52 protein-coding genes and 2 tRNA genes (1 of these 54 running past the window's edge) are annotated in these 57,671 nt (G+C 60.6%); 20 read left to right on the plus strand and 34 right to left on the minus strand.

Annotation, left to right across the window (positions count from 1 at the left end; translation table 11 throughout):
- Nucleotide 1: 1 nt before the first annotated feature.
- The 5 genes from AC1RME_RS23355 to rluD form a co-directional block, all read right to left on the minus strand.
- Nucleotides 2-78, minus strand: a tRNA-Pro gene (locus AC1RME_RS23355).
- A 9-nt stretch (nt 79-87) separates the two neighbouring features.
- Nucleotides 88-163 (minus strand) — tRNA-Asn (locus AC1RME_RS23360).
- Nucleotides 164-461: 298 nt separating this feature from the next.
- Nucleotides 462-3,026, minus strand: coding sequence for an ATP-dependent chaperone ClpB (clpB, locus tag AC1RME_RS23365; RefSeq protein ID WP_096820882.1), 2,565 nt, complete (start codon nt 3,024-3,026; stop codon nt 462-464).
- A gap of 130 nt (nt 3,027-3,156) precedes the next feature.
- A complete protein-coding gene (gene pgeF / locus AC1RME_RS23370; protein WP_096820881.1) occupies nt 3,157-3,879 on the minus strand; it encodes a peptidoglycan editing factor PgeF in 723 nt (240 codons plus the stop codon).
- Nucleotides 3,876-4,838, minus strand: coding sequence for a 23S rRNA pseudouridine(1911/1915/1917) synthase RluD (rluD, locus tag AC1RME_RS23375; RefSeq protein WP_096820880.1), 963 nt, complete (start codon nt 4,836-4,838; stop codon nt 3,876-3,878). Before rluD ends, pgeF begins: the two co-directional genes overlap by 4 nt.
- A 152-nt stretch (nt 4,839-4,990) precedes the next feature.
- Between rluD and AC1RME_RS23380 the strand changes: the two genes are divergently transcribed.
- The 4 genes from AC1RME_RS23380 (at nt 4,991) to AC1RME_RS23395 (ending at nt 9,289) form a co-directional block, all read left to right on the plus strand.
- Entirely contained in the window at nt 4,991-6,007 is a 1,017-nt protein-coding gene (locus tag AC1RME_RS23380) for an outer membrane protein assembly factor BamD (RefSeq protein ID WP_096820879.1), read from the plus strand.
- Between the two features lie 126 nt (nt 6,008-6,133).
- A complete protein-coding gene (locus tag AC1RME_RS23385; RefSeq protein ID WP_096820878.1) occupies nt 6,134-6,367 on the plus strand; it encodes a PP0621 family protein in 234 nt (77 codons plus the stop codon).
- Complete coding sequence (locus AC1RME_RS23390) at nt 6,357-7,946, plus strand: sensor histidine kinase (RefSeq protein ID WP_493091801.1); 1,590 nt, start codon at nt 6,357-6,359, stop codon at nt 7,944-7,946. The genes AC1RME_RS23385 and AC1RME_RS23390 overlap by 11 nt, the downstream gene beginning before the upstream one ends.
- Nucleotides 7,943-9,289 (plus strand): sigma-54-dependent transcriptional regulator, encoded by a 1,347-nt coding sequence (locus AC1RME_RS23395; RefSeq protein WP_273539497.1) that lies wholly within the window; start codon nt 7,943-7,945, stop codon nt 9,287-9,289. Before AC1RME_RS23390 ends, AC1RME_RS23395 begins: the two co-directional genes overlap by 4 nt.
- A 46-nt stretch (nt 9,290-9,335) precedes the next feature.
- On the opposite strand, the gene thiO is transcribed toward AC1RME_RS23395, so the two are convergent.
- Genes thiO through AC1RME_RS23430 form a run of 7 tightly spaced genes read right to left on the minus strand, consistent with a single transcriptional unit; the run spans nt 9,336 to nt 16,108 of the window.
- The gene (gene thiO / locus AC1RME_RS23400) at nt 9,336-10,436 is read right to left on the minus strand and encodes a glycine oxidase ThiO (RefSeq protein WP_096820875.1); all 1,101 of its coding nucleotides are present in this window, start codon (nt 10,434-10,436) and stop codon (nt 9,336-9,338) included.
- 57 nt (nt 10,437-10,493) lie between these two features.
- Nucleotides 10,494-10,895, minus strand: coding sequence for a type IV pilin protein (locus AC1RME_RS23405; protein ID WP_096820874.1), 402 nt, complete (start codon nt 10,893-10,895; stop codon nt 10,494-10,496).
- A 14-nt stretch (nt 10,896-10,909) separates the two neighbouring features.
- Nucleotides 10,910-14,002 carry a pilus assembly protein gene (locus AC1RME_RS23410; protein ID WP_493091802.1) on the minus strand — a complete coding sequence of 1,031 codons (3,093 nt, stop codon included), beginning with the start codon at nt 14,000-14,002 and terminating at the stop codon, nt 10,910-10,912.
- Entirely contained in the window at nt 13,989-14,468 is a 480-nt protein-coding gene (locus AC1RME_RS23415; protein ID WP_096820872.1) for a pilus assembly PilX family protein, read from the minus strand. Before AC1RME_RS23415 ends, AC1RME_RS23410 begins: the two co-directional genes overlap by 14 nt.
- 10 nt (nt 14,469-14,478) lie before the next feature.
- Complete coding sequence (locus AC1RME_RS23420) at nt 14,479-15,192, minus strand: PilW family protein (protein ID WP_493091804.1); 714 nt, start codon at nt 15,190-15,192, stop codon at nt 14,479-14,481.
- Entirely contained in the window at nt 15,189-15,638 is a 450-nt protein-coding gene (pilV, locus tag AC1RME_RS23425; protein ID WP_493091805.1) for a type IV pilus modification protein PilV, read from the minus strand. Before pilV ends, AC1RME_RS23420 begins: the two co-directional genes overlap by 4 nt.
- Nucleotides 15,635-16,108 (minus strand): GspH/FimT family pseudopilin, encoded by a 474-nt coding sequence (locus AC1RME_RS23430; protein ID WP_096820869.1) that lies wholly within the window; start codon nt 16,106-16,108, stop codon nt 15,635-15,637. Before AC1RME_RS23430 ends, pilV begins: the two co-directional genes overlap by 4 nt.
- A 130-nt stretch (nt 16,109-16,238) precedes the next feature.
- Here AC1RME_RS23430 and AC1RME_RS23435 point away from each other — a divergent pair, with 130 nt between their 5' ends.
- Complete coding sequence (locus tag AC1RME_RS23435; RefSeq protein WP_493091806.1) at nt 16,239-16,793, plus strand: GspH/FimT family pseudopilin; 555 nt, start codon at nt 16,239-16,241, stop codon at nt 16,791-16,793.
- Here AC1RME_RS23435 and ispH read toward each other — a convergent pair.
- The 6 genes from ispH to murJ all read right to left on the minus strand — a co-directional run bounded on the left by ispH (nt 16,765) and on the right by murJ (nt 24,183).
- Nucleotides 16,765-17,709 (minus strand): 4-hydroxy-3-methylbut-2-enyl diphosphate reductase, encoded by a 945-nt coding sequence (ispH, locus tag AC1RME_RS23440; RefSeq protein ID WP_096820867.1) that lies wholly within the window; start codon nt 17,707-17,709, stop codon nt 16,765-16,767. The genes AC1RME_RS23435 and ispH overlap by 29 nt on opposite strands.
- Before the next feature lie 72 nt (nt 17,710-17,781).
- Nucleotides 17,782-18,219 (minus strand): FKBP-type peptidyl-prolyl cis-trans isomerase, encoded by a 438-nt coding sequence (fkpB, locus tag AC1RME_RS23445; RefSeq protein ID WP_173861359.1) that lies wholly within the window; start codon nt 18,217-18,219, stop codon nt 17,782-17,784.
- 7 nt (nt 18,220-18,226) lie between these two features.
- Complete coding sequence (gene lspA, locus AC1RME_RS23450) at nt 18,227-18,739, minus strand: signal peptidase II (RefSeq protein ID WP_493091807.1); 513 nt, start codon at nt 18,737-18,739, stop codon at nt 18,227-18,229.
- Nucleotides 18,732-21,563 carry an isoleucine--tRNA ligase gene (gene ileS / locus AC1RME_RS23455; RefSeq protein ID WP_096820865.1) on the minus strand — a complete coding sequence of 944 codons (2,832 nt, stop codon included), beginning with the start codon at nt 21,561-21,563 and terminating at the stop codon, nt 18,732-18,734. Before ileS ends, lspA begins: the two co-directional genes overlap by 8 nt.
- A gap of 13 nt (nt 21,564-21,576) precedes the next feature.
- Nucleotides 21,577-22,515: a bifunctional riboflavin kinase/FAD synthetase gene (gene ribF, locus AC1RME_RS23460; RefSeq protein ID WP_007959537.1), complete on the minus strand. Its 939-nt coding sequence runs from the start codon at nt 22,513-22,515 to the stop codon at nt 21,577-21,579.
- 129 nt (nt 22,516-22,644) lie between these two features.
- A complete protein-coding gene (murJ, locus tag AC1RME_RS23465; protein ID WP_096820864.1) occupies nt 22,645-24,183 on the minus strand; it encodes a murein biosynthesis integral membrane protein MurJ in 1,539 nt (512 codons plus the stop codon).
- A gap of 388 nt (nt 24,184-24,571) precedes the next feature.
- On the opposite strand from murJ, the gene rpsT reads away from it, so the two are divergent.
- A complete protein-coding gene (rpsT, locus tag AC1RME_RS23470; protein ID WP_003228351.1) occupies nt 24,572-24,844 on the plus strand; it encodes a 30S ribosomal protein S20 in 273 nt (90 codons plus the stop codon).
- A gap of 115 nt (nt 24,845-24,959) precedes the next feature.
- On the opposite strand, the gene AC1RME_RS23475 is transcribed toward rpsT, so the two are convergent.
- From AC1RME_RS23475 to rplU, 5 genes are all read right to left on the minus strand, one after another.
- Nucleotides 24,960-25,424, minus strand: a complete 465-nt coding sequence (locus AC1RME_RS23475; protein WP_102621102.1) for a CreA family protein — start codon at nt 25,422-25,424, stop codon at nt 24,960-24,962.
- A gap of 11 nt (nt 25,425-25,435) precedes the next feature.
- Complete coding sequence (proB, locus tag AC1RME_RS23480) at nt 25,436-26,554, minus strand: glutamate 5-kinase (RefSeq protein ID WP_085689726.1); 1,119 nt, start codon at nt 26,552-26,554, stop codon at nt 25,436-25,438.
- 137 nt (nt 26,555-26,691) lie between these two features.
- Nucleotides 26,692-27,915, minus strand: coding sequence for an Obg family GTPase CgtA (gene cgtA, locus AC1RME_RS23485; RefSeq protein ID WP_096820862.1), 1,224 nt, complete (start codon nt 27,913-27,915; stop codon nt 26,692-26,694).
- A 193-nt stretch (nt 27,916-28,108) separates the two neighbouring features.
- Nucleotides 28,109-28,366 carry a 50S ribosomal protein L27 gene (gene rpmA, locus AC1RME_RS23490; protein ID WP_016773121.1) on the minus strand — a complete coding sequence of 86 codons (258 nt, stop codon included), beginning with the start codon at nt 28,364-28,366 and terminating at the stop codon, nt 28,109-28,111.
- 34 nt (nt 28,367-28,400) lie between these two features.
- Nucleotides 28,401-28,715 carry a 50S ribosomal protein L21 gene (gene rplU, locus AC1RME_RS23495; protein WP_007950961.1) on the minus strand — a complete coding sequence of 105 codons (315 nt, stop codon included), beginning with the start codon at nt 28,713-28,715 and terminating at the stop codon, nt 28,401-28,403.
- 239 nt (nt 28,716-28,954) lie between these two features.
- Between rplU and AC1RME_RS23500 the strand changes: the two genes are divergently transcribed.
- From AC1RME_RS23500 to AC1RME_RS23510, 3 genes are all read left to right on the plus strand, one after another.
- On the plus strand, nt 28,955-29,923 hold the full coding sequence (locus AC1RME_RS23500) for a polyprenyl synthetase family protein (protein ID WP_096820861.1): 969 nt from the start codon (nt 28,955-28,957) through the stop codon (nt 29,921-29,923).
- 125 nt (nt 29,924-30,048) lie between these two features.
- Complete coding sequence (locus AC1RME_RS23505) at nt 30,049-30,390, plus strand: zinc ribbon domain-containing protein YjdM (protein WP_007950963.1); 342 nt, start codon at nt 30,049-30,051, stop codon at nt 30,388-30,390.
- A gap of 207 nt (nt 30,391-30,597) precedes the next feature.
- Nucleotides 30,598-30,855 (plus strand): PA4570 family protein, encoded by a 258-nt coding sequence (locus tag AC1RME_RS23510; RefSeq protein WP_039771721.1) that lies wholly within the window; start codon nt 30,598-30,600, stop codon nt 30,853-30,855.
- A 49-nt stretch (nt 30,856-30,904) separates the two neighbouring features.
- Here the strand turns inward: AC1RME_RS23510 and bamJ are convergent, their stop codons facing one another.
- The 3 genes from bamJ to AC1RME_RS23525 form a co-directional block, all read right to left on the minus strand.
- The gene (bamJ, locus tag AC1RME_RS23515) at nt 30,905-31,522 is read right to left on the minus strand and encodes a BamJ family beta-barrel-assembly machinery protein (RefSeq protein ID WP_096820860.1); all 618 of its coding nucleotides are present in this window, start codon (nt 31,520-31,522) and stop codon (nt 30,905-30,907) included.
- Between the two features lie 126 nt (nt 31,523-31,648).
- The gene (locus AC1RME_RS23520; RefSeq protein WP_096820859.1) at nt 31,649-31,954 is read right to left on the minus strand and encodes a DUF6482 family protein; all 306 of its coding nucleotides are present in this window, start codon (nt 31,952-31,954) and stop codon (nt 31,649-31,651) included.
- A gap of 135 nt (nt 31,955-32,089) precedes the next feature.
- Nucleotides 32,090-32,578 (minus strand): TIGR00645 family protein, encoded by a 489-nt coding sequence (locus AC1RME_RS23525; RefSeq protein WP_096820858.1) that lies wholly within the window; start codon nt 32,576-32,578, stop codon nt 32,090-32,092.
- A gap of 162 nt (nt 32,579-32,740) precedes the next feature.
- Between AC1RME_RS23525 and AC1RME_RS23530 the strand changes: the two genes are divergently transcribed.
- Nucleotides 32,741-34,570, plus strand: a complete 1,830-nt coding sequence (locus AC1RME_RS23530) for a hypothetical protein (RefSeq protein ID WP_493066478.1) — start codon at nt 32,741-32,743, stop codon at nt 34,568-34,570.
- Between the two features lie 10 nt (nt 34,571-34,580).
- Here the strand turns inward: AC1RME_RS23530 and AC1RME_RS23535 are convergent, their stop codons facing one another.
- On the minus strand, nt 34,581-34,910 hold the full coding sequence (locus AC1RME_RS23535) for a PA4575 family protein (RefSeq protein WP_085732860.1): 330 nt from the start codon (nt 34,908-34,910) through the stop codon (nt 34,581-34,583).
- A gap of 243 nt (nt 34,911-35,153) precedes the next feature.
- Entirely contained in the window at nt 35,154-37,592 is a 2,439-nt protein-coding gene (locus AC1RME_RS23540; protein ID WP_096820856.1) for a Lon protease family protein, read from the minus strand.
- Between the two features lie 321 nt (nt 37,593-37,913).
- Here AC1RME_RS23540 and AC1RME_RS23545 point away from each other — a divergent pair, with 321 nt between their 5' ends.
- The 4 genes from AC1RME_RS23545 to AC1RME_RS23560 all read left to right on the plus strand — a co-directional run bounded on the left by AC1RME_RS23545 (nt 37,914) and on the right by AC1RME_RS23560 (nt 41,357).
- Nucleotides 37,914-38,402 (plus strand): DUF3015 domain-containing protein, encoded by a 489-nt coding sequence (locus tag AC1RME_RS23545; protein ID WP_025108775.1) that lies wholly within the window; start codon nt 37,914-37,916, stop codon nt 38,400-38,402.
- A gap of 95 nt (nt 38,403-38,497) precedes the next feature.
- Nucleotides 38,498-40,351 (plus strand): Lnb N-terminal periplasmic domain-containing protein, encoded by a 1,854-nt coding sequence (locus AC1RME_RS23550; protein WP_493091809.1) that lies wholly within the window; start codon nt 38,498-38,500, stop codon nt 40,349-40,351.
- Nucleotides 40,352-40,435: 84 nt separating this feature from the next.
- A complete protein-coding gene (locus AC1RME_RS23555) occupies nt 40,436-40,792 on the plus strand; it encodes a hypothetical protein (protein ID WP_249483751.1) in 357 nt (118 codons plus the stop codon).
- A 70-nt stretch (nt 40,793-40,862) separates the two neighbouring features.
- Nucleotides 40,863-41,357: a GreA/GreB family elongation factor gene (locus tag AC1RME_RS23560; protein ID WP_096820853.1), complete on the plus strand. Its 495-nt coding sequence runs from the start codon at nt 40,863-40,865 to the stop codon at nt 41,355-41,357.
- Here the strand turns inward: AC1RME_RS23560 and gdhA are convergent.
- Together gdhA and ettA are read right to left on the minus strand one after the other, a co-directional pair.
- Entirely contained in the window at nt 41,354-42,691 is a 1,338-nt protein-coding gene (gdhA, locus tag AC1RME_RS23565; protein WP_493091810.1) for an NADP-specific glutamate dehydrogenase, read from the minus strand. The two genes, AC1RME_RS23560 and gdhA, sit on opposite strands and share 4 nt — an antisense overlap.
- A gap of 193 nt (nt 42,692-42,884) precedes the next feature.
- Entirely contained in the window at nt 42,885-44,549 is a 1,665-nt protein-coding gene (ettA, locus tag AC1RME_RS23570; RefSeq protein WP_096820851.1) for an energy-dependent translational throttle protein EttA, read from the minus strand.
- Between the two features lie 286 nt (nt 44,550-44,835).
- Here ettA and AC1RME_RS23575 point away from each other — a divergent pair, with 286 nt between their 5' ends.
- The 5 genes from AC1RME_RS23575 to AC1RME_RS23595 all read left to right on the plus strand — a co-directional run bounded on the left by AC1RME_RS23575 (nt 44,836) and on the right by AC1RME_RS23595 (nt 53,244).
- On the plus strand, nt 44,836-48,684 hold the full coding sequence (locus tag AC1RME_RS23575; RefSeq protein ID WP_102621108.1) for a bifunctional diguanylate cyclase/phosphodiesterase: 3,849 nt from the start codon (nt 44,836-44,838) through the stop codon (nt 48,682-48,684).
- 240 nt (nt 48,685-48,924) lie between these two features.
- A complete protein-coding gene (glyA, locus tag AC1RME_RS23580; protein WP_096820849.1) occupies nt 48,925-50,178 on the plus strand; it encodes a serine hydroxymethyltransferase in 1,254 nt (417 codons plus the stop codon).
- A gap of 278 nt (nt 50,179-50,456) precedes the next feature.
- Nucleotides 50,457-51,770: a C4-dicarboxylate transporter DctA gene (locus AC1RME_RS23585; RefSeq protein ID WP_096820848.1), complete on the plus strand. Its 1,314-nt coding sequence runs from the start codon at nt 50,457-50,459 to the stop codon at nt 51,768-51,770.
- Between the two features lie 49 nt (nt 51,771-51,819).
- Complete coding sequence (locus AC1RME_RS23590) at nt 51,820-52,524, plus strand: FadR/GntR family transcriptional regulator (RefSeq protein ID WP_096820847.1); 705 nt, start codon at nt 51,820-51,822, stop codon at nt 52,522-52,524.
- A 24-nt stretch (nt 52,525-52,548) separates the two neighbouring features.
- A complete protein-coding gene (locus tag AC1RME_RS23595) occupies nt 52,549-53,244 on the plus strand; it encodes a GntR family transcriptional regulator (RefSeq protein WP_493091812.1) in 696 nt (231 codons plus the stop codon).
- Nucleotides 53,245-53,257: 13 nt separating this feature from the next.
- Here the strand turns inward: AC1RME_RS23595 and yjiA are convergent, their stop codons facing one another.
- From yjiA to AC1RME_RS23610, 3 genes are all read right to left on the minus strand, one after another.
- Entirely contained in the window at nt 53,258-54,229 is a 972-nt protein-coding gene (gene yjiA, locus AC1RME_RS23600) for a GTPase (RefSeq protein WP_493073005.1), read from the minus strand.
- An 89-nt stretch (nt 54,230-54,318) separates the two neighbouring features.
- A complete protein-coding gene (locus AC1RME_RS23605) occupies nt 54,319-54,516 on the minus strand; it encodes a YbdD/YjiX family protein (RefSeq protein ID WP_003228401.1) in 198 nt (65 codons plus the stop codon).
- 15 nt (nt 54,517-54,531) lie between these two features.
- Nucleotides 54,532-56,598 (minus strand): carbon starvation CstA family protein, encoded by a 2,067-nt coding sequence (locus AC1RME_RS23610; RefSeq protein WP_096820844.1) that lies wholly within the window; start codon nt 56,596-56,598, stop codon nt 54,532-54,534.
- A gap of 159 nt (nt 56,599-56,757) precedes the next feature.
- On the opposite strand from AC1RME_RS23610, the gene AC1RME_RS23615 reads away from it, so the two are divergent.
- Nucleotides 56,758-57,126 (plus strand): PilZ domain-containing protein, encoded by a 369-nt coding sequence (locus AC1RME_RS23615; protein ID WP_085712214.1) that lies wholly within the window; start codon nt 56,758-56,760, stop codon nt 57,124-57,126.
- Here AC1RME_RS23615 and radA read toward each other — a convergent pair whose 3' ends face one another.
- A protein-coding gene (radA, locus tag AC1RME_RS23620) for a DNA repair protein RadA (protein WP_039771749.1) crosses the window boundary here: on the minus strand, nt 57,127-57,671 show its final stretch. It continues 823 nt past the right edge of the window; only the last 545 of its 1,368 coding nucleotides appear in the window; its start codon lies beyond the right edge, outside the window — the gene reads right to left on this strand; it ends in the stop codon at nt 57,127-57,129.

Raw genomic sequence — 57,671 nt, forward strand, 5'->3', positions numbered from 1 at the left:
ATGGTCGGGGTAAGGGGATTCGAACTCCTGACATCCTGCTCCCAAAGCAGGCGCGCTACCGGACTGCGCTATACCCCGGCTTGAAATTGGCTCCGTGACCAGGACTCGAACCTGGGACCCAATGATTAACAGTCATTTGCTCTACCGACTGAGCTATCACGGAACTACATATTTCAATTTACTACGGTGAAACTTGCAGCTTCTCGACACCGTTTTCGCATCGCTGCGTTCGTGTGTCTGAGGCGCGCTATTCTACAACCTAGAACACCTCTGTCAACCCCCTAAATTGCTTTCAAGTTAATGATTTGCAACTTATTTCAGATTTCTGCCCAGTGAGCTGAAACCGTGTTGGTGACTGACTGCGGGGCGCACTTTACAAGCCTTTTCCTTTGAGTTCAACAGCCTAACGAAAAAAAAGGCCTCGCAGTGCGAGGCCTTCCTTACTTCACCACCTTCAGGTGTCAGTTGAACGTGATCTCGTCGTTCTCCACGACACCGGTCGCGGTCTCGCCCGGCAGGAAGCGTCCCGACAGGATCAACTGCGCCAGCGGGTTCTCGATCCAGCGCTGGATCGCCCGTTTCAGCGGCCGTGCGCCATAGACCGGGTCGTAGCCGACGGCAATCAGCTTGTCCATCGCCTCCGGGCTCAGTTCCAGCTTCAGCTCGCGCTCGGCCAGACGACTGCGCAGACGACCCAGCTGAATCTCGGTAATGCCCGCGATCTGATCCCGTGCCAATGGCTCGAAGATCACCACTTCGTCGACCCGGTTGATGAACTCCGGACGGAAGTGGGTGGAAATCGCATCCATCACCGCTGCACGTTGCGCCTCACGGTCACCGACCAGTTCCTGAATCTGCATCGAACCCAGGTTGGAGGTCATGACAATCACGGTATTGCGGAAATCCACCGTACGGCCGTGGCTGTCGGTCAGACGACCATCCTCCAGCACTTGCAGCAGGATGTTGAACACATCCGGGTGCGCCTTCTCGACTTCATCCAGCAGGATCACCGAGTAAGGCTTGCGCCGTACCGCTTCGGTCAGGTAACCACCCTCTTCATAACCCACGTAGCCTGGTGGCGCACCGATCAGCCGCGCCACGGAATGTTTCTCCATGAACTCGGACATGTCGATCCGCACCATCGCCTCTTCCGTATCAAAGAGGAATTCGGCCAGCGCCTTGCACAGCTCGGTTTTACCGACACCGGTCGGGCCGAGGAACATGAACGAGCCGCTCGGGCGATTCGGGTCGGACAACCCGGCACGGGAACGCCGCACAGCATTGGCCACTGCGACCACTGCTTCGTCCTGGCCGATCACACGCTGGTGCAACAGGCTTTCCATCTTCATCAGCTTGTCGCGCTCGCCTTCGAGCATTTTCGACACGGGGATACCGGTCCACTTCGAGACGACTTCGGCGATTTCCTCTTCGGTCACCTTGCTGCGCAGCAACTGGTTCTCGCTCTTGCCGTGCTGGTCGACCATTTGCAGGCTGCGCTCCAGATCCGGGATCACCCCGTACTGCAATTCGGCCATGCGGTTCAGGTCGCCTTTGCGGCGCGCGGCTTCCAGTTCCTGACGGGACTGTTCGATCTTCTGCTGAATCTGCGCAGAACCCTGCACCTCGGCTTTTTCCGAGTTCCAGATTTCTTCCAGGTCCGAATACTCACGCTCGTGGCGGACGATTTCTTCCTGGAGTTTTTCCAGGCGTTTCATCGCCGCTTCATCGCTTTCTTTCTTCAGCGCCTGGGATTCGACTTTCAGTTGAATCAGGCGACGCTCCAGACGATCCAGCACTTCCGGCTTAGAGTCGATCTCCATACGGATGCGGCTGGCCGCTTCGTCGATCAGGTCGATCGCCTTGTCCGGCAACTGCCGATCCGTGATGTAGCGATGGCTGAGTTTGGCCGCGGCGATGATCGCACCGTCGGTGATCGCGACCTTGTGGTGGACCTCGTAACGCTCCTTGAGGCCACGCAGGATCGCGATGGTGTCTTCTTCACTCGGCTCGTCCACCAGCACTTTCTGGAAGCGCCGCTCGAGGGCTGCGTCCTTCTCTATATATTGGCGGTACTCGTTGAGCGTGGTCGCGCCGACGCAATGCAGCTCGCCACGGGCCAAAGCCGGTTTGAGCATGTTGCCGGCATCCATCGAGCCTTCGCCTTTACCGGCACCGACCATGGTGTGCAGTTCGTCGATGAACAGAATGATCTGCCCTTCCTGCTTCGACAGCTCGTTGAGCAGGGATTTCAGGCGCTCTTCAAACTCACCGCGATACTTGGCACCGGCAATCAGCGCGCCCATATCGAGAGACAGCAGACGCTTGCCCTTGAGGCCATCCGGCACTTCGCCGTTGATGATGCGCTGGGCCAGACCTTCGGCAATCGCGGTTTTACCCACGCCCGGCTCACCGATCAGCACCGGGTTGTTCTTGGTGCGGCGTTGCAGAACCTGAATGGTGCGACGGATTTCGTCGTCACGGCCGATCACCGGATCGAGCTTGCCGTCTTCGGCGCGCTTGGTCAGGTCGACGGTGTACTTATCCAGCGCCTGACGCGACTCTTCGTGGTTGGCGTCGTTGACCGCTTCGCCACCGCGCAGGTTGTTGATTGCGTTTTCCAGCGCCTTTTTGCTCACGCCCTGGCCGAGCAGCAACTTGCCGAGCTTGCTGTTCTCGTCCATCGCGGCGAGCAGCACCAGCTCGCTGGAAATGAACTGGTCACCCTTCTGCTGGGCCAGACGGTCGGCCTGGTTGAGCAGACGCGCCAGATCCTGCGACATGTTCACATCGCCGGTCGGGTTCTGGATTTTCGGTAATTGATCGAGCTCTTTGGTCAGCTCTTTGCGCAGGCTGTTGACGTCGAAGCCCACCTGCATCAACAGGGGTTTGATCGAACCACCCTGCTGCTCAAGCATGGCTTGCATCAAATGCGCCGGCTCGATGGCCGGATGATCGTGGCCGACAGCCAGGGATTGGGCATCGGACAACGCCAACTGTAATTTGCTGGTTAAACGGTCTATACGCATGGGTCACCTTCCTTTTGAGCAGGCCGGACCTAAAAAACCATCCTGAATAAAGAAACCTGCCAGATACCGCTATAGATGCGGTCGATTCTGGAAGATTCAAGCGTGGGACAGTTGATGCAGATCAGACAGTTTAGCGGGTGAGCCAAACCAAGGAGGCGAAGCGACCGGTGCGTGGCGCACGGCGGTAGGAAAAGAAGCGCGGATCGGTCACGGTACAGAAACCGCCGCCATAAACAGCGGTGACACCCCGGACCGCCAGACGCAGTCGCGCGAGCTTATAGATGTCGGCCATGAACTTGCCGGCATTGTGGCTCGGGACAAAGGCTGTCGCGGCTTCGGGCAATTGATTGATGAAGACTTCCCGGACTTCCGGGCCGACTTCAAAGGCCTGCGGGCCGATGGCCGGGCCGAGCCAGACCAGAATGTCTTTCGGATCGACGGCCAGACTGTCGAGGGTGGCTTCCAGCACGCCGGCCGCCAGTCCACGCCAACCGGCATGAGCCGCTGCCACACGAGTACCGGCACGGTCGCAAAACAACGCTGGCAGGCAATCGGCGGTCATCGCTGAACAAGCAATACCGGGTGTTGCAGTCCAGCTGGCATCCGCCGTGGCCACCACGGACGGATCAGCATGTGCCACGGCAATCCCGTGCACTTGCTGCAGCCAGGCAGGCTTTATAGAGAAGTGTTCGGTCAGACGCCGACGGTTTTCGGCGACGGCCTCAGGGCGGTCATCGACATGATCGCCCAGATTGAGGCTGTCGAACGGCGCCTCGCTGACGCCGCCCTCGCGGGTGGTGACACAGGCCTTGACGCTGGCCGGCGCGGGCCAGTCCGGCGTCAGCCAGTTCATCCGACGAATGCCTCGCGATCCTGCTTGAGCAGCGTCAGCAGCCAGACGAAGTCTTCCGGCAACGGCGATTCCCAGCTCATGCGCACACCGGTGGTCGGATGATCCAGCTCCAGGAACCGTGCGTGCAGCGCCTGACGCGGGAAGTGCTTGAGCGATTCGACCATGGTCGGGTTCGCCGCCGGCGGAATGCGGAAACGACCGCCGTACGCCGGGTCGCCGACCAACGGGAAGTTGATGTGCGCCATGTGCACGCGGATCTGGTGGGTACGACCGGTTTCCAGCTTCACCCGTACGTGGGTGTGCGAACGGAAACGCTCCAGCACGCGATAGTGGCTGACGGCAGGCTTGCCACCTTCCATCACCGCCATGCGCTGGCGCTGCTGGCCATGGCGACCGATCGGGGCGTTGATCTTGCCACCGGCCGTCACCACGCCGATCACGATGCACTCGTAGATCCGGCTGACGCTGCGGCTTTGCAGCTGGGCGACCAGTTTGGTCTGCGCCTGAATGGTCTTGGCCACCACCATCAGACCGGTGGTGTCCTTGTCCAGGCGATGCACGATACCGGCGCGCGGGACATTGATGATGTCCGGCACGTGGTGCAGCAAGGCGTTGAGCAAGGTGCCATCGGCGTGACCGGCAGCCGGGTGCACCACCAGGCCCGCAGGCTTGTTGATCACCAGGATGTCGTCGTCTTCATAGACGATGTCGAGCTCGATGTCCTGAGCGACCCATTCACCCTGGGCCTCCTGCTCGGCGGTCAGCTCAAGAATGGCACCGCCATGAACGATGTCGCGCGGGCGGATGACCGCCCCGTCCACAGTCAGGCGACCTTCTTTGATCCAGGCGGAAAGGCGCGAGCGTGAGTGCTCTGCGAAGAGTTGGGCGGCGACTTGATCGAGGCGTTGGCCGCCCAATTCGGACGGCACCTCTGCGCGAAGTTCAATTTTATCGGACATGCTCGGACTGGGCGTCGGCTACAGCCTTTGGTTTCGGCTGCGCGCTTGTGGTTAAATACGGCGTCTTTTGCCCCGGGGCTTTTCAACGGGGCGCTCATCATAACAGGACGGCCCCGCCCAAGACAGCGGCCGTCATAGGGACGCAAGCCGCCATGCAAGTGAAACACCTGCTGCTGATCGCCATCCTCGCATTGACCGCTGCTTGCTCATCGAAGGAAGTCGTAGACGAAAACCTGAGTGAAGCCGAGCTGTACCAGCAGGCTCAACAGGACCTGGACAACAACAGCTATACCAGCGCCACAGCCAAGCTGAAGGCTCTGGAATCGCGCTATCCGTTCGGTCGCTACGCGGATCAGGCGCAGTTGGAGCTGATCTACGCCAACTACAAGAACTCGGAGCCGGAAGCTGCAAAGTCCGCCGCCGAGCGCTTCATTCGTCTGCACCCACAGCACCCGAACGTCGATTACGCCTACTACCTCAAGGGCCTGACCTCGTTCGACCAGGACGTCGGCCTGCTGGCGCGCTTCCTGCCGCTGGACATGACCAAGCGTGACCCGGGCGCTGCCCGCGACTCCTACAACGAGTTCGCCCAGCTGACCAGCCGCTACCCGAACAGCCGCTACGCGCCGGACGCCAAGCAGCGCATGATCTACCTGCGCAACTTGCTGGCGGCCTACGAAATCCACGTGGCCGACTACTACCTGACCCGTCAGGCCTACGTCGCTGCCGCCAACCGTGGCCGTTATGTAGTGGAAAACTTCCAGGAAACCCCATCGGTCGGTGACGGCCTGGCGGTGATGACCGAAGCCTACCAGCGTCTGCACCTGGACGAACTGGCAGCCTCGAGCCTGGAAACCCTGAAGCTCAACTACCCGAACCACCCGAGCCTGAAAGACGGTCAGTTCGTACCGTCGGTCGCGGAAGCCGACAACCGTTCGTTCCTGAGCAAGGCAACTTTGGGCCTGATCGAATCCCGTCCACCGCTGCCGCCGGGAGAAACCCGCGCCAACCAGGACGTGCAGAAGCAGTTCCAGGACGCGAAAGACGCGATCCCGAACGAGCTCAAGCCTAAAGACGAAAACGGCGACGTGATCGAAGCGCCGGAACCGGAGTCCAGCAACAGCGACCGCTCCATTTTCAGCTACATGACCTTCGGTCTGTTCGACTGATCACTTCGGTGATGCCAAAAAGGGAGATCTTCGGATCTCCCTTTTTTATTGCCGCGTTTTATTGAGCTGTGCGCCTGCCGGGTCCTTGGCTAAACTGCCGGATCATCAGCCAAAAAGCCGCCCATCATGCTTCGTTTACTGTTCTGGATCGCCCTGATCGCCGCCGCCGTCTGGTTGTGGCGCAAATTCAAGGCCCCTGCCGCGCCGACACAATCCCCTCGCGAACAGGATGCCGCGCCCATGGTGCGTTGCGCCCATTGCGGCGTGCACCTGCCGCGCGACCGTGCGCTGAGCCTTCGACAACAGTGGTATTGCAGCCAGGCTCACCTCGAGCAAGGCCCCGGTTCCAGTGATCGCTGAGGCCACCAACGCCACTCGCAAACAGGCCCAGCGACTGCTGCGCCTCTATCATCTCTACCGTTTAAGCGTCGGCATCACCCTGGTGTTGCTGATTTCCAGCAACATGGACAACCGCCTGCTGACGTCGGCCGACGACGATCTGCTGCGCAATGGCAGCTGGTTGTACCTGGTGCTGAATATCCTGCTGGTGGTGTTCCTGGAGAACATCCGCCGCCCGGCCCAGTTGTTCGGGCTGGCCCTGCTCGACATCCTGCTGTTGTGCGGGCTGTTTTATGCCGCCGGTGGCGTGGCCAGCCCGATCGGCAATCTGCTGATCGTCTCGGTGGCCATCAGCAATACCCTGTTGCGACGCCGTATCGGTGTGCTGATTGCAGCCATCGGCGCACTCGGCATTGTCGGCCTCAGCTTCCTGCTGAGCTTCAGCCATCCCCTCAGCGCCAACGAATACCTGCAAGCAGGCACCCTCGGCGCCCTGTGTTTTGCCGGGGCGCTGCTGGTGCAAGGCTTGATCCGCCGGCTCGAAGTCAGCGAGACCCTGGCCGAACAACGGGCCAGCGAAGTGGTCAGCCTCGAAGCCCTCAATGCCTTGATCCTGCAACGCATGCGCACCGGCATTCTGGTCCTCGACGAGCAACGCCGGGTACAACTGGCCAACCACAGCGCCCGGACTCTGCTGGCGCAATCGCCCCTTGAGGGCCATTTGATCGACGACTACTCGACCGCGCTGGTCGAGCGTCTGCATCTGTGGCTGAACAACCCGACACTGCGACCGCAGAGCCTGAAAATCGCCGCCAACGGCCTGGAACTGCAACCAAGCTTCATCGCTCTGGAACAGAGCCCGAATCGCCAGACCCTGGTGTTTCTCGAAGACCTCGCCCAGATCGCCCAGCAAGCTCAGCAACTGAAGCTCGCCGCACTCGGGCGCCTGACCGCCGGCATCGCCCACGAGATCCGCAACCCGCTGGGCGCCATCAGTCATGCCGCGCAGCTGTTGCAGGAATCCGAGGAACTCGACGGCGCGGATCGGCGTCTGACGCAGATCATCCAGGATCACTCCCAGCGCATGAACCGAGTCATTGAAAACGTCCTGCAACTCTCCCGTCGCCAGCAGAGCGCCCCGCAGCGACTCGATCTCGAACCGTGGCTTGTGCAGTTCGTCGAGGAAAGCCGGGAACAGGCCAGCGAACGCCAACGAATTCATCTGAACGTCGAATCCGGGGATTTCCGCACCCTGATGGACCCGGGCCAACTGACGCAAATTCTCGACAATCTGTTGCGCAACGGCTGGCGGCACAGCGCCCTGCTGCACGATCCTGCAGAGGTCTGGCTGCGGCTGTTCATCGACCCCGAAAGCCAGCTGGCCGTGCTCGAAGTGCAGGACAACGGCCCCGGCGTGGCGCTGGATCAGCAGGCCCACCTGTTCGAACCCTTCTTTACCACCAGCAGCCAGGGCACCGGCCTTGGGCTTTATCTGTCCCGTGAGCTGTGCGAAAGCAACCAGGCCCGCCTAGACTTCAAACCACGCCAAGGCGGCGGCTGCTTTCGCATCACCTTTGCTCACGGACGGAAACAAAGTTGAACACGAGCCCACGGCAAAAAATCCTCATCGTCGACGACGAACCGGATATCCGCGAACTCCTGGAAATCACCCTGGGACGGATGAAACTCGACACTTTCAGCGCACGCAATCTCGGCGAAGCCCAGGCATTGCTGCACCGCGACACCTTCGACCTGTGCCTGACCGACATGCGCCTGCCCGACGGCACCGGGCTGGAGCTGGTGCAGCACATTCAGCAACGCCACCCGCAATTGCCAGTGGCGATGATCACGGCCTACGGAAGCCTGGAAACGGCGATCAACGCGCTGAAGGCCGGGGCTTTCGACTTCCTGACCAAACCGGTGGACCTCACGCGGTTGCGTGAACTGGTCGCCACGGCATTGCGCATGCCCGCGACCGGTGGAGTCTGCACATCGATCGACCGGCGCCTGCTCGGCGACTCGCAGCCGATGCGCGATCTGCGCAAACAGATCGACAAACTGGCCCGCAGTCAGGCGCCGGTCTACATCAGCGGCGAGTCCGGCAGCGGCAAGGAACTGGTCGCCCGCCTGATTCACGAGCAAGGCCCCCGCGCCAGCCAGCCGTTCGTGCCGGTGAACTGCGGGGCCATTCCGTCAGAGTTGATGGAAAGCGAGTTCTTCGGCCATCGCAAAGGCAGTTTCACCGGCGCGGTGGAGGACAAACCGGGTCTGTTCCAGGCAGCCCATGGCGGCACGCTGTTTCTCGATGAAGTGGCGGACTTGCCGCTGTCAATGCAGGTCAAGTTGCTGCGGGCGATCCAGGAAAAAGCCGTGCGCAGCGTCGGCGGCCAGCAGGAAACCGTGGTCGATGTGCGCATTCTCTGCGCCACCCACAAGGACCTGGACGCGGAAGTTGCCGCCGAGCGCTTTCGGCAGGATCTGTATTACCGGCTAAACGTGATCGAACTGCGCGTCCCTTCCCTGCGCGAACGCCGTGATGATATCGAAGCGCTGGCCTCCCATATGCTCAAGCGCCTGGCCCATGGTACCGGCCAACCCTCGACCCGCCTGCATCCGCAAGCGCTTGAAGCCTTGAAGAACTACCGCTTCCCGGGAAATGTCCGGGAACTTGAGAACGTCCTCGAACGCGCGCACACGTTGTGCGAAAACCGCATGATCGAAGCCGACGACCTGCGCCTGAGCGAAGGCAACTGCGCGGCCGAGGGCGGCATCGCCGATCTCACGCAGATCGACAACCTGGAAGACTATCTGGAGAACGTCGAGCGCAAACTGATTCTGCAGGCGCTGGAGGAAACCCGCTGGAACCGCACGGCGGCGGCGCAGCGGCTGAATCTATCGTTTCGCTCGATGCGCTATCGATTGAAGAAACTGGGCCTGGACTGAGTCATTCAAGGATCGCAGCCCACAGGCTGCGATCTTTGATCTGGCTTCAGAGTCGGCCTTCCGGTGCATACGGCGCTGGATCGATGATCGGCGCCCGTCCCAGCATCACATCGGCAAACAGCTGGCAGGAAGCGGGCGCCAGCACCAGCCCGTTGCGGTAATGCCCGCAATTGAGCCACAGGCCATCAAACCCCGGCACCCGGCCAATGTAGGGAATCCCCTCCGGTGAGCCGGGACGCAAACCGGCCCAGTGACCGACCACTTCGGCGTCTGCCAGCGCTGGCAGCAATTCCACCGCCGAGGCCTTGAGGCTTTCCAGTGCATTGTCGGTCGGCGTCTTGTCGAAACCTTCGTGCTCCAGCGTACTGCCGATCAAAATATGCCCGTCGCGGCGCGGGATCGCATAACGCCCCTTGGCCAGCACCATGCTCGGCAGGAAATCCGCCGCACACTTGTAGAGAATCATCTGGCCTTTGACCGGCTCCACCGGCAGCGAAAGATTCAGGGTGTTGAGCAGTTCACCGCTCCACGCACCGGCAGTCAGCACCACCTGGTCGCCGTTGATCACGCCTTGCGGGGTCTTTACGCCCACGACGCGCTCACCTTCACGGACAAACCCGCTGACCTCGCACTGCTCGTGAATCGTCACGTTCGGCAGCGCCTGCAACGCCGCTTTCAATGACTTCACCAGCCGTGGGTTACGCACGTTGGCCACGTCGGCCATGTAGATCGCCCGGGAAAATCCGCCGCCGAGTACCGGCACCGCATCATGGGCCGCCGAGATATCCACAGCCCGCAGCGGACGGTTTTCCCGCTCGGCCCAGGCCAGCGCTTCGGCTTCGTCATCCAGATCCAGCCAGTACAGGCCGGTGGTGTGCACTTCGGGATCAACGCCGGTGTCGGCAAACAGGCGCTCGCCCAGCTGTGGATAAAAATCCTGCGACCAGTGCGCCAGTGCCGTGACGGCCGGGCTATAGCGCCACGGATACAACGGAGAAACGATGCCGCCACCGGCCCAGGACGATTCCTGGCCGACATTCGAGCGATCCAGCAGCACCACGCTGCGCACCTCGGAGGCGAGGTTGTACGCGGTGAGCAGGCCAATCACCCCGCCACCGACAATCACCACTTGCTGTTGCCTGGTCATGTTTGATCCAACCGTAAAAAAGACAGTGGGCGCAAAAGGCACCCGAATAAATGCGGCTCAGCGGCCCCAGCAATCCTTGGAGGTCAGCCCGGTTGTCGCGTTGTTCATGCTGCGCACACCGGTGTTGGTGAGGGTGAAGTCCCCGCACTTGTCGCCGGCCATGGTCGTACCGGCCTTGCGGGTCGCGGTCAGCAGAAAGGTCTGGTCAGCGATGGTCGGGGTGATCGTGTAGAAATCATTGCCCGCGCTGAGACCGGTGATGCCTGTGTAAACGTTGTTTTTGGTGTAGAAGCGCTCGAGCGTCTGCGCCTGCTCCGACAGCAGCGATACCACCTCGGCGCGACGGCCCTTTTTCAAGTACTCGGTATAGCTCGGTGCGGCAATGGTGATGATGATCCCGATAATCGCAATCACGATCATGATTTCGATCAGGGTGAATCCTCGGATGGATCTGCGCATGCCTCAACTCTCGCTTACTGTATTTGTCGCCACATGATACGACGACTGCCGCCGCCGGATTTTTCCACCAGGGTGGTGATACCGCCACTGGAATCGTTCACGATCTTGCGCGTTGCGCCATTGACGATGGCGTTCAGGGTGGGAATGCCGCCGCTGAATACCACGCCGCTGGAAATCGTGTCGTTGCTGTCGACCACGCCGTCGGCGTTGGTGTCGAGCACCGCATAGTTGAGCATCTTACCGCTGAACGCATCGAGTTCGACCAGTTTGCCGGTACCGAAACTGGAGCACGGGTCAGTGGTATCGACACTGGCCGTGGTGAATACGATGCGCCCGAGCACCAGGCTGGCCTGATTGATCACCCGTTCCCCCGTCAATACGTTGTTGTACACCAGCGGCAGGTACCAGCCCTTCTCCGCCGGATACGTCGTGTCGTTCTGGGTGGTGGTGACGAACTGCCCCGAACTGCCGGAAAACACACCGGTGATGGCCTGCGCTTGCAAACTGCTGACCGTGAGCTGGCCCGATCCGCCATCGACGTCCCACACCGAGTAGAACGCCTGCAGATCCTTGTTGGTCTTGTCGGCGGTTTCGTTGAACTTGCCGGTGCCGACGAATATCTGTTTGCCGCCCAATGAATTATCCGCCAGCAGCGGCTGCGCAGTGATCGGTTGAGTCGCCCCGCCCGCCGTCGTGAACAGCGGCTTGCCGGAGAACGCCACACCCCAGCCGTCGGTGGTGGTCGCGCTCAGGTCGAACTTCCACAGGCGTCCCTTCAAATCGCCGCCATACGCGGCCTGCACCACATTCTGCGAATTGACCTTGAGCTTTACCGAGGACAAGCCATTGGTGGTTTCCGTGCTGTCGATGACGATTTTCTTGATCAACGAACCATCGCGCACATCCAGCACATACAACGCCGCGACTCCCGAATTGCTGCCGTAACCGTTGGCGATGAAGGCCGCCCAGCGACCATCGGCCAAACGTGCCACTTCCGGCCGGGCGTAGGCATAACCCAGATCATTGAAAGTGTTGGCCGTGTTGGCAGTCGCCGGAGCGCTGACTTCCCACAGCGCATTGAGAATGTTCCCTGCCGATGCGTCGAACAGTTGCAGCGCATAGAACGTCTTGCCACCGGCCCCGGTGCCGCCGATGGCCAGGGTTTTCCAGGCGCTGCCGAACTGCACGTCGTAGACACCGACCTGCCCGTCCACCAGAAACTTGTGGCTGACGCCGTTGATGTAGTTCGGGTCGGCGATCAGCCGCAATGACGGCAACACGCTCGATGGCATGTAGGCATAGCGCCGGGTGCCGTTGGCCGAGTTGATGACGCTGACGAAACCGTCGTTGCCATTCACCACCAGGCTGGCGTTCATGTTCGCGGCTTTGGTGGTCAGGTAACTGGTGTAGGTGGTGTCACCCGACAGGTCGGAAGCGGTCTTGTCCGAGGGCGAGGCCAGCACCAGCGGCGAGTTGATGATGTCGCCCAACAGCACGCTGCGAACCTTGAGCCCGGTCTTGTTGGTGCCTTTGCTCCACTCCACCAGATCGCTGCCACTGATTCCGGTGGGCAGGCTCTGGCTGAGCGAGGTCTGCTGGGTTGACGACAAGTTACCGTAGGCCAGGGTGACCGCCGCGTTGTTCGCGGTATTCCACGATTGGTAGGTCGGCGCCGCAGCACCGGGAACGATGGCGGTGTCGGTTGTCCACAGCACCGTCGAGGTGTTCACCGTCCCGGCCGAAGTGAAACCGAACGACTTGATGGTGCCGCGCCAGTCCCTGGGGTCGTAACTGGTCTGGAAATAACTGCTGCCGCTCGCCAGCGTGGTGCCGCTGGTGACACCGCTACCGCCGGAACCCGCCTTGGAGGTGATGTCGCTCAATGCCGCCGACAATGCTGTGTTGAGGCCGGCGCTGTCGGTGGCCTGGTAATACCTGCCCTGCCCGTACGCCGCCGCGTCCGACAACATATCGTTATCGGCGGTGAAGCCAACGGTGTAGGTGTTCATGTTCTGCTTGGGAAAGTCTGCCGAACTCCAGCTCTTGCCGGCCGCATCGACGCCGGTCGAACGCATGTCGATGTCGAAGGCAAACTTGGCGATGTCGTCCAGGTACAGCGTGTCGCCCTCGTTATCACCGTTGAGGTTGTTGCCGTCATTGTTGACCCCGTCCCAGTTCGGCAGGCGACTGCCCCCGAGGGGATCATTGTTGGGGAATGTGCGGTCGTAGGTCGGCAGGCCGTCGGTGATCACCACCCCGTAGTTTTTCTGGCAGCGGTACTGGATCGGGCTGGTGTAGGTGTTTGGCGTGCTGTTGTAGTACGGCGCCATGCCGCGCATGTAGCGGGTGATTTCGTAATAGGTTTCCGCCAATGGCGTGTTGGCCACGGCGCTCAGGCCATTGATCGACGAAATCAGGGCGTTGTAGTTGGTGTCGGCCTGGCCCTGGGTCACGCTGCCGCTCACCGGCGACAGGTCACTGATGGAACGGGCGATGTACCCGCCATTGCCCGGGTTGTTGCTGGTGGCCGGGTTGAACGTCGACAGACCGATGCGCAGATTGCGGTTGCTGGTCACCAGCGCCGTGGAAACGTTGCGTGCGACGTTGATCCGGTAGTCATTGGGAATGGCCCCGGTGGTGAAATCACGCGTACCGTTATTGATGGCGAGGCCGACCACGTAGGCGATGTAATCCCCGTAATAGCGGGTGTTCCCGCTACCCACCGGGTCCGGCAGTTTCAGGCACAACGGCGTCAGGCTGTTGTTGTAGAACGCATAGGCACCGCCAGAGCAGCCGGAGGTCGGCAGGCTCGACAGAAACACCGGATCACCGGTGATCGCCGTCGAAGACAGGCACAAACCCAGCACCGCGTTGCACTGCCGGGCCGGCGTACGAGTCACCGCCGGATCAAAACCGGCGGCATAAATGATGCTGTTCATGCTTCCCGAATCGTCGATCAACAGCATGACATTCGGCGGTACTGCCGCCGCGCTCAACAGTGGCGAGTCGGACGGGGTGAAGGCATACGCTGGCGCCGCCAGATACAGGCCCAATAACAGACCCATGAACCCGGACCACCCGCCAGAGCGTCGCTCAGTACTTCGCATAAACGCTCTCCACCACACTGCGTGAGCTGCCGACGATGCCGACAGCCGTGACCCGGTACAGCGTCGCCGAGGTATTGCTCGGCACGTTCACCGCCGTCAGGGTGGTACCGATGTTCTGCACCCCGTAGAAGCCGCTGCCCGCAGCGACCCAGGTAACGCCCGACGTCGAGTTGAGCCCCGCCGCGCTGACCACCGACGACTCCGCCGGCGGCGCGCATTGCGTGGTATTGGCACACACCGCCAGTGCATAGCTGTCCAGTTGCACCGCGCTTTCGCCGATGCGTAGCGCCGCCTCGGCGGTCTGGAACGATTGGTTGCGCAGACTCACGCTACCGGCCATTTTTTCCTGCAGATTGGCGCTCTGCATCGAAGAAAGACCGATCACGGTCAGGAGCAACAGAAACACCAGACTGACCAACAACACCATGCCGCGCTGGCTTCGTCGCTGATGAAGAGAAATATTCATCGACCGGCCCTCACTGCAAGCGGTTGCGCAGCGCGGCAACCACGTTGAAGGTTTGATTGGCGATCCGGTTGTTCGGATCGGTGAGGGTCAGGCTCAGGCGTACGCTGCGGATGCGTGCCGGATCACTGGGGTTGCTGCTGTAGGTCGAGGCAGCCACATCGGTCGCGGTACTGGCCAGGCCAAACAGGACGGTAAACGCACTGACATTGCTCACCAGCACTTGCTGGGTCGGCGTACCGCCGCCGGTGCCCATCAGGATCTGGTTGTTGCTGAAGCTGTAGACCAGACGCCGGATCGGAAACGCGATTTGCCCGGTCGCCGGTGCTCGCACACCCGTATAGGCCGTTGAACTGTTGCGGCAGTCAGATACCACTGTCCAGGTCGGCGTCCCGCCCGCACCACCGACGTCGGCGGTAACCAGTGTCAGTTTGAGGTTGGTGTTGTCCCAACTGATCGGCGTGATCTGGGCGGCATTGAAGTCGCCGCTGCTACTGGAATCGGTAATGGTGCCCAGGCAGCCGAACATCCCGACCATGCGCAATTCCTGAATCATTTTGCTCAACACAAACCGCGCATCTTCCTGCATGGCAGCCGAGGTGTTCTGGCTGACGTAGGTGTTCTTCGCCGCGAGAAAGGTTTGTACGACGCCCAGCACGATGATCAGCCCCAGCGCCAACGCGATGAGCATTTCGATCAGGCCGAAACCCTGGTTATGCCGCTTCATGGCGTGGCCACCGGGTCGACCGCGGCGCGGCTGGTCAGGACAAAACTGCGCGGGGCGCTCGCGGTGTTGGCGGCTCGCGCGTCACTCCAGTTGATGGTGATGGTGTACACGCGCTGATTGAGGGTGATGCTGCCGGTGGCGCTCGGCCCGCCGAAATTGACGATGTTGGTGATGAAGTCGTAGAGGTCCTGATCCCGGGTGACATTCAGGTTGCCCGAGGTCGGCGGCGTGACGGTGTAGTCGGCCCCGGCGTTGGCGCGGATGCGGTCCATCATGTCGTAGGCGATGAAGCTGGCCTGACTGGTCATGCGCGAGCTGTCGGTGTACTTCAGCGCATTGAGCTGAACCGCCGCCGCCCCCAGCAACCCGACCGTCAGAATCAGCAACGCGACCAGTATTTCGATCAGCGACATGCCTTCCTGTGCACCTTTGCTCCCTGCCCTCATCCGCAGCTTCCACCCGATTGAATTCGTCCGTTCAGACACACGTTCAGCGTCCTGCTTTGCGTGCCCAGCGTGTAACTGAACACCACCGCCGTGGACGGTGCTGCCAGGCCGCCCAGATTGTTGAAATCCAGCGCGGTCACTCCTGAGGTTAGCGTCAGAGTCGCACCACTGCTCATCGCTGGAACAACCCGCAATACATTGGCCGAAGTGCCAGTACTGTCGTAGACCGACAATTCGCCAGTCCAGACGCTACCCCCGGCGGTCGGCCGCAAGCGAATGGTCGTCCCGCGATCGATGGCTTCCAGACGGGCGTAGTTGAGCGCCCGTTGCAGGTCGCCGACTTCGGTGTCGGCCTTGCTGCCCTGTATCGAACGGGTAAACGCCGGTACGGCCATCGTGATCAGAATCACAAACAACGCGACCGCCACCAACAGCTCGATCAGCGTGAAACCTTTTGTACGATGATCCATCGATGCCCTCCGTTGCCGTCGGCTATACCTGCTCTACAAACCTAGAACATTCGACCGGGTTACGTCGGTTGATTTGCCCTGCCCGGCGCACGGATCGCGTCGGGCACCCTGCCCCACGGAGGGAATACACATGCCGCAACAGGGTTTCAGCCTGGTCGAACTGCTTATGGGACTGGCGATCGGCGCAATTGTTCTGTCACTGGTCAGCCCGGCGTTTGCAACGCTGACAGAGTCAAACCACCGACAGCAGGCCGCAGAATCGCTGATCAGCGGGATCCGCACTGCCCGCACCCAGGCAATCACGCGCAATCAGAGCGTGGTGATTCACGGCATCGACGGGGACTGGAGCCGGGGCTGGCGGATCATTCTGGATGTCAGTGGCAAGGGTTCGGAGGACAGCAGCAATCCGCTGCTGGTCGAGCACGCCAGTGATGGGCGAATACCCATTGTCGGCAACTGGTTCGTCAGTCGGTACATACGATTCAGCAGTCTGGGCCAACCGCTGATGCCCGGGCGGGCGTTTCAGGCAGGAAAACTACATATCTGTTCGACCCGCGAGCCGGTCAGCCAGCTTCAACTGGTGCTGGCGGCGACCGGTCGCGTGCGCCTGGCCAGCGAAAAGGCTGAACAGGCGCTGTGTCGAAAGGATAAAGCGGTCAGATTGAACGTACGCGCAGCTCTTTAGGCATCGAGAATGTGATGTTCTCTTCTCGCCCGGCCAGTTCGTCGGCACCGGTAGCGCCCCAGGCCTGCAATTGCTGGATCACGCCACGTACCAGCACTTCCGGTGCGGAGGCCCCGGCGGTGATACCGATGCGCTCGACGCCATCGAACCAGCTCTTTTGCAGATCTTCGGCACCATCGATCAGGTACGCCGGCGTGGCCATGCGTTCGGCCAGCTCGCGCAGACGGTTGGAGTTGGAGCTGTTCGGGCTGCCGACCACCAACACCACGTCGCATTCGTCGGCCAGTTGCTTGACCGCGTCCTGACGGTTCTGCGTGGCGTAGCAGATATCGTCCTTGCGCGGGCCACCGATGGCCGGGAAACGGGAGCGCAACGCGTCGATGACTCGACTGGTGTCGTCCATCGACAAGGTGGTCTGGGTCACGAAGGCCAGTTTTTCCGGGTCATGTACCTGCAGTTCGGCAACATCCTTCTCGTCTTCGACGAGGTAGATTGCACCGCCATTGCTGGCGTCGTACTGGCCCATGGTGCCTTCGACTTCCGGGTGACCGGCGTGGCCGATCAGGATGCATTCACGGCCGTCGCGGCTGTATTTGGCGACTTCGATGTGCACCTTGGTCACCAGCGGGCAGGTGGCGTCGAACACTTTCAGGCCACGGCCGGCGGCTTCGGTGCGCACGGCTTGCGAGACGCCATGGGCACTGAAGATCACGATGACATCGTCCGGCACCTGATCCAGCTCTTCGACGAAGATCGCGCCACGACTGCGCAGGTCCTCGACGACGAACTTGTTGTGCACCACTTCATGACGCACATAGATCGGCGGCCCGAAGACTTCCAGGGCGCGGTTGACGATTTCGATCGCCCGGTCCACGCCAGCGCAGAAGCCACGGGGGTTGGCGAGTTTGATTTGCATGCTGTGCCTCGTGTCTTGCGCGCGAAAGGTCAGATCAATGCAGGAGCCGGTGCGGCCCCTGCAGAACAGCGTTTACAACGCTTTGACGGAGAAGATTTCCACGTCAAAGGTCAGCGTCTTGCCGGCCAGCGGGTGGTTGAAGTCGACGGTCACTTGCGCGTCGTCGAACTCTTTCACCACACCCGGCAGCTCAGTATTGGCCGCATCGTTGAAGATCACCAGCAGACCCGGCGACAGTTCCATGTCCGCAAACTGCGAACGTGGAATGACCTGCACGTTCTGCGGGTTCGGCTGGCCGAACGCGTTTTCCGGCTCGACGGTCAGAGTCCGCTTGTCACCCGCCTTGAAGCCGAACAACGCCGCCTCGAAGCCCGGCAGCAAGTTGCCGTCGCCGACCTTGAAGGTCGCCGGGGCCTTGTCGAAGGTGCTGTCGACCGTATCGCCGTTCTCCAGGCGCAATGCAAAGTGCAAGGTGACTTCCGTGTTCTGGCCAATGCGTTGCTCAGCCAATACCTGTTCAGTCATGAACGGTTTCTCCGGATTTCTTGGATTTGAACATGTCCAGTGCCAGCATCACCGCACCCACGGTGATGGCGCTGTCGGCGAAGTTGAACGCCGGGAAGTACCAGCGGTTCTGCCAGTGCACCAGAATGAAATCGATCACATGCCCCAGGGCGATGCGGTCATACAGATTGCCCAGCGCGCCGCCCAGCACCAATGCCAGTGCGACGGCCAGCCGGGTTTCGTTGCGGCCCAGGCGTTTGAGCCAGACCACCAGCACCGCACTGACCACGACCGCGATCAGGGCGAACAGCCAGCGTTGCCAGCCGGAGCTGTCAGCCAGGAAGCTGAATGCCGCGCCCGTGTTGTAGGCCAGGGTCCAGCTGAAGTAATCGGGAATGATCACGATCTGCTGGTACATCTCGAGCTTGCCTTCGAAGTAAAACTTGCTGGCCTGGTCAATGACCAGAACCAGCAAGCTCAACCAGAGCCAGCTCAGCCGTCCGAAACGGCCAACGGCATTAGGCATAGTGACGAACCTCGCCGGCGCCGTCGATGTTGTCCACGCAACGGCCGCAGATTTCCGGATGCTCCGGGTTCACGCCGACGTCTTCACGGCAGTGCCAGCAACGGGCGCATTTCGGGAAGGCCGATTTGACGATCTTCAGCTTCAGGCCGCTGACTTCTGTTGCTACAGCGTCAGCCGGCGCTTGCACGAACGGCGCAACGCTGGCGGTCGAAGTAATCAGAACGAAGCGCAGTTCGTTGCTCAGCTTGGCCAGGTCGGCGCTCAGGTCGTCCTCGGCGAACAGCGTCACTTCGGCTTGCAGGTTGCCACCCACGGCCTTGGCCGCGCGCTGGATTTCCATCTCTTTGTTGACCGCCACCTTCACTTCCATGATGCGATCCCAGTAGGCGCGACCCAGCTCGAAGCCTTCCGGCAGCTCGGTCAGACCTTCGTACCAGGTGTTGAGCATCACCGATTCGTTGCGCTCGCCCGGCAGGTATTGCCACAGCTCATCGGCGGTGAAGGCCAGGATCGGAGCGATCCAGCGCACCAGCGCTTCGGAGATGTGGAACAGCGCGGTCTGGCACGAACGACGGGCCTTGCTGTCGGCGCCGGTGGTGTACTGGCGATCCTTGATGATATCGAGGTAGAAACCACCCAGCTCCTGCACACAGAAGTTGTGGATCTTCGAGTAGACGTTCCAGAAACGGTATTCGCCGTAGTGCTCTTGCAGCTCGCGTTGCAGCAGCAGGGTGCGATCCACCGCCCAGCGATCCAGTGCCAGCATGTCTTCGGCTGGCAGCAGGTCGGTGGCCGGGTTGAAACCGGTCAGGTTGGAAAGCAGGAAGCGCGCGGTGTTACGGATACGACGATAGGCGTCCGCACTGCGCTGCAGGATCTGCTCGGACACGGCCATTTCGCCCGAGTAGTCGGTCGAAGCGACCCACAGACGCATGATGTCGGCGCCCAGGGTGTCGTTGACTTTCTGCGGCGCGATCACGTTGCCCAGCGACTTGGACATCTTGCGGCCGGACTCGTCCACGGTGAAACCGTGGGTCAGCAGCTCGCGGTACGGCGCATGGTTGTCGATGGCGCAACCGGTCAGCAAGGACGAGTGGAACCAGCCACGGTGCTGGTCCGAACCTTCCAGGTACAGGTCGGCGCGCGGGCCGGTCTCGTGGCCCATCGGGTGCGAACCGCGCAGGACGTGCCAGTGCGTGGTGCCCGAGTCGAACCAGACGTCGAGGGTGTCGCTGATCTTGTCGTACTGCGGCGCTTCATCACCCAGCAGTTCGGCAGCGTCGAGCTTGAACCAGGCTTCGATGCCTTCGACTTCAACGCGCTTGGCGACTTCTTCCATCAGCTCGACGGTACGTGGGTGCAGCTCGCCGCTTTCCTTGTTCAGGAAGAACGGGATCGGCACGCCCCAGTTGCGCTGACGGGAGATGCACCAGTCCGGACGGTTGGCGATCATCGAGTGCAGGCGCGCCTGGCCCCAGGCCGGAACGAACTTGGTTTCTTCGATGGCTTTGAGCGAGCGCACACGCAGGGTATCGCCGCTGACCGGCTCTTTGTCCATGCCGATGAACCACTGCGCAGTAGCGCGGTAGATCAGCGGGGTCTTGTGACGCCAGCAGTGCATGTAGCTGTGTTCGATAACGGTGGTGTGCAGCAGCGCACCGACTTCGGTCAGTTTGTCGACGATGGCCGGGTTGGCCTTCCAGATGAACTGGCCGCCGAAGAACTCCAGCGACGGCACATAAACGCCGTTGCTCTGCACCGGGTTGAGGATGTCGTCGTTGACCATGCCGTACTTCTTGCAGGTCACGAAGTCATCCACGCCGTAGGCCGGGGCGGAGTGAACCACGCCGGTGCCGGCGCCCAGTTCCACGTAGTCGGCCAGGTACACCGGCGACAGACGGTCGTAGAACGGATGACGGAAGTTGATCAGCTCCAGCGCCGAACCCGGAGCGGTCGCCAATACAGTGCCTTCGACGCCGTAACGGGTCAGGCAGGATTCGACCAGCTCTTCAGCCAGCACCAGCAGCTTGTCGCCGACATCAACCAGCGCGTAGTTGAATTCAGGGTGAACGTTCAGCGCCTGGTTGGCCGGGATGGTCCACGGAGTGGTGGTCCAGATCACGATCGAAGCCTGTTTGCTCAACGACGGCAGACCGAACGCAGCGGCCAGTTTGGCCTCGTCAGCGATCGGGAACGCGACGTCGATGGTCGAGGACTTCTTGTTCTCGTACTCGACTTCCGCCTCGGCCAGGGCCGAACCGCAATCGAAGCACCAGTTCACAGGCTTCAGGCCCTTGAACACGAAACCGCCCTTGACGATTTCGGCGAGGGCACGGATTTCACCAGCCTCGTTCTTGAAGTCCATGGTCTTGTACGGGTTGGCGAAGTCGCCCAGCACGCCGAGACGGATGAATTCGGTCTTCTGCCCTTCGATCTGCTCGGTGGCGTAGGCACGGCACAGTTCGCGGGTCTTGTCCGCGCCCAGGTTCTTGCCGTGGGTCACTTCAACCTTGTGCTCGATCGGCAGGCCGTGGCAATCCCAACCTGGAACGTACGGCGCGTCGAAGCCCGACAGGGTCTTCGAGCGGATGATCATGTCCTTGAGAATCTTGTTCAGAGCGTGACCGATGTGGATCGTGCCGTTGGCGTACGGAGGGCCGTCGTGCAGGACGAACTTCGGACGATCCTTGCCAATCTCGCGCAACTTTCCGTACAGGCCAATACTGTCCCAGCGCTGCAGGATCTGCGGTTCGCGCTGTGGCAGGCCGGCCTTCATTGGGAAGGCGGTGTCCGGAAGGTTTAGCGTGGCTTTATAGTCGGTCATTTAAGGCTCTTCATTAGCGATGGGCGCTAGGTGCGGCTAGTGCACGGGCGGCGGCGACATCCGCGCTGATCGCCGTTTTCAATGCCTCCAGGGAGGCGAAACGCTGCTCTTCACGCAGCTTCTGGTGGAAAACCACCGTCAAACGCCGGTCATACAGATCGCCGGCAAAATCTAAAAGATGGACTTCAAGGTGGGCCTTGCCATCACCTTGCACCGTGGGCCGCACGCCGATATTGGCGACGCCGGGCCAGGTCTTGCCGTCGATGTCGACGTCGACCAGGTAAACCCCGGTGAACGGCACGCGACGGCGCTTCAGTTGAATGTTCGCCGTGGGCGTACCCAGTTGCCGGGCCAGTTTCTGGCCATGCAGCACGCGACCGGCAATCCGGTACGGGCGGCCGAGCAGACGCTCAGCCAAAGCAAAATCGGCGGCGGCCAACGCATTGCGCACCTGAGTGCTGCTGACACGAATGCCGTCCAGCTCGACGGTTTGCGCGGCTTCCACGGTAAAACCGTGAACCTGCCCGGCCTGCAACAGAAAATCGAAATCGCCGAGACGGTCGCAGCCGAAACGGAAATCGTCACCGACTTCCAGATGCTGCACACCGAGGCCATCCACCAGAATCGTATCGACGAATTCACTGGCGCTGAGTTTGCTCAAGCGCTGGTTGAAGGCCAGGCACAGGACCCGGTCGACGCCTTCGGCGGCCAGCAGTTGCAGCTTGTCGCGCAACCGGGCCAGACGCGCCGGCGCGGTCTCCGGGGCAAAGAATTCCCGTGGCTGCGGCTCGAAAATCACCACGCAGCTGGGTACGCCCAACTCGAGCGCACGCTCACGCAGTCGGGCCAGGATAGCCTGGTGACCACGGTGAACACCGTCAAAGTTGCCAATAGTGGCGACGCAGCCCCGATGCTGGGGGCGCAAGTTGTGAAGGCCTCGAACCAGCTGCATAACGCGCTTCTTGCTCATAAAGTGGCCGATTATAACCACACCCGGCGGCAGACGACAGGCAACACCGTAACCCAAAGTGATCGAGCCGACAAAACTGCCGGCTCAAGCCCGTTTATCAAGGATAAAACCTCAGCTCAACGCCTTGCGATTGAAGTCGCGCAGGCGGAAACCGAGCAGCAGCAACATGCCGAAATACGCCACCACGCCGGCAACCACCAAGGCGCCCAGGCGCAGGAAGCGTTCCAGCATGTGGCCCTGATCCCACGCGGGCATGAAATGCATGCCGATCAACAGCACCGCCGACATCACCGCCACGGCGACCACCAGCTTGAAACCGAACTTCAGCCAGCCCGGCTGCGGTTGATACATCTGCTGCTTGCGCAGTTGATAGAACAGCAGCCCGGCGTTCAGACAGGCACCGGCGCTGATCGCCAACGCCAGCCCGGCGTGCGCCAGCGGACCGATCAGCACCAGGTTGAACAACTGCGTGACCACCAGGGTGAAGATTGCAATTTTTACCGGTGTGCGGATGTTCTGTTGCGCATAGAAGCCCGGCGCCAGCACTTTGATCACGATAATGCCGAGCAGACCGACAGAGTAGGCAATCAACGCGCGCTGAGTCATGGCGGCGTCAAACCCGCTGAACTGGCCGTACTGGAACAGCGAAACCGTCAACGGCTCGGCCAGAATCCCCAGTGCCAAAGCACACGGCAACACCAGTACGAAGCACAGCCGCAGGCCCCAGTCGAGAATCCGCGAGTACTCGTGACGGTCCTTGCTGGCGTAGGTCTTGGCCAATGTCGGCAACAGAATCGTGCCCAGCGCCACACCCAGCACGCCGGACGGCAATTCCATCAGGCGGTCGGCGTAGTACATCCACGACACCGAGCCCGCCACCAGAAACGAGGCGAAGATGGTGTTGATGATCAGGGAAATCTGGCTGACCGAGACACCGATGATCGCCGGCAACATCTGCTTCATCACCCGCCAGACACCGGTATCGCGCAGATTCAGGCGTGGCAGCACCAGCATGCCGATCTTTTTCAGGTGCGGCAGTTGATAGAGCAACTGCGCCAGACCGCCAACCAGCACCGCCCAGCCGAGCGCCATGACCGGTGGATCGAAGTACGGCGTCAGGAACAGCGAAAACACGATCATGCTGACGTTGAGCAAGGTCGGCACGAACGCCGGCACCGAGAAACGGTTCCAGGTATTGAGAATCGCACCCGCCAGAGAGGACAGGGAGATCAGCAATATATAGGGGAAGGTCACTCGCAGCAGGTCAGAGGTCAGCTGGAATTTTTCCGGTGTGTTGGCAAAACCGGGGGCGGTGGCCCAGATCACCCAGGGCGCGGCAATCATGCCCAGCGCCGTCACCAGCGCCAGAACCAGCGTCAGAAGTCCCGTCACATAGGCAATGAAGGTGCGGGTCGCCTCCTCGCCCTTCTGACTTTTGTACTCGGCAAGAATCGGCACAAACGCCTGGGAAAACGCACCCTCGGCGAAGATTCGCCGCAGCAGATTGGGCAGTTTGAAGGCGATGAAGAAGGCGTCTGTCGCCATTCCGGCGCCGAATGTACGCGCAATGAGCGTGTCGCGGACAAACCCGAGAATCCGGGAAAGCATCGTGATAGAGCTGACGGCGGCCAACGATTTGAGCAGATTCATTGAAGGAATTTGTGCCTGTCGATAAACAGCAGGCGAACAATGCGCCTACTTGTGCGATACTCCGCGCCGCAACAGCACAGAGCCAAAGCTCGCGAGTTTACAGGTCAAGCGCCGGAAATAAATATTCTGAGCCACCGACCGCATGAAAACGTGACGAGCGAAGGCAAGACAAGGCGAAAACAGGCGAGAAAGCGGAGTTGACGAACGTCAATGAGCATTTCGAGCCTGATTTCAACGCAGTATTGTCGAGCGCAGTAGTTTTCATGGGGTCGGAACCTACCACTTAGCGGAACGTTTCGACCGCCCTTGACAAGACTTCTCTTCATCGGCATGATTCGCGGCCTATTTTGTTTGCTATTTCCTAAAAAGTCTTTCGAGGAGCTCGACGGTGGCCAACTCACCTTCCGCCAAAAAACGTGCAAAACAGGCTGAGAAGCGTCGCAGCCACAACGCCAGCCTGCGTTCCATGGTTCGTACCTACATCAAGAATGTAGTTAAAGCCATCGACGCAAAAGACGCTGAAAAAGCTCAAGCTGCATACGTTCTGGCTGTGCCAGTTATCGACCGCATGGCCGATAAAGGCATCATCCACAAGAACAAGGCTGCTCGTCATAAGAGCCGTCTGAATGGCCACGTCAAGGCACTGAAAGAAGCTGCCTAAGCGACGTAGTCATTAAAAAACCGACCTCAGGGTCGGTTTTTTATTGCCTGCGATTTGCTGAAAACAACGCAAAAAAAAGAGGAGCCAACGGCTCCCCTTTTTATTTACGTCCAAATTAATGGACTGGCGCCCACGGCAGAATCGGGATCGCTGTCACCGCATTCTGCGGACTACCCTCGATCAGGCGATCGCTATAGACCAGATAAACCAGCGTATTGCGCTTCTTGTCGAGGAAACGCACCACCTGCATGGTCTTGAACACCAGCGAAGTGCGCTCCTTGAACACCTCTTCGCCATCCTTCAACTCACCCTTGAAGTTGATAGAACCCACCTGACGACAAGCAATGGACGCCTCGGCACGATCCTCGGCCAACCCCAAGCCACCCTTCACGCCACCAGTCTTGGCGCGCGACAGATAACAGGTCACACCCTCGACTTTCGGATCATCGAACGCCTCGACCACAATCCGGTCGTTCGGCCCGACAAACTTGAACACCGTCGATACCTGGCCGATTTCCTCGGCCGAGGCCAGCAATGGCAACGCCATCAGCAAGCCCAACAATCCTTTTGCCATGCGCATTGCGCGTTTCCTCAAACAAGAATCAGGTTGTCACGGTGAACCAGTTCCGGCTCAGCCATGTAACCCAGCAAACCGACAATCGCATCTGACGACTGACCGATGATTTTTTGTGCTTCCAGCGCGCTGTAGTTGGCCAGGCCACGGGCGATTTCTCGACCGTCCGGCGCCACGCAAACCACCATTTCGCCGCGACGGAAACTGCCCTGCACCAACTTGACGCCGACCGGCAGCAAGCTTTTGTTGCCCTGGGACAACGCCGAGACCGCACCATCATCCAGCACCAGCGTGCCACGAGTTTGAAGATGCCCGGCCAGCCACTGCTTGCGTGCCGCCAGCATCCCGCGCTCAGGCGACAGCAACGTACCGATTCGCTCGCCCGCTTTCAGACGATCGAGCACTCGCTCCAGACGCCCACCGACAATAATGGTGTGCGCCCCGGAACGGGCCGCCAGACGCGCCGCGCGCAACTTGGTCTGCATGCCGCCACGACCCAGCGCACCGCCGGTGCCACCCGCCACCGCATCCAGGCTCGGATCATCGGCGCGCGCTTCGTAAATCAATTGCGCGTCGGGATTGTTGCGCGGATCGGCATCGAACATGCCGTCGCGATCCGTCAGGATCACCAGCAGATCAGCCTCGACCAGGTTGGCCACCAGCGCGGCGAGCGTGTCGTTGTCGCCGAAACGGATTTCGTCGGTGACCACAGTGTCGTTTTCGTTGATCACCGGGATGACCTTCAGCTCGACCAGCGCACGCAAGGTGCTGCGGGCGTTCAGGTAGCGCTTGCGATCGGACAGGTCGTCGTGAGTCAGGAGAATCTGCGCGGTGTGCCGGCCATGCTCGGCAAAGCTCGATTCCCAGGCCTGCACCAAGCCCATCTGACCGATTGCAGCAGCGGCCTGGAGCTCGTGCATCGCACTGGGTCGTGCGGTCCAGCCCAAGCGGCTCATGCCGGCCGCCACCGCCCCGGAGGACACCAGCACCAACTCGACGCCAGCCTCATGCAAGGCCACCATCTGCTCGACCCAGACACCCATTGCCGCGCGATCAAGCCCCTTGCCATCCGCTGTCAGCAAAGCGCTGCCGATCTTCACGACCCAACGCTGCGCACCTGTCACTTTGCTCCGCATCATCTTCAACCTTAGCTTGAGGGCAGCGCGACCCAGCGCTGCCCGTGACGTTATTCGTGGTTATTCGTGACCAACGATCGATTTCCAGATACTAAAACGCCGCTCGATTGAGCGGCGCTTAAGTTTACTTCAACGAATCAGTCACGCACGTAAATGATTTCCGGACCGTCTTCGTCATCCACATCTTCTTCGTCCCAGTCATCGTCGCCGATATCGTGGACCGACTTCACGCCGCTGCGACGCAGGGCACGCTTGTCATCCAGCGCCTGCAACTGAGCACGGGCTTCGTCTTCGATGCGCTGATCGAGATCGGCCAGCTCTTCCTTGTAGGCCGGGTCATTGGCCAGGCGATCGGCACGATCTTCCATATAACGCATGATGTCGTGGCAAAGACGCTCGGTACCCAGCTTGGAGATGGCCGAGATCACGTAGACCGGACCGGTCCACTCCAGACGATCGACGATTTCCTTGACGCGAGCATCGTGCTCTTCTTCAAGGATCTGGTCGCACTTGTTCAGCACCAGCCAGCGATCACGCTCGGCCAGTGACGGGCTGAACTTGATCAGCTCGTTGACGATCACTTCAGCGGCATCCGGTGCACTGGCATCATCCAGCGGCGCCATGTCCACGAGGTGCAGCAGCAGACGGGTACGCGCCAAGTGCTTGAGGAAACGGATACCGAGACCGGCACCGTCGGAAGCACCTTCGATCAGACCCGGAATGTCGGCGATGACGAAGCTTTTCCAGCGATCGACGCTGACCACACCCAGGTTTGGCACCAGCGTGGTGAACGGGTAATCGGCGACTTTCGGCTTGGCAGCCGATACCGAACGGATAAAGGTACTTTTACCGGCGTTCGGCAGGCCCAGCAGACCGACGTCGGCCAGAACCTTCATTTCCAGTTTCAGGTCGCGCTGCTCGCCCGGCTTGCCCGGCGTGGTCTGACGCGGCGCACGGTTGGTACTGGATTTGAAACGAGTGTTGCCCAGACCGTGCCAGCCGCCCTGAACCACCATCAGTTTCTGACCGGCCTTGGTCAGGTCACCGATGACTTCCTGGGTGGCGGAGTCAATCACCGTGGTGCCGACCGGCACGCGCAGGATCAAGTCTTCACCCTTCTTGCCGGTGCAGTCGGTGCTGCCGCCGTTGGAACCACGCTCGGCGTCGAAATGCCGGGTGTAGCGGTAGTCCACCAGGGTGTTCAGGTTTTCGTCGGCCATCATGAAGATGGAACCGCCGTCACCGCCGTCACCGCCGTTCGGGCCACCGTTTTCAATGAATTTTTCCCGACGGAAACTCATGGCGCCATTGCCACCGTCGCCAGCTTTTACGCGAATCGATACTTCATCAACAAACTTCATAACCAACGCCTCTCGCCGTACGGACGAGCCGAAAAACAATCAAGACATAAGACTCTTGCAAAAATGAGCGCAGCGACCCCAATCCACGACCTGCATCGCACGCCGGCAGCCCATACAAACAGCTTTGCAAGAGACTCACCCCACAAACGAAAAAGCCCCGTCGCAAGACAGGGCTTCTCCAGCACTCTCGCAGTTAGGCTGCGATTACGCTCACGTAACGACGACCGAAGGCGCCTTTTACTTCAAACTTGATCACGCCTTCGATTTTCGCGAAGAGGGTGTGATCTTTACCCATGCCAACGCCGTAGCCAGCGTGGAATTGGGTGCCGCGCTGACGCACGATGATGTTGCCGGCCTTGATGACCTGGCCGCCATACATCTTCACGCCAAGGCGTTTGGCTTCTGAGTCGCGACCGTTACGGGTACTACCACCAGCTTTTTTGTGTGCCATGAGTCAATTCTCCTAGTGAGGAATTAGGCTGAAATTAAGCCTGAATACCGGTGATTTTGATCTCGGTGTACCACTGGCGGTGGCCCATACGCTTCATGTGGTGCTTACGACGACGGAACTTGATGATGCGAACTTTATCGTGACGACCTTGGGAGATCACTTCAGCCACAACGGTAGCGCCAGCAACAACTGGAGCGCCGATATTCACGTCGTCGCCATTGGCAACCAACAGAACGCGATCAAAAGTTACGGATTCGCCAGTAGCGACTTCCAGTTTTTCGATCTTCAGGTATTCACCTGGTGCAACTTTGTACTGCTTGCCACCAGTAACGATTACTGCATAAGACATGGTATTTCTCCGATAATCCTGCTCACCCAGCTCTTTATAAGAAGAGGTATTGGCTGGCATGGCTGCATTGGGCTGGAGGCCCGATTGCAATTGCGTAAGGCAGGTGCTGCCCAGGAAGTTCAGGGTGCGCGATTGTACGCAAGCTACAAGAGTCATGCAAGTGGCCGTCCATCGCGCCTTGACAGGCCCGGACGTGGGTCCTAGCATGCCGCGCAACCCTTCTGGAGCACCTGTCGCTGATGCAACCCCAAGCTTTCTACCGCGCGGTGGCGGACGATTTTAGCGCCGTCGACGGCATCATCAAGAAGCAGCTGACTTCCCGAGTGCCGCTGGTATCGAAAATCGGCGATTACATCACGTCGGCCGGCGGAAAACGCCTGCGTCCTTTATTGGTGCTGCTGTGTGGCAAGGCCCTGGGTCGCGAAGGCGACGACATGCGCCTGCTGGCCGCCACCATCGAATTCCTGCACACCGCCACCCTGCTGCATGACGACGTGGTCGACATGTCCGGCATGCGCCGTGGCCGTTCGACCGCCAACGCCATGTGGGGCAACGCCCCGAGCGTGCTGGTCGGCGATTTCCTGTATTCGCGCTCGTTCGAAATGATGGTCGAACTGGGTTCGATGCCGGTGATGAAGATCCTGTCCCAGGCCACGCGCATCATCGCCGAAGGCGAAGTGCTGCAGTTGTCCAAGGTTCGCGACGCCAGCACCACCGAAGAAACCTACATGGAAGTCATCCGCGGCAAGACCGCGATGCTTTTCGAAGCGTCGACCCACAGCGCCGCGGCACTGGCCGGTGCGACCGCCGAGCAGAGCGAAGCCCTGCGCACCTTCGGTGATCACCTGGGCGTGGCGTTCCAACTGGTCGACGACCTGCTCGACTACAAGGGCGACGCCGAAACCCTGGGCAAGAACGTCGGTGACGATCTGGCCGAAGGCAAGCCGACCCTGCCGCTGATCTACACCATGCGCGAAGGCACGCCGGAGCAAGCCGCACTGGTACGCCAGGCGATCCAGAAAGGCGGAATCGAAGACCTGGAAAGCATCCGCATCGCCGTGGAAGCGTCCGGCTCTCTGGAATACACCGCACAGCTGGCCCGTAACTACGTGGCCCGTGCGATCAAGTGCCTCGAAACGCTGCCGGCCAGCGAATACCGCGATGCACTGGTTGAATTGAGCGAGTTCGCGGTCGCCCGCACGCACTGATCAACGCCTTGTCATCAAGAAACCGCAGCCTCCGTCGGAGCCTGCGGTTTTTTGTTGCCTGCCATCTGCAGCTAAAACCTTATACAATGTGCGACTTTTAACGACCCCCTCTCCAAGGAGCCTTAGTGAGCACGTTGCCACCCTGCCCGAAATGCAATTCCGAATACACCTACGAAGACGGCACCCAACTGGTGTGCCCGGAGTGCGCCCACGAGTGGTCTGCCGGCGGCGAAGCCGAAGTGGCGTCCGATGATGCCGTAAAGAAAGACTCGGTCGGCAACGTCCTGCAGGACGGCGACACCATCACCGTGATCAAGGACCTGAAGGTCAAAGGTACCTCGCTGGTGGTCAAGGTCGGCACCAAGGTCAAGAACATCCGCCTGTGCGACGGCGACCACGACATCGACTGCAAGATCGACGGCATCGGCCCGATGAAACTCAAATCCGAGTTCGTCAGAAAAGTCTGAATATGCTGTCTTCCATCCCGCGCCCGTCGCGGGATGGAGCTTCGCCCTCCCCCCGCCTCGCCAGCAAATCCACGCAGTAGCCAAACGCCAGTCGTTTTGACCTTACGCAATCTTTACCCATAAAAAATCACGAACCGCCAATAGACGCTTGCTATTTGACGAATAAGAATTATTCTCATTGAAACCCTTTCAATGGAGATGAGAACCATGACTTATTTGATCGACGCCTGGCTGGATCGCCCGCACCCGTACCTCAGGATTCTGCATCGGGAAACCGGTGAAGTCTGCGCGGTGCTGGAAGAAGAAGCCCTGCACGAGTTGCAGGATCAAGGGGATCTGGACGTCAGCGGCCTGAGTTCCAGTGAACCGTTGGTGCTCAAGGAGCTGGTGCGCAATCTGTTCCTGTTCTGCTATGCCCGGGCGTTGCGCCCGACCAGTGAGCTGCATCACAAGATCGAAGTATGAGAACGGCGGAGAAACCCTGCACAAGCCACGCTTGTGCAGGGTAACGGGATTACAGAACGTCGAGCAGCTCGACGTCGAACACCAGAACGCTGTGCGGCGGGATGCTGCCAACGCCTTGAGCGCCGTAAGCCAGTTCGCTCGGCACGTACAGACGCCATTTGCTGCCGGCATTCATCAGTTGCAGGGCTTCGGTCCAGCCGGCGATTACGCCGCCAACCGGGAATTCAGCAGGCTGGCCACGCTCGTAGGAGCTGTCGAATACGGTGCCGTCGATCAGCGTGCCGTGGTAGTGAGTACGCACGGTGTCTTCACGGGATGGCTTGGCGCCTTCGCCCTGAGTCAGCACTTCGAATTGCAGACCGGAAGCCAGGGTGGTGATGCCGTCTTTCTTGGCGTTTTCAGCCAGGAACGCACGACCTTCGCCAGCGGCGGCTTCAGCCTTGGCAGCGGCTTCGGCTTGCATGATCTCGCGGATCACTTTGAAGCTGGCGGACAATTCGTCCTGACCCACACGGCTTGGCTTGCCGGCGAATGCGTCGGTCAGACCGGCCAGGATGGCGTCCAGGCTGACACCCGGTGGCGGGTTGTCGCGCAGCTGGTCACCCAGCTGACGGCCGATACCGTAGCTGACGCGGGTTTCGTCGGTGGACAGATTTACTTCGGACATGACACTGCTCCGCTGTGCGGACGGCCTCAGGACATGCCGTGCGTGCACAGCGCGTCCCGGCGCGCCCGGAACCAAAAGGGCGAGCAGACTAGCACAGTTGTTCCGGCATTGATCAGACCCTCGGGCCTACAGTGCCGAGCGCCAGGCCAGCGGGACTTTCAGGCTTTCTTCACCGCTGGCGCCCAGACCGCACATTTCATCGTGCACCGAGGTGTGAACGAGATTGAACGGCAGCACCGGAAAGCTGTGAAGCACATCCCGCGCATGCTCCACCGAGCGCAGCATCAGCATCTTGCCCTGTGGATCACTCAGCGGGTACGCCGCGCCATGCATGCGCGCCTCCAGCAGATAGATGCCGCCCTCCATGGAGATCAGGTTCAACTCATCGACCTTCTTGGCGATGGCAAACGCATTCAATTCTTGCAGGTTCATGAACGCACCTCACACAGTGGCGAGCCGGGACGCCTACAGGGATATGCCTCGGCGCTACAAAGCACAAGCCATAAACGACACCGCCCGTCTGTTTCGCAACAGACGGGCGGTTTTGTTACAGCCTTTGACAACTCATCAGTGCTTGGTGAGTTTGTCCAGATAACCCATGGCAAACGCCGAGATCACGAAAGTCATGTGGATGATCACGTACCACATCAGATGCTCGGGATCGACGTTCTTGGCATCCATGAAGATCCGCAGCAGATGGATCGAGGAAATCGCCACGATCGACGCCGCCACTTTCATCTTCAGCGACGAGGAGTCCATGGTGCCCAGCCAACTGAGCTTCTCTTTGCCTTCGTCGATGTTCAGCTCGGACACGAAGTTCTCGTAGCCGGAAATCATCACCATCACCAGCAAACCGCCCACCAGCGCCATGTCGATCAGCGACAGCAGCACCAGAATCAGCTCGGACTCGGCCATGGAGAACACGTTGGGAATGACATGAAACACTTCCTGGAAGAATTTCAATGCCAGCGCCAGCAGCCCGAGAGACAGCCCGATATAGATCGGCGCCAGCAGCCAGCGCGAGGCGTACATTGCATTTTCGATAAAGCGTTCCATTGACTCTCACACAAGGGGGGTTGTAATCGGCGGCGAGTATACCAGTCCCCCATGACAGCCAGAAACCGCCCGGAAATCCGCTACCTGCGTGTGTGTGACAAAGTTTTTCTGCTAGTGTCCAAACCATTGACAGCCCAGTGACAGTGGACAGGACGACTGGAAATGGATGTGCGATTGCCGTTAACGACTGCCGGAATTTGCTTCGCCCTGATGATCGGCGGCTGCTCGCCCGGTGAGGAAAAACACCCGCTCAGCCTCGAAGAAAAGACTGCACAGTTCGAACAGTCCCTGGACGCGATCACCGACCCGAAACTCAAGGATGCCGTGACCGAACTTGGCGGCTCGTTACTGCTGCTGGAGCGCGCGCAGCAACGACTCGACAACAAACCGCCCAGAACCGAATACGGCGAAGACGCCCTCGGCGTGCTCAAGCATTACCCGACGCCTCAGGCGCTGGTCGACACCTTCATCAACGGCCTGTTCGTGCTGCACAAGGATGCCAGCTCCGACTACCTCACCGACCTGCAACCGGTGTTCCCCTTCAACCTCAACATTCCCGGCGGGTTCCTGTTCCCCCACGGCGTGGAATGGCAATCGGTGACGTTGAGCAACAAGCGGGTGATCGCCTACCAGCCGGAATGGTCGGAAACCGATCCGGGCATTCAGTTGAGCCCGTCTAGTTCCAACGTCACCAACCCCGATGACCTGACCGTGACCTACCCGTTCATCGAAGGCCTGGATGTCGACAAGAAAACCCGGCCGCGCCCCGTGAGCCTGCAAGGCCAGGTTGAAGTCATCGCCCCGAAACGCCTGCACAGTTTCGATCTGGGCAAAAAGGACATCGGCCAGACCCGAACCGACGCCAACCTCAGCGTGACCTTGCTGAAGCTGGAAAAGAACTACGCCGAAGTCGAGTTCAGCAACAGCCTGCCGCTCGCCCCGGAAGTCGCCAACACCCCGCTCAATCCGCTGATCGTCCAGGCCCGCGACACGACCGGCCAGTACCTGGTGCGCGCCGGCGCCATCAACGAGAGCCCCGAGCAGGTCGGCTTCTATCAAAAACAACTGGTGCACCTGCAACAGCAAAAAGCCTGGAGCGAAGCACTGGAAAAACAACTGAACGACGACCAGCACGCCTTCGAGCAACAGCATCCGCGCCGCTACAACAAGGTCTACTTCAACGGCCCGATCGATACCCTCGAAGTCAGCGTTCTGGACTTTTCCGAAGCCACCGTCACCCGTAAGCCACTGGACCTGCCGGTCCGCGAGTTCGACTCGCACACCACGGCGAAAACCGTGCAACCGCTGGATCTGGCGATCACCGTCTACGACGACCAGGCGCCCAACTGGCTTAAAGGTGCGTCACTGACCGAGGACGAGCTGAAAAAAAGCATCCATATCCGCCAGTCAGTGGAGGAGCCCAGTGCCGCGCGCATCGAGTTCGATCACCGCAAAACCTTCAATGACGAACTGCTGGGCGACGACCTGGCCCCCGGCGAAAGCCCGGTGACGTTCTTCACCGAAAAAACCAGCGGCAAACTCAACGAACCGATCGAACTGCCGGCCGAGGCCTATCAGGTGGACCCGCTGCAGGCGACCATCACCTATGACTTGAACCTGTTCCCGGAAACCCCGGCGATTGCCGTCGGCTCGATGCCGCTGTTTCTGGCCACGGTGGAGAAGCAGGCCTTCGAAGCCAAGGCGTTGCCCAAAGGCCTGGAAATCAGGAACAACGCACTGGTGGTGGATCTGAAACTGTTCCCGGCCAACGAATGGCGATTCTTCGTCAAGGACGACAGTGGCAACTACCTGAAACAGATTCTTTCGGTCAGCCACGACACGAGCGCAGAAGGCCCGGCGCTGTTCGGCGTGCATTATTTCTACGGCCGCCCGACGCACGTGGAAACCTATCAGCGAACCGACCTCGCCACCGTGCAGTACGGCTTTGAGGTCAAACTCGACAAGGCCCACACACAAGGTGCTGCGCCATGATCGGCGCTAGCTAGTGGTCAAAAACGCCGATGCTGCGCCCACGTCCACCGTTGATCTGCCGTAGCTGGGCTTGCAGGTGCAGGGACCAGATCTGCGGATCATTGGCCAGCTCGTAGCCGTGCATCGTCAGGCTTTCGACGATGGTATCGAGGATCGATTCGGCGGCGATCGGCCCATGAAACGGGCCCTGAGCCTTGATGGCGGAAGGTTGTTCGCCGGCCATGCCGGCGGCGAAGAGCAATGTCCACATGCCGTTATCGCCGGCCAACGGCTTGATGGCGCATTCGATACGGGTCACGAGACCCAGGCACTGACGGGTGAGGCAAAGGTTGCGCGACATGGCGGCGACCCTCGGTAAAGCCGGTGTTCAGCCCTTGCTGAAGGGCTGTTTCGATCCCGTGATACTGTCGATGTCCTTGAGCAGAGAATAGAAGAAAAGTCCGCCGCGCAAGCCGCACAGAACCAGAAGGCGCCGAATGGTCATTGTGTGAATATTGACGCCAGAGTGATGGCACTTTTGCCGACGTTCGCGACAAAACAAAATGGGAGCACAAGGCTCCCATTTTATTGACTGCCGCCTGACTTAAGCTGGTTTGGCCTCCGCCAGCGCCTCCTGCGCCAGTTCCTTCTCGGCTTCTTTCAGGTCTTCTTCGCTGATCATCTCGGCAATCACCCGCAAACGCTCCACCACCCGTGCGTTGACGCTACCTTCCGGGAATTCGCCCTCCTCGTTCGGCTCACCGGCAGGCTCACCCACCAACAGGCTCAACGCTTCGTCCGCCTGACGCACCGCGTAAACGTGGAACTGCCCGGCGCGCACCGCCGCCAACACCTTTTCATCAAGCATCAGCGTGGCCACGTTGGCTTGCGGAATGATCGCGCCCTGCTCGCCCGTCAGCCCGCGTGCTTCGCAGAGGCGGAAGAAGCCTTCGATCTTCTCGTTGACCCCGCCCACCGCCTGCACTTCGCCGAACTGGTTGATCGAACCGGTGATCGCAAAACACTGCTTGAGCGGGGTTTTCGACAAGGCCGAAATCAGCGTGCAGGCCTCGCCCAGGGACGCACTGTCGCCATCGACGTAGCCGTAGGATTGCTCCAGCGCGATGCTCGCGGAAATCGCCAGCGGGAATTCCTGGGCGTAACGGCTGCCCAGATACCCGGTGAGGATCATCACGCCCTTGGAGTGGATCGGCTGACCGAGGTTGACCTCACGCTCGATGTCGACGATGCCGCTGCCGCCCGGGTACACCGTGGCGGAAATACGCGCCGGCACACCGAATGCCGAGTCGCCGACTTCGAGCACGGTCAGGCCGTTGCACTTGCCGACCGCCGCGCCATCGGTGTCGATCAGGATGATCCCCGCCAGCATGTCGTCGAGAATTCGCGCCGACACCCGGCCGGTGCGAGTGGCCTTGGCCTTCAGGGCGCGCTCGATGTGGCCGGCGTCGGTCATTTCATCGTTGGCCAGATGCCGAATGAAATCCGCCTCGCTGACCAGCTGGAACAGATCACCGATACGCGCCGACAAACGCCCCTGGTGCTCGGCCAGACGCGCACTGTAGGTCGCCAGACGCGCCACCGCGTCGGCGGTCAGCGGCGCCATGCCTTCTTCCGAAGTACGGGTTTTCAGCAACTGGGCAAACTGCTCCAGGCTTTCGTCGACCATCGGGATGTCTTCGTCGAAATCCACCAGGACGCGGAACATCTCCTGGAAGTCCGGATCGAGATCCTGCAACGTGTAATACAGCGACCGCGCACCGATGATGATGACTTTGACATTCAACGGAATGAACTGCGGATTGAGCGTCACGGTGGCGAAACGGCCCATCTCGCCCAGTGGCGATTCCATTTTCAGCTTGCGCGATTGCAGGGCGCGCTTGAGCGCATCCCACACGAACGGCTCGCCGAGCATTTTTTCCGCTTCAAGGATCAGGAAACCACCGTTGGCGCGGTGCAGCGCACCCGGACGCAATTGGCGATACGTGGTGTAGAGCGCGCCCTGATCGGTGGTGTATTCGATGCGGCCGAACAGGTTTTCATACGTCGGATGCGGCTCGAACACCACCGGCGCACCGCCGCTGCTCGGATGCCCGACCACCAGGCTCGGCGCGTATTGTTCTTCCAGCAGCTTGCGTGCGACTGCATCGGTCTTGCTGTCATCGACCAGTTGCTCGACCACGGTTTTCAGCAGGTAAACCTGCACGGCTTGCAGATAACCGCAGACCGCCGCGTTTTCCGCGTACTTTTCCGACAGCGGCGAAAGCAATGGTTGCAGGGCCAACGTGATGGTTTCTTCGTTGAGCTGACGCAACTGATTGCTCGACTCGCGCTTCCATTGCGGCAGGCTGGCGAGCTCTTCGTTCAGGCGTTCTTCGAGGCCGGAAATGTCCTCGTGAAAACGCTCGCGCTCGGCTTCCGGCAACTGGGCGAATTCGGCCTCGTCCAGCGCCTTGCCTTCGAGCATCGGCGTGAACGCGATGTTGCTGCTGTCGCGGTAAAGGGCGACGTCTTTTTCCAGGGCCAGACGCTCGATGATGTCCAGCGCCTTGTCGTAGCGCTGGTTGAAGGCGCGGTCGATGGCACTTTTCTTCTGCTGGTAGGACGGGTGTTCGAACACGGCGGGAAAAGTCGACAGCAAGTTGTCGATCAAGCCGTTGATGTCACCGATGAACGCAGCGGCAGTGCCCGACGGCAACTCCAGGGCGCGAGGTTCGCGCGGCTCATCGAAATTGTTGACGTAGACCCAGTCCGCCGGGGTCTGCAGGCGTTTGCCTTCGGCCTTCAGGTAGCGTTTGACGAACGAGAAACGGCCGGTGCCGGGCTCGCCCATGACGAATACGTTGTAACCGGGGCGTGGCATGGCCACACCGAACTGCAAGGCTTCGACCGCACGTTCCTGGCCAAGCACACCGCGAAAGGGCTCCAGATCATTGGTGGTAGTGAAGCTGAACTGTTCAGCGGAAAACGGACGGGTCAGCGCTTCGGGCGCTAGACGCAAGCTGGCAGCAACAGGATCAGGCATCGGGCTTCCTTAACAATCAGGCGGGGCAGATAGCGGCATTCTGGCGCTGCCCGTGCCCCACTGGCAAGGCGCGCCACACGACAAAGCATAGACAACCGGCCAACCCCGCGGCCGGCCCCGTGGAACCGGGGTTTATTCCAAATATTGTGCAAAAAATCACGGAACCGCCGGAACGTGCCTAAACTCCAAACTGCGCGGCTGGAACTAATACCGGCCCACTGGCGCCACAAGGTCTGTACGAAAAATCGCCAAGCGGCGTTTTTCGGTAGAGAGCGGGGCCAGAACCCTGTCCATTGGTATGCACACAAAGAGAACAAAGCTATGAAACGGATTCTTCTCGGTACTCTCTTCACCGTTGTATCACTCAACGCCATGGCTCAGGCGCCAGGCGGTCCGGATTGCGGTTGGGGCAACATGCTGTTCGAAGGTCAGCGTGGCACCCCGGCTCACTTCCTGGCATCCACCACTAACGGCACCTCCGGCAACGCGACGTTCGGCATGACTTCCGGCACCAACGGTTGCTCCACCAACGCGTCGCTGACCTATGGCGGCAAATCCTGGTTTGCCATGAATGGCATGATGAACGAGCTGTCCGAAGACATGGCAAAAGGCAACGGCGAAGCGCTGACGACCTATGCCGTGGTACTGGGCGTGGCGCCGGAAGACCGTGCGCACTTCGCCGCCGTCACTCACGAGCACTTCCAGCAGATCTTCAGCAAGGCTGACGTGACCGCCGAAGACGTGCATACCAACACCCTGGCCGTCCTGAAAGCAGACCCTCGTCTGGCCAAGTACGCGACTCAGGCTTAAGCTCGACCCCACCCGCTTCTTTCGGGAAGCGGGTTTTGTTTTTTCGGCCCGCCCCTCCTTGGGTCTTTTGTTTTTTTCGACTTAAGTTGCCACCTATGCTCAAACGCCTTGCCTGGCTGGCGCTGTGTGTCTGCGCCCCGCTGTCCGCCGCGCCCCACATCGACCCTCAACGTTTGCAGCAACTGGCCAACGATCGTTTCTGGATTTCCCTCGGCCACTACGAAACTGCCAAACTCGGCGGCTGGCGCAGTTACGTCAGCGACAAGAAGTTCTTCCTCGCCCCCGACGGCAACGAGCACCCCGACCACGAACTGGCCGCCACCGTCCAGGCGCTGTACGCCCCGGCCAGTCTCGGCGAGCAACACGCGCAGTGCGTCTACCCGGCGCGCACGCGCTGGCTGAAAGATCAACTCAACCTGACCGACCTGCCAGCGCCGGACTGCGCCGACTTCAAAAAATGGTTCAAGGACGTCTCGCCCCACAGCGCGGTGATGATTTTCCCGGCGGCCTACCTCAACAGCCCGTCGTCGATGTTCGGCCACACCCTGCTGCGTATCGACCAGGCTGACGTGCAAAGCGACAAGACCTCGCTGCTCAGTTACGCGATCAACTTCGGCGCCTACATCGAAGGTTCGGACAACAGCATCCTGTATGCCTGGAAAGGCCTGATGGGCGGTTATCCGGGACTGTTCGCGCTGGTGCCGTATCAGGAAAAACTCTCGGAATACCGCAGCCTGGAAAACCGCGACCTGTGGGAATACCGGCTCAACCTGACGCAAGCCGAAACCGCACGGATGGTCGAGCATGTATGGGAGCTGAAGCAGATCCAGTTCGACTACTTTTTCTTCGATGAAAACTGCTCCTATCGCCTGCTCGAACTGTTGCAGGTCGCGCGTCCGAGTCTGCGCCTGACCGAGCAATTCCCACTGACCGCGATCCCCACCGACACGGTCAAAGCGGTGAAGGAAGCCGGACTGGTCGAGCACATCGAATACCGCCCGTCCCGCGAGCGTGAATTGCTCAGCCGCGCCGAGCCACTGACCGGCGAAGAACAGGACCAGGTGCTGAAAGTCAGCGCCGACCAACAGCAATTACAGGATCCGGCCTTCAAGTCCCTGCCCCGCGACCGGCAGGCGCTGATCATCGACGCCGCGTATCGGCTGGAACGCTACCGCGCCAACGGCCAGGAGCGTGATCCACAGCGAGCGCAGCGCAGTTTCGAACTGCTGCGGGCAATCAACAAGAACCCGGCGCCGGAGCTGCAAATCCCGCAGCCGGGCCTGCCCGAGGACGGCCACGAATCCCGCACCTGGCAGGCCGGTCTCGGCACTCGCGGTGACCGCGCGTTCGGCGAGTACGGCTTGCGTATGGCCTACCACGATCTCAACGACAACGCCGAGAGTTTCCCCCTCGGCGCGCAGATCGAAATCCTGCAAATGAAGCTGCGCCAGTACGAAGGCAATCACTGGCAGTTCCAGCAGCTGGATCTGGCGACCATCCGCTCGCTGACACCACGCAATGCGCTGTTGCAGCCGCTGTCGTGGCAAGTTACCGGCGGTCTGGAGCGAGTGCCGGGCAAGCATGACGACGAAACCCTGGTCAGCCATGTCAACGGTGGCGGTGGCGGCACTTGGGCGCTGGGTGATGATGTACTGGGGTTTGCGCTCGGCACCGTACGTGTTGAACACAACAATGATTTCGCCGGGTTCGTTTCCCCCGCAGGTGGTTTCAATACCGGTGTGCTGTGGAAAAACCCGTTGGGCAATCTCAGTGTGGAGGCCAAAGGCGATTACTTCTTCAATGGCGAAGTGCGCCGCAGCCTGAGCCTGAACCAGCAGTGGGAGTTATCCCGCAACCTCGGCCTGCGCCTCAGCGCCCAGCGTGAGTTCAGCCATCTGGCAACGCCGGAGACCGAAGTGATGCTTGAGGTGAAGTGGTATCACTACTGAGGTTTTGATCTTTCTTTCACGCCTCATCGACGAATCCGCTTCTAGACTTTCCCTATCAGCCGGATAACGGCGCGGGAGAGTGTGATGTGGCGGTATGCGGTTTTTGCGGGCGTGTTGCTGTTGCTGGGTGGCTGTCAAAGCACCCACGAAGATCTGATTGCCAAGGGTTACCCACCGGCGTTCGCCGACGGTTTCGATGACGGTTGCATCAGCGGTCGTCAGGCGGCTGGTTCGATCAGCGGCGAGTTTCGCAAGAACGTGCCGCGCTACCTTAAGGACAAGCAATACGCCGAGGGCTGGAGCGACGGTTTCCGCCAATGTCAGGCGATGCTGGAAAACAAGGACCGCGAAGACTATCGCAACGAACATTGGGACGAGCGCGAACGGGCCTGGCAGCAACAGAAGGATCAGGGCGCCGCGCGGGCTTATCGCTCGCAGTAGGTCGTTTCCAGACATCCAGTGAAACTCATTGCCTGCGACCATGGCCCAACGGTTGTCACAGGAGGTCACCATGAGCCGTGCTTTCGTCAACGAAGACAATGCCGCCGCGCAGGCCGACCAGCCGGTCGAACGGCAGGTCAGCACCCAGCCCAATTACGTCACGCCACAGGGGCTTGCCCAGTTGCAGGCGAAAGTCGCCGAACTGCAAACCCTGCATGCTGAACAGGCGGCCATGGGCGAGCAGGCCGACAAACAGCGCCTGGCCGATCTCGAACGGGATTTACGTTATTTCAATCAGCGGGTCGGCAGCGCCCAGGTCGCGCTCGCCCCGACCTCGACCGACAAGGTGCAGATCGGCAGCTGGGTGACATACGCCGATGAACACGCCACCGAGCGCCGTGTGCAACTGGTCGGTGAAGATCAGGCCGATGCGGCCAACGGCCTGATCAACTGGGCCTCACCGCTGGGCCGCGCACTGCTCGGCGCCCGGCTCAACGACGAAGTGCTGTGGCAGCGCCCGGCCGGCAATCAACTGATCGAAGTGATCCGCATCGATCTGCCTTAAACCACGCCTTGCGCCAGCATCGCGTCGGCGACTTTGACGAAGCCGGCGATGTTCGCGCCTTTGACGTAGTTGATCCGCCCGTTTTCCTCACCGTAATGCACGCAAGCGTGGTGGATCGACTGCATGATCGCGTGCAGCTTGCTGTCCACCTCGCCTGCCGTCCACAGCAGACGCATGGCGTTCTGCGACATCTCCAGACCGCTGACCGCCACGCCGCCGGCATTCGATGCCTTGCCCGGCGCGAACAGGATGCCGGCCTCGATAAAGATATCCACAGCCTCAAGGGTGGTCGGCATGTTCGCGCCTTCGGCCACACACACGCAGCCGTTACGCAGCAAGGTGCGGGCGGCTTCGGCGTCGAGTTCGTTCTGGGTGGCGCATGGCAGTGCGATGTCGCACGACAACGACCATGGCAACTGACCGGCGCGGAACTCCAGGCCGAATGCCGCCGCCAATTCGCTGATCCGCCCGCGCTTGACGTTCTTCAGTTCCAGCAGCGCCAGCCACTGTTCTTCGCTCAGGCCTGCCTCGCAGTACAACGTGCCTTCGGAATCGGACAGGGAAATCACCTTGCCGCCCAGATCCATCACCTTGCGGGCCGCATATTGCGCGACGTTACCGGAACCGGAGATCGCCACGCGCTTGCCTTCGACGGTCTGCTCCCGGCGCTTGAGCATTTCTTCGGCGAAATAAACACAACCGAAACCGGTGGCTTCCGGGCGGATCAGGCTGCCGCCATAGGTCATGCCCTTGCCGGTCAGCACGCTGGTGAACTGGTTGCTCAGGCGCTTGTACTGGCCGAACAGAAAACCGATCTCCCGTGCGCCGACACCGATATCGCCGGCCGGCACGTCCACGTCGGCACCGATGTGGCGGTACAACTCACTCATGAATGCCTGGCAGAAACGCATGACTTCGGCGTCACTCTTGCCCTTCGGATCGAAGTCCGAACCGCCCTTGCCGCCGCCCATGGGCAACGAGGTCAGGGAGTTCTTGAAGGTCTGTTCGAAGGCGAGGAATTTCAGCACGCCCATATTCACCGAAGGATGGAAGCGCAAACCGCCCTTGTACGGGCCGATAGCGCTGTTCATCTGGATGCGGAATCCGCGATTGACCTGCACCTTGCCCTGATCGTCGACCCACGACACGCGGAACACCACCGCCCGCTCCGGCTCGCAGATGCGCTCCAGAATTCCCGAGGTCAGATAGTGCGGATGGGCTTCGAGAAACGGCCACAGGCTGCGCAGGACCTCTTCCACGGCCTGGTGGAATTCGGGTTGATCCGGATCGCGTTTTTTCAGACGGGCGAGGAAGGATTCGACGGATTCGATCATGGGAAAAGTCTCGGCAAATTTGTTGTCGTTGGAAGAGATTGAGCCGGACTGTAACAAACGACATGTACACAGCAACAGACAAAAATGTCGCATTTATGAAAACAAATAGTACACACGCTATAAATCACGGCGGATTGCAGGCAAAAAAAAGCGGAGCCCGAAGGCTCCGCTTTTTCATGCAACCAACCTGTGATCAGGCCAGTTTCTTGTGGCGTACCCGGTGTGGCTGGGCCGCTGCTTCGCCGAGACGCTTTTTGCGATCGGCTTCGTACTCGGTGTAGTTGCCTTCGAAGAACACCGCTTGCGAGTCGTCTTCGTACGCCAGGATGTGGGTCGCGACGCGGTCAAGGAACCACCGATCGTGAGAGATCACAATGGCAGCGCCCGGGAAGTCCAGCAGGGCTTCTTCCAGGGAACGCAGGGTTTCAACGTCGAGGTCGTTGGACGGTTCGTCGAGCAGCAGGACGTTGCCGCCCTCCTTCAGGGTCAGCGCCAGGTGCAGACGACCGCGCTCACCACCGGACAGGTCCTTGACGAACTTCTGCTGATCGCCGCCCTTGAAGTTGAAGCGACCGACGTAGGTACGCGACGGGATCTCGTAGTTGCCGATGCGGATCTGGTCGGAACCGTCGGAGATCTGCTGGAACACGGTCTTGCTGCCGTCGAGGTCTTCGCGGCTCTGGTCCACACAGGCCAGTTGCACGGTTTCGCCGACTTCGATGGTGCCGGAATCCGGGGTTTCCTTGCCCATCAGCATGCGGAACAGGGTCGACTTACCGGCGCCGTTACCACCGATCACGCCGACGATGGCGCCTTTCGGCATGGAGAACGACAGGTTGTCGATCAGTACGCGATCGCCGTAGCCCTTGGTGACATTCTTGAATTCGATGACCTTGTCGCCCAGGCGCGGACCGGCCGGGATGTAGATCTCGTTGGTTTCCGAACGCTTCTGGAATTCCTGCGATTGCATTTCTTCGAAGCGTTGCAGACGAGCCTTGGATTTCGACTGGCGGGCCTTGGCGCCTTTGCGCACCCACTCCAGTTCTTCCTTCATGGCTTTTTCGTGAGCCGATTGTTGCTTGGATTCGGCCGCCAGACGATCGGACTTGGCTTCCAGCCAGCCCGAGTAGTTGCCTTCGTACGGAATGCCCGCGCCGCGGTCGAGTTCCAGAATCCAGCCGGCAACGTTGTCCAGGAAGTAACGGTCGTGCGTGATCGCTACCACAGTGCCCGGGAAGTCGTGCAGGAAGTGTTCGAGCCACGCAACGGAGTCGGCGTCCAGGTGGTTGGTCGGTTCGTCGAGCAGCAGCATGTCCGGGGCGGACAGCAGCAGACGGCACAGGGCCACACGACGTTTTTCACCACCGGACAGGTGTTCCACTTTCGCGTCCCAGGCCGGCAGACGCAGCGCATCAGCGGCGACTTCCAGCTGGCGCTCCAGGTTGTGACCGTCGCTGGCCTGCAGGATCGCTTCGAGCTTGGCCTGTTCGGCGGCCAGCTTGTCGAAGTCGGCGTCCGGATCGGCGTAGGCCGCGTAGACCTCGTCCAGGCGGGCCTGGGCGTCCTTGATCACGCTGACCGCTTCCTCGACCACTTCACGCACGGTCTTGGTCGGATCCAGTTGCGGCTCTTGCGGCAGGTAACCGATGTTCAGTTCCGGCATCGGGCGCGCTTCGCCTTCGAATTCGGTGTCGACGCCGGCCATGATTTTCAGCAGCGTGGACTTACCCGAACCGTTGAGGCCGAGTACGCCGATCTTGGCGCCCGGGAAGAAGGACAGAGAAATGTTTTTCAGGATTTCCCGCTTCGGCGGAACAACTTTGCCCAGCCGATGCATGGTGAAGACGTATTGAGCCATGGAGAACCTTGGGTCAGTGACAGATGAATGATTGGAGCGCAGGCGATGCCCGGCCAGACCATGCGCGTCGTTCACTTGATGGTGATCAATGCTTGCGCGCTGAAAAAAGTCTGATTCTAGGAGCTGGAACGCTCCCGCGTAACCGGCAAAGCTACCTGAATGACCGGTGGCAGTCCAGCCGAGCGGGGCTGGCACTTCGCCACAACTCAAGGCATGCTAGCCGCCCTTTGGGCGTCCGGCTTATAGTGCACGTCGCGCCAGTCCAGCCAAACCGCAGGATTACAGCTTGTCCAATGTCACTCCGCCTACTTCTGTGAGCAGCACCCCACCGGCGCCCGGCTCGTCCCTGCGTGGGACATTGAAAGGCGCGCTGGCGACTTTGGTGCTGTTGCTGCTGGCGTTGCTGTTCTGGCAACTGCTCGATCAACTGCGTGAAACCCAGAAAAACCAGCGCCAGTACACCATCGACTACACCGCCGATCTCGCTTCGCAAGTCAGCCTCAACATGTCGCTGAACGCGCAGATCGCACTCAATCTGCTACCGATCGTCGAACAGCCGCAGTCCACCGACGATCAGCAGGCGCTGCTGCGCAAGTTGCAGCAATCGCTGCCGGACCTGCGCAGCCTGGCCTTGCTCAGTCCCTCCGGAAAAATCCTCAGCGACAGCGCCACTGACAGCCAGGACGCCGACTACCTCAGCGATCTGGTCCGCCGCAGCCACGCCCAGGCCCATTATTTCAGCAATGCCGACGACGGCTCGGTGGTGCATCTGCTGCTGCATCAGGCCAGCGGCAGCACCCGCGGCTATTGGGCACTGCGCCTGACCCCGACCTTCTTTGCCTCGCTGACCAAACAGGGTGACAGCGGCATCCGCCCTTTGTGGCTGGTGGAAAACCGCATCAACCATCAGATCATCAGTCGCGACGAAGCCCTGCCCTCCACCAAGACCAGCACCCTGACGCCCGACGATCTGGCCAACAGCGTGCTGACCGTGCCGCTGAGCAGCAGCGACTGGCAACTGCGCGGACTGTTCGATCGGCAACATGTACTGGAAGAATTGCTGCCCGCGTTCATCGGCAAATGCCTGCTGGGTCTGGCGTTCTCGCTGTTGCCATTTATCGCGTTGCTCAACATGCGCCGCCGCCAGCGTCAGGTACATGAAGGACGTCGTCGTTATCAGGATATTTTCGAAGGCACTGGCGTGGCCCTGTGCGTGCTCGATCTTTCGGGGCTCAAGCAGGTTTTCGAAAAGGCCCAGATCCAGACCAGCGACCAGCTCAAGGCCTGGCTCGACCAACCGCAACAGCGCCAGCAACTGCTCCAGGAGCTGCGGGTCACCGAGGTCAACCAGGTGGCGCTGCAACTGCTCAACGTCAATTCCTGCGACCACGCCTGGCAACTGCTGATCGACGGTCATCCGCACAGCCAGTGCGCGATCGGCAATCAAGTGCTCGATGCCGTGCTCCAGCAGCAAAAGCAGCTGGAACTGGAAATCAAACTGCCGGACATCAACGGCCGCGACCAGCACCTTTGGCTGGTGCTGCGCCTGCCGCAGGAACAGCACGACTACAAGGCTGTGATCCTGAGCATCAACGACATCACCAGCCGCAAACTGATCGAACTGTCACTGCTGGAACGCGAAGGTTTCTGGTCGGACGTGGTGCGCACCGTGCCGGATCACCTGTACGTGCAGGATGTGATCAGTCAGCGGATGATTTTCAGCAACCACCACCTCGGCCAGACCCTCGGTTACAACCGTACCGAGCTGCATCAGATGGGCGAGTACTTCTGGGAAATCCTCCTGCACCCGGAAGACGCCGACTATTACCACCGCTCGCGGCAGATGCAGCGTCACGCCGGTTACAGCCAGTTGCTGCAATGCCAGTTGCGCTTCCGTCACCGCGACGGCAAGTGGCGGCGCTTCGATATCCGCGAACAGGCGCTGGCCCGGGACAAGCACGATCAGGTCACGCGGATCATCGGCGTGGCCAAGGACATCACCGAGCAGATCGAGGCCAGCGAATCCCTGCGCGACAGCGAACAACGCTACCGGATGCTCGCCGAAAGCATCAGCGACGTGATCTTCTCCACCGACAGCAAGCTGTCGCTCAACTACGTCAGCCCGTCGGTGCAAGCGGTGCTCGGTTACGACGCCGAATGGATTTTCCAGAATGGCTGGCAGTCGACCATCGCCAACCCGCAGCAACTGAGCGGCATCTATCACCTGATGGACCGGGTCAGCAAAGCGCTGGACAAGCCCGAACAACTGGCAATCCTGCGCAGTCAGGTACAGACCCAGATGTTCCTGTTCGACTGCCTGCGCGCCGATGGCCGCAAGATCCCGATCGAACTGCGCCTGGTGCTGGTGTGGGACGAGCACGGCGCCTTCGAAGGCGTGCTCGGGGTCGGTCGCGACATCAGCCAGCAGCGCCGTGCCGAGAAAGACCTGCGCATGGCGGCCACGGTATTCGAGCATTCGACTTCGGCGATCCTGATCACCGACCCGGCCGGTTACATCGTCCAGGCCAACGAAGCATTCAGTCGGGTCAGCGGCTACGCGGTGAGCGAAGTGCTCGACCAGTTGCCGAACATGCTCACCGTCGACGAACAGCAGGACGCGCACCTGCGCTACGTGCTCAAGCAGTTGCATCAGCACAGCACCTGGGAAGGCGAAGTCTGGCTCAAGCGCCGCAATGGCGAGCATTACCCGGCGTGGGTCGGCATCACTGCGGTGCTCGATGACGAAGGCGACCTGGCCAGTTACGTGTGCTTCTTCAGCGACATCAGCGAGCGCAAGGCCAGCGAGCAGCGGATTCACCGCCTCGCCTACTACGACGCCCTGACCCATCTGCCGAACCGCACGCTGTTCCAGGATCGCCTGCACACCGCGCTGCAATCGGCCGACCGGCAGAAGTCGTGGGTGGTGCTGATGTTCCTCGACCTCGACCGTTTCAAACCGATCAACGACTCTCTCGGCCACGCCGCCGGCGACCGCATGCTCAAGGACATGGCCACCCGGCTGCTGGCCTGCGTCGACGATGACGACACCGTGGCGCGGATGGGCGGCGACGAATTCACTTTGCTGCTGCAACACCGCTCCAGCCGCGAAATGGCACTGAACCGTGCGATCCATGTGGCCGAGCAGATTCTTGGCAGCCTGGTGCGGCCGTTTGTGCTGGAGGGTCGCGAGTTCTTCGTCACGGCCAGTATCGGCATCGCCCTGAGCCCGCAGGACGGCAACGAACTCAGTCAGCTGATGAAGAACGCCGACACCGCGATGTACCACGCCAAGGAGCGCGGCAAAAACAACTTCCAGTTCTATCAGGCCGACATGAACGCCAGTGCGCTGGAGCGTCTGGAGCTGGAAAGCGATCTGCGCCACGCCCTCGAACAGAACGAATTCGTGCTCTATTACCAGCCGCAGTTCAGCGGCGACGGCAAACGCCTGACCGGCGCCGAAGCCCTGCTGCGCTGGCGTCATCCGCGTCGCGGGCTGGTGCCGCCGGGGGATTTCATTCCGGTGCTCGAAGAACTCGGGCTGGTGGTAGACGTCGGCGACTGGGTGATCAGCGAAGCCTGCCGTCAGCTCAAGACCTGGCACCAAAGCCGCGTGCGCGTGCCGAAAGTCTCGGTGAACATTTCCGCCCGGCAGTTCTCCGACGGCCAGCTCGGCACGCGGATCGCCACCATCCTCAAGGAAACCGGCCTGCCGCCGGCGTGCCTGGAGCTGGAACTGACCGAAAGTATCCTGATGCGCGAAGTCAGCGAAGCGATGCAGATCCTTGCCGGCCTGAAGAACCTCGGCCTGAGCATCGCGGTCGACGACTTTGGCACCGGTTACTCATCGCTGAACTACCTCAAGCAATTCCCGATCGATGTGCTGAAGATCGACCGCACCTTCGTCGACGGCCTGCCGTCCGGCGAACAGGACGCACAGATTGCCCGGGCAATCATCGCCATGGCCCACAGCCTCAATCTGGCGGTGATCGCCGAGGGTGTGGAAACCCATGAGCAACTGGACTTCCTGCGCGAGCATGGTTGCGACGAGGTTCAGGGTTATCTGTTCGGGCGGCCGATGCCGGCCACCCGCTTCGAGGCGCAGTTCAGCAATGATGCGCTGTTCATGTTCGACTGAAGATCGGCGGCGCGGCCTTCGCGAGCGAGCCCGCTTCCACAGGGATTGATGTCGATCACAAAATCGTGGGCCGGCCTCGGTTATTGTGCGAACCGGCTGGTCAGCGAAAAGGCCGGCACGGACGCCACATATCTGGTCATGAACGCCACTTGTCTGCGACATGATGTCGTTTCATATGCCATCCAAAACCCGATGGGTTAGAATGCCCCCCTTTTCTGCCCCCGATCCTTGAGGACCGCCATGTTCAGCCGTGATTTGACTATTGCCAAGTACGACGCCGATCTTTTTGCCGCCATGGAGCAAGAAGCCCAGCGCCAGGAAGAACACATCGAGCTGATCGCTTCGGAGAACTACACCAGCCCAGCGGTGATGGAAGCTCAAGGCTCGGTTCTGACCAACAAGTACGCCGAAGGCTACCCGGGCAAGCGCTACTACGGTGGTTGCGAGTACGTCGACGTTGTTGAGCAACTGGCAATCGACCGCGCCAAAGAGCTGTTCGGCGCCGACTACGCCAACGTTCAGCCGCACGCCGGCTCGCAAGCCAACGCCGCTGTCTACCTGGCCCTGCTGTCGGCCGGTGACACCATCCTGGGCATGAGCCTGGCTCACGGCGGTCACCTGACCCACGGCGCCAGCGTTTCCTCCTCCGGCAAGCTGTACAACGCCATCCAGTACGGCATCGACGCCAACGGCCTGATCGACTACGACGAAGTCGAGCGTCTGGCGGTCGAGCACAAGCCGAAAATGATCGTGGCCGGTTTCTCTGCCTACTCGCAGATCCTGGACTTCCCGCGTTTCCGCGAAATCGCCGACAAGGTTGGCGCCTACCTGTTCGTCGACATGGCTCACGTGGCCGGTCTGGTCGCCGCTGGCGTCTACCCGAACCCGGTTCCGTTCGCTGACGTCGTGACCACCACCACCCACAAGACCCTGCGCGGTCCACGTGGTGGCCTGATCCTGGCTCGCGCCAACGCCGACATCGAGAAGAAGCTGAACTCCGCCGTATTCCCGGGCGCCCAGGGTGGCCCGCTGGAGCACGTGATCGCCGCCAAAGCGATCTGCTTCAAGGAAGCACTGCAGCCTGAGTTCAAGGCTTACCAGCAACAAGTGGTGAAAAACGCCCAGGCCATGGCCGGCGTGTTCATCGAGCGCGGTTTCGACGTGGTTTCCGGCGGTACTGAAAACCACCTGTTCCTGCTGTCGCTGATCAAGCAGGAAATCTCCGGTAAAGACGCCGACGCCGCTCTGGGCAAAGCGTTCATCACCGTGAACAAGAACTCCGTGCCAAACGACCCACGCTCCCCGTTCGTCACCTCCGGTCTGCGCTTCGGTACTCCGGCTGTGACCACTCGCGGCTTCAAAGAGGCTGAGTGCAAAGAACTGGCTGGCTGGATCTGCGACATCCTGGCTGACCTGAACAACGAAGCGGTGATCGACGCCGTTCGTGAGAAAGTCAAAGCCATCTGCAAGAAACTGCCGGTATACGGCGCTTAATTGCGACGCTAAAACCGCAGCATGAAAAACCGGCCAAGTGATTGGCCGGTTTTTTTTCGTCCGCAAAAAAGTTTCGAACGGCAAATGGCTCAAGGTCGGGGCATTGCGCCCAACTGGTCAGACCGGTCATGCCAATTCGTCATTTTTCACTTGCGATCCGTAAAAAACAGCGCCTAGACTGCACCCGCACTGGACATACCGGTAAGACCACAATAATTAAGTCCTGAATCTGATACGCCCCGCGTACGGCAGCCAGGACACCGACCAGGATTCCTCCCATGCTCAGATGGTGCTCGCGTTCAATCTTCCTCCAAGTGGTTCTCGGACTGATGCTCGGCATCGTCTGCGGGCTGACCCTTCCTGAATACTCGGCCCAGCTCAAACCGCTCGGCGACGGTTTCATCAAACTGATCAAGATGCTCATCGGCCTGATCGTGTTCTGCGTGGTGGTCAGCGGCATCAGCGGCGCCGGCGACCTGAAGAAGGTCGGGCGCATCGGCCTCAAGTCAGTGATCTACTTCGAAGTGCTGACCACCATCGCGCTGGTGATCGGTCTGGTGTTCGCGTTCAGCACCGGGATCGGCAGCGGCGCCAACATCCATCTGGAGCAACTGTCCGCCGCCGACATGGGCGACATCGCCGAACGCGGCCAGCACATGCACACCACCACTCAGTTCCTGATGGACCTGATCCCGACCTCGGTACTCGGCGCCTTTGCCGACAACAACATCCTGCAAGTGCTGTTGTTCTCGGTGCTGTTCGGCAGCGCGTTGAATCTGGTGGGCGAAGCCGCTTCCGGGATCTCGCGGCTGATCAACGAGCTGAGCCATGTGATCTTCCGCATCATGGGCATGATCGTGCGTCTGGCACCGATCGGCGTGTTCGGCGCCATCGCCTTCACCACCAGCAAATATGGCCTCGATTCCCTGCAACACCTGGGCAGCCTGGTCGGTTTGTTCTACCTGACCTGCATCGCCTTCGTCGCACTGATTCTCGGCCTGGTGATGCGCCTGTCCGGTCTGCGTATGTGGCCGCTGCTCAAGTACCTGCGCGAAGAACTGCTGATCGTCATGGGCACCGCCTCCTCCGACGCCGTGTTGCCGCAGATCATGCGCAAGCTGGAACATCTGGGCATCGGCAGTTCGACCGTCGGGCTGGTGATTCCCACCGGTTACTCGTTCAACCTCGATGGTTTTTCGATCTACCTGACCCTGGCCATTGTGTTCATCGCCAACGCCACCGGCACACCGCTGGCCATGACCGACCTGCTGACGATTTTGCTGGTGTCGCTGATTACCTCCAAAGGTGCCCACGGCATTCCGGGATCGGCGCTGGTGATTCTCGCCGCGACACTGACGGCCATCCCGGCGATTCCGGTGGTGGGTCTGGTGCTGGTGCTGGCGGTGGACTGGTTCATGGGCATCGGCCGGGCGCTGACCAACCTGATCGGCAACTGCGTCGCTACCGTAGCCATCGCCCGCTGGGAAAAGGATATCGATGTGCAACGGGCGAACAAGGTGCTCAACGGCGAGCAGGGCTATAACTTTCAGCCGAGAAAAACGGTCGCTCAAGCGGCGGCCAAAGAATTCTGAATGATCGCCGTGCCTGCGCACATGCAGGCACGGCTCATGGAGCGAACACGTGATTACTACATCCACCGTCGTCAACTCAGTGGTAGAAAAACTCCGGGCTGCCCTCGCCCGTGGCCAGTGGCGCTCCGGCGAGATGCTGCCGGGCCAGCGCGAACTGGCCGAGCAACTGGGCATCAGCCGCCCGAGCCTGCGCGAAGCGGTGATCGTGCTGGAAACCCTCGGTCTGGTGCGTTCGATGCCGGGCAAAGGTGTGGTGGTGCTCGACGCCCAGGCCAGTGACAGCCAAAGCCACGACAGCGCAGTGGCCGGCGCCAGCCTCGAAGACGTGCTGCAACTGCGCTACACCCTCGAACCGTTCATCGTCGGTCTGGTGGCGCAGTCGATCAGCAGCAAGGAAGTCGGGCAGTTGCGCCTGACCCTGATGGACATGCGCGAAGCCCTCGAAGCAGGTGACAGCGAGGCCGGCGTCAGCGCTTACATCGCGTTTCACGAAGAGCTGTTCACCCTGACCTCGAACCCGATTTTCCAGAGCGTGGTGCAACAGACCAGCAACGCCCTCAAGCAGAGCGCCGAAGTGCTGCGCAATTCGCCGGAGCACCTGGCCGAACGCCTTGAGGAAAACGAGGCCGTGGTGCGCGCGATCCGCAGCAAGAACAGCGCTCAGGCCAGTGCCGAAATGCGCCGGCACATCCTGCGTGAAGGCCAGCGCATGGGGATCGAGCTGAATATTCCGGATGACAATCTGAGTAACTGAAACGCCTCACACTGGAGACCGGCCATGAACAGTCTTGCCACGCCGTCGCATTCTCGCCAGACCTCGGCGGCCCTGCCCTTCTCCCGCCTGCAGACGCCGGTGGACGAGCTGTATCCGCGACTGTTCGACGCGATCCTCGAACAACGCCTCGATGCCGCCAGCCGCTTCACCGAAGAGAGCCTGAAGCAGATGTTCGGTGTCAGCCGCGCGGATGTGCGTCGGGCGCTGACCCAACTGTCCCACGAACAGATCATCGTGCTGCGGGCCAACCATCGGCCGCGCGTTGCCGCGCCGGATACCGAGCAGACACGTCAGGCGCTGCACGCCCGGCGCCTGGCCGAGAACACGCTGGTGCGGCTGGCTTGTCAGCACGCGCAGGCTGAAGATCTGAAACGTCTGCGCGCCTTGATCGAACGCGAGCGCCAGGCTGTGGATAAAGACCGACGCGGCGCGGCGATTCGCCTGTCCGGGGAGTTTCATTTGCAGTTGGCGAAAATGGCCGGGAATGCACCGTTGGCGCATTTTCTCGGCACGCTGGTGCCGCTGACCTCACTGGCGATTGCGCGTTGCACTGAAAGCACGCACAGCTGTTGCGGCTGGCAGGATCACGCCCGGATCGTCGAGGCGATCGAGCGTGATGACGCCGCCGAGGCCGTGTCGCTGATGAACCGTCATCTGGATCATCTGGAACAGACGATTCTCAGCGGTTCCACGCACTGAGACAGCGGCGGACTCAGTCCGCCGCCACCTTGGCAAACCCCGCCCGGATCTTCTCTTCCGGCAGATCATCGGCGATAAACACGATCACGCTTTCCCGTGCCTCGCCCTCGGCCCACTCGGTGTCCCAGTCGAAGCCGTAGAGTTTCAGCACGCCCTGGAACACCAACCGACGATCTTCGCCCGCAATGTTCAGCACGCCCTTATAACGCAGCAATTGCTTGCCGTGCTCTTCCAGCAATTCGTTCATGAACTCGCTGAGCTGATCGATATCCAGTGGCTGATCGGTACGCAACACCAGACTGGAAATCCGGTCGATGGACGGCGCCTTGCTGACCGGGCGCAGACTCACCCCGCCACCGAGATCGGCATTCAGGTTGAAGCCACGCACATCTAGCAATTCAGCCAGATCGATGTTGCCGTGTTCGACCACGCGAATCGGCGCACGGCGGTTGATACGGGTCAGGCGTTCGCTGAGTGCGGTGAACGCAGCCTCGTCCACCAGATCGGTCTTGCTCACCAGCAAGCGGTCGGCGAAACCGATCTGCGCCTGGGCGATGGTCTGGGTCAGGTGCAGCTCGGCGTGGGCCGCGTCGACGAGGGTAATGATGCCGTCGAGCAGATAGCGCTCACGCAGTTCTTCGTCGATGAAAAAGGTCTGTGCCACCGGGGCCGGATCGGCCAGGCCAGTGCACTCGATGACCAGCCGATCGAAGGCGATTTCGCCGCTGTCCAGTCGTTCGAGCAGCAGGTACAGGGCTTTGGTCAGGTCGGTGTGGATGGTGCAGCAGACGCAGCCGTTGGCCAGGGTCATGACTTGCACCGGCTCGTCGCCCAGCAATTGGGTGTCGATACCGGCGTCGCTGAATTCGTTTTCGATCACGGCGATTTTCAGGCCGTGCTCGGCTTTCAACAGATGGCGCAGCAAGGTGGTCTTGCCGGCGCCAAGGAAACCGCTGAGCACCGTGACCGGGATGGGAGAAGACAAACTCGATCTCCTTCAATTGCACACATAAAAATGGGAGCAGGCCGAAAGACCTGCTCCCACCTCACTTCTGGTGAACCGCGATCAGCGGCTCAACAGCACTTCGGCCCACCCTTGCCACCGTAACGGGCTTCCTGACGTTCGCGAAAGAACATCTCGTAGCTCATCACCGGTTTGTCCGGGTGTTTGGTTTGCATATGCTCGACGTACGTGTCGTAGTCGGGCATGCCGACCATCAGGCGCGCGGCCTGACCGAGGTATTTACCGAGGCGACTCAGGTCATTGAACATGGTGCAATCCTCTGGTTACGCGTCCGGCAGGGCCTGGAACGGCGATTCTTTATCCGTACGCTCTTTTTTGCCCCAGGCGGCGATGCCGACCTTGAGCGCATAGAACAGGATGCTGAATACCACGAACAGGAACAGCGCGGTCAGCGTTGCGTTGGTGTAAGCGTTGAAGATCACGTGCTGCATCTGCTCGACGCTCTTGGCCGGTGCGATCACCTGGCCTGCGGCCAGTGCATCGCTGTACTTCTTGGCCAGCGACAGGAAGCCGACAGCCGGGTTGGCGTCGAACAACTTGATGAAGCCTGCAGTCGTGGTGCAGATCAGCAGCCAGGCAGCCGGCAGCAGAGTGACCCAGATGTAGCGCTGACGCTTCATCTTGATCAGGACCACGGTGCCGAGCATCAGCGCGATACCGGCCAGCATCTGGTTGGAGATACCGAACAGCGGCCACAAGGTGTTGATGCCACCCAGCGGATCGATCACGCCCTGATACAGCAACCAGCCCCACATCGCCACACAACCGGCGGTGGCGATCAGGTTGGCGGTCCAGGATTCGGTACGCTTCAGCGCCGGCACGAAGGAGCCGAGCAGATCCTGCAGCATGAAGCGCCCGGCACGGGTGCCGGCGTCCACAGCGGTCAGGATGAACAGCGCTTCGAACAGGATCGCGAAGTGGTACCAGAACGCCATGGTGTTTTCACCCGGCAGGACACTGTGCAGGATCTGCGCGATACCGACCGCCAGGGTCGGTGCACCACCGGCACGGGCCAGGATGGTGGTTTCGCCGATGTCATGCGCCACGGCTTGCAGCGCCTCAGGCGTAATCGCAAAACCCCAGTTGCTGACAGCGGTTGCCACCGCCACCACATCACCGCCGACCACGGCAGCCGGGCTGTTCATGGCGAAGTACACGCCTGGCTCGATCACCGAAGCGGCAACCATGGCCATGATGGCCACGAACGATTCCATCAGCATGCCGCCGTAACCGATGTAGCGGGCGTTGGTTTCGTTATCCAGCAGTTTCGGCGTGGTGCCGGACGAGATCAGTGCGTGGAAGCCCGATACCGCACCGCAAGCGATGGTGATGAACAGGAACGGGAACAGACCGCCCTTCCACACCGGGCCGGTGCCGTCGACGAACTGGGTCAGGGCCGGCATTTTCAGCTCGGGCATGGTGACCAGAATGCCGATCGCCAGGGCGATGATGGTACCGATCTTGAGGAACGTGGACAGATAGTCACGTGGCGCGAGGATCAGCCAGACCGGCAACACAGCGGCAACGAAGCCGTAACCGATCAGCATCCAGGTGATTTGCACGCCGGTGAAGCTGAAGGCCTTGGCCCACACCGGGTCAGCGGCAATCTGCCCGCCCAGCCAGATCGAACCGAGCAGCAGCACCACGCCGATCACCGAGATCTCGCCGATGCGGCCCGGGCGGATGTAGCGCATGTAGATGCCCATGAACATCGCGATCGGGATGGTCGCCATCACGGTGAAGATGCCCCAAGGGCTCTCGGCCAAGGCTTTGACGACGATCAGCGCCAGCACCGCGAGGATGATGATCATGATCAGGAAGCAGCCGAACAGCGCGATGGTGCCGGGGATACGGCCCATTTCTTCACGCACCATGTCGCCCAGGGAGCGGCCGTTGCGACGGGTGGACATGAACAGGACCATGAAGTCCTGCACCGCGCCCGCCAGCACCACGCCGGCAATCAGCCACAGCGTGCCGGGCAGATAACCCATCTGCGCCGCCAGTACCGGACCGACCAGCGGCCCCGCGCCGGCGATGGCCGCGAAGTGGTGTCCGAAGAGAATGTGTTTGTTGGTCGGAACGTAGTCCAGACCGTCATTGTTGAGCACGGCGGGGGTGGCCCGGCGTGGATCGAGTTGCATCACATTGTTAGCGATGAACAGACTGTAGTAACGGTACGCAACCAGATAAATGGCCACGGCGGCGACCACGATCCACAAGGCGTTGATCGCCTCGCCTCGGCGCAATGCCACTACGCCCAGGGCGCACGCTCCTACGATTGCCAGCACTAGCCAGGGTAAGTGGCGCAGCAGGCTATTATTATTTTTCATTTTATTATTCCAGCCAGGGTGGACAAGAAAGACAGCCACCCCGAGTTTAGCGCTACTGGCGGCAAAGGCCATACCCCGACATTGGTCGGACGCCCTGCCTGACTGGCAACACTCGACGTGGCGGGTCTATAGTCAGCGAACCGTCCAGAGGATTGCGCCATGAGCGAGCACCCGTCCGAGCGTCGCCGCTTCAAACGTATCGCGTTCGATGCCAGAACCGAATTGAGCCAGGGTGAATACATCTGGCCGGTGAAGCTGATCGACCTGTCGCTCAAGGGATTGTTGATCGAGCGGCCGGAGCCGTGGCTGGGGGATGAAACGCAGGACTTCAACGTCGACATTCACCTGAGCGACGACACCGACATCCAGATGGATGTGCAACTGGCGCACGACGATCATGGCCAACTGGGTTTCCAGTGCCGGCACATCAGCCTGGAATCGATCCAGCGCCTGCGCCGCCTGATCGAGCTCAACCTCGGGGATGAGGCCGAGCTCGAACGAGAGCTTGGCGCGTTGATGGAGCTCTGATTACTCGAAGAGTGAATCCAGCGCCTGTTCCAGACGCGTCACTGCAATGATCTGCAAGCCTGGAGGCGCTTCCTTCGGCGCGTTGCCCTTGGGCACGATCGCGCGCTTGAAGCCGTGCTTGGCCGCTTCCTTCAAACGCTCCTGACCGCTCGGCACCGGACGTACCTCACCAGACAAACCGACTTCGCCGAACACCAGCAGATCGTGGGGCAACGGACGGTTGCGCAGACTCGACATGACGGCGGCCATCAACGCCAGGTCGGATGCGGTTTCCAGCACCTTCACCCCGCCGACCACGTTGAGGAACACGTCCTGATCGTGAGTCGGGATGCCGCCATGCCGGTGCAACACCGCCAACAGCATCGCCAGACGGTTCTGATCCAGGCCAAGGGTGACCCGACGCGGGTTGGCCAGATGACTGTCATCCACCAGCGCCTGGACTTCCACCAGCATCGGCCGGGTGCCTTCCCACGTTGCCATTACCACACTGCCCGGGACTTCTTCCTGAGCGCGGGTGAGAAAAATTGCCGAAGGGTTGGAGACTT

The organism is Pseudomonas sp. GW822-FHT03F08 (assembly GCF_058801265.1).

Coding starts and splice junctions, on each gene's coding strand:
- AC1RME_RS23585 (WP_096820848.1), top strand. CDS start 50,457: ATGCTCAGATGGTGCTCGCGTTCAATCTTCCTCCAAGTGGTTCTCGGA.
- AC1RME_RS23595 (WP_493091812.1), top strand. CDS start 52,549: ATGAACAGTCTTGCCACGCCGTCGCATTCTCGCCAGACCTCGGCGGCC.
- bamJ (WP_096820860.1), bottom strand. CDS start 31,522: ATGTCCGAAGTAAATCTGTCCACCGACGAAACCCGCGTCAGCTACGGT.
- AC1RME_RS23550 (WP_493091809.1), top strand. CDS start 38,498: ATGCTCAAACGCCTTGCCTGGCTGGCGCTGTGTGTCTGCGCCCCGCTG.
- AC1RME_RS23410 (WP_493091802.1), bottom strand. CDS start 14,002: ATGCGAAGTACTGAGCGACGCTCTGGCGGGTGGTCCGGGTTCATGGGT.
- AC1RME_RS23435 (WP_493091806.1), top strand. CDS start 16,239: ATGCCGCAACAGGGTTTCAGCCTGGTCGAACTGCTTATGGGACTGGCG.
- proB (WP_085689726.1), bottom strand. CDS start 26,554: ATGCGGAGCAAAGTGACAGGTGCGCAGCGTTGGGTCGTGAAGATCGGC.
- AC1RME_RS23475 (WP_102621102.1), bottom strand. CDS start 25,424: ATGCGCATGGCAAAAGGATTGTTGGGCTTGCTGATGGCGTTGCCATTG.
- cgtA (WP_096820862.1), bottom strand. CDS start 27,915: ATGAAGTTTGTTGATGAAGTATCGATTCGCGTAAAAGCTGGCGACGGT.
- ileS (WP_096820865.1), bottom strand. CDS start 21,563: ATGACCGACTATAAAGCCACGCTAAACCTTCCGGACACCGCCTTCCCA.
- AC1RME_RS23615 (WP_085712214.1), top strand. CDS start 56,758: ATGAGCGAGCACCCGTCCGAGCGTCGCCGCTTCAAACGTATCGCGTTC.
- AC1RME_RS23560 (WP_096820853.1), top strand. CDS start 40,863: ATGAGCCGTGCTTTCGTCAACGAAGACAATGCCGCCGCGCAGGCCGAC.
- AC1RME_RS23610 (WP_096820844.1), bottom strand. CDS start 56,598: ATGAAAAATAATAATAGCCTGCTGCGCCACTTACCCTGGCTAGTGCTG.
- glyA (WP_096820849.1), top strand. CDS start 48,925: ATGTTCAGCCGTGATTTGACTATTGCCAAGTACGACGCCGATCTTTTT.
- AC1RME_RS23405 (WP_096820874.1), bottom strand. CDS start 10,895: ATGCGCAGATCCATCCGAGGATTCACCCTGATCGAAATCATGATCGTG.
- rluD (WP_096820880.1), bottom strand. CDS start 4,838: ATGTCCGATAAAATTGAACTTCGCGCAGAGGTGCCGTCCGAATTGGGC.
- AC1RME_RS23555 (WP_249483751.1), top strand. CDS start 40,436: ATGTGGCGGTATGCGGTTTTTGCGGGCGTGTTGCTGTTGCTGGGTGGC.
- ettA (WP_096820851.1), bottom strand. CDS start 44,549: ATGGCTCAATACGTCTTCACCATGCATCGGCTGGGCAAAGTTGTTCCG.
- clpB (WP_096820882.1), bottom strand. CDS start 3,026: ATGCGTATAGACCGTTTAACCAGCAAATTACAGTTGGCGTTGTCCGAT.
- ribF (WP_007959537.1), bottom strand. CDS start 22,515: ATGCAGCTGGTTCGAGGCCTTCACAACTTGCGCCCCCAGCATCGGGGC.
- gdhA (WP_493091810.1), bottom strand. CDS start 42,691: ATGATCGAATCCGTCGAATCCTTCCTCGCCCGTCTGAAAAAACGCGAT.
- AC1RME_RS23530 (WP_493066478.1), top strand. CDS start 32,741: ATGGATGTGCGATTGCCGTTAACGACTGCCGGAATTTGCTTCGCCCTG.
- AC1RME_RS23420 (WP_493091804.1), bottom strand. CDS start 15,192: ATGAAGCGGCATAACCAGGGTTTCGGCCTGATCGAAATGCTCATCGCG.
- thiO (WP_096820875.1), bottom strand. CDS start 10,436: ATGACCAGGCAACAGCAAGTGGTGATTGTCGGTGGCGGGGTGATTGGC.
- AC1RME_RS23605 (WP_003228401.1), bottom strand. CDS start 54,516: ATGTTCAATGACCTGAGTCGCCTCGGTAAATACCTCGGTCAGGCCGCG.
- lspA (WP_493091807.1), bottom strand. CDS start 18,739: ATGCCTAATGCCGTTGGCCGTTTCGGACGGCTGAGCTGGCTCTGGTTG.
- murJ (WP_096820864.1), bottom strand. CDS start 24,183: ATGAATCTGCTCAAATCGTTGGCCGCCGTCAGCTCTATCACGATGCTT.
- AC1RME_RS23510 (WP_039771721.1), top strand. CDS start 30,598: ATGACTTATTTGATCGACGCCTGGCTGGATCGCCCGCACCCGTACCTC.
- AC1RME_RS23520 (WP_096820859.1), bottom strand. CDS start 31,954: ATGAACCTGCAAGAATTGAATGCGTTTGCCATCGCCAAGAAGGTCGAT.
- rpmA (WP_016773121.1), bottom strand. CDS start 28,366: ATGGCACACAAAAAAGCTGGTGGTAGTACCCGTAACGGTCGCGACTCA.
- AC1RME_RS23430 (WP_096820869.1), bottom strand. CDS start 16,108: ATGGATCATCGTACAAAAGGTTTCACGCTGATCGAGCTGTTGGTGGCG.
- AC1RME_RS23380 (WP_096820879.1), top strand. CDS start 4,991: ATGCAAGTGAAACACCTGCTGCTGATCGCCATCCTCGCATTGACCGCT.
- pilV (WP_493091805.1), bottom strand. CDS start 15,638: ATGAGGGCAGGGAGCAAAGGTGCACAGGAAGGCATGTCGCTGATCGAA.
- AC1RME_RS23540 (WP_096820856.1), bottom strand. CDS start 37,592: ATGCCTGATCCTGTTGCTGCCAGCTTGCGTCTAGCGCCCGAAGCGCTG.
- rplU (WP_007950961.1), bottom strand. CDS start 28,715: ATGTCTTATGCAGTAATCGTTACTGGTGGCAAGCAGTACAAAGTTGCA.
- AC1RME_RS23385 (WP_096820878.1), top strand. CDS start 6,134: ATGCTTCGTTTACTGTTCTGGATCGCCCTGATCGCCGCCGCCGTCTGG.
- AC1RME_RS23545 (WP_025108775.1), top strand. CDS start 37,914: ATGAAACGGATTCTTCTCGGTACTCTCTTCACCGTTGTATCACTCAAC.
- ispH (WP_096820867.1), bottom strand. CDS start 17,709: ATGCAAATCAAACTCGCCAACCCCCGTGGCTTCTGCGCTGGCGTGGAC.
- pgeF (WP_096820881.1), bottom strand. CDS start 3,879: ATGAACTGGCTGACGCCGGACTGGCCCGCGCCGGCCAGCGTCAAGGCC.
- AC1RME_RS23415 (WP_096820872.1), bottom strand. CDS start 14,468: ATGAATATTTCTCTTCATCAGCGACGAAGCCAGCGCGGCATGGTGTTG.
- AC1RME_RS23535 (WP_085732860.1), bottom strand. CDS start 34,910: ATGTCGCGCAACCTTTGCCTCACCCGTCAGTGCCTGGGTCTCGTGACC.
- AC1RME_RS23525 (WP_096820858.1), bottom strand. CDS start 32,578: ATGGAACGCTTTATCGAAAATGCAATGTACGCCTCGCGCTGGCTGCTG.
- AC1RME_RS23500 (WP_096820861.1), top strand. CDS start 28,955: ATGCAACCCCAAGCTTTCTACCGCGCGGTGGCGGACGATTTTAGCGCC.